General features: G+C 55.3%; 54 protein-coding genes and 1 other annotated feature (2 of these 55 cut by a window edge). Of the genes, 3 read left to right on the forward strand and 51 right to left on the reverse strand.

From position 1 onward, the window contains the following. The 24 genes from lon to ACTVIM_RS12910 form a co-directional block, all read right to left on the reverse strand. A protein-coding gene (gene lon, locus ACTVIM_RS12795; protein ID WP_445612807.1) for an endopeptidase La crosses the window boundary here: on the reverse strand, positions 1-1,202 show its 5' portion. 1,126 nt of this gene lie to the left of the window's left edge; only the first 1,202 of its 2,328 coding nucleotides appear in the window; it begins with the start codon at positions 1,200-1,202; the stop codon falls past the left edge of the window. A gap of 279 nt (positions 1,203-1,481) precedes the next feature. After that, a complete protein-coding gene (gene lonB, locus ACTVIM_RS12800) occupies positions 1,482-3,155 on the reverse strand; it encodes an ATP-dependent protease LonB (protein WP_033844246.1) in 1,674 nt (557 codons plus the stop codon). Between the two features lie 234 nt (positions 3,156-3,389). Beyond that, positions 3,390-4,655, reverse strand: coding sequence for an ATP-dependent protease ATP-binding subunit ClpX (clpX, locus tag ACTVIM_RS12805; protein WP_033844247.1), 1,266 nt, complete (start codon positions 4,653-4,655; stop codon positions 3,390-3,392). 229 nt (positions 4,656-4,884) lie between these two features. Beyond that, positions 4,885-6,171: a trigger factor gene (gene tig / locus ACTVIM_RS12810; RefSeq protein WP_033844248.1), complete on the reverse strand. Its 1,287-nt coding sequence runs from the start codon at positions 6,169-6,171 to the stop codon at positions 4,885-4,887. A 166-nt stretch (positions 6,172-6,337) separates the two neighbouring features. Continuing rightward, entirely contained in the window at positions 6,338-7,318 is a 981-nt protein-coding gene (locus ACTVIM_RS12815; RefSeq protein ID WP_445612808.1) for a tetratricopeptide repeat protein, read from the reverse strand. A 168-nt stretch (positions 7,319-7,486) separates the two neighbouring features. Continuing rightward, entirely contained in the window at positions 7,487-8,080 is a 594-nt protein-coding gene (leuD, locus tag ACTVIM_RS12820; protein ID WP_033844250.1) for a 3-isopropylmalate dehydratase small subunit, read from the reverse strand. Between the two features lie 23 nt (positions 8,081-8,103). Next, on the reverse strand, positions 8,104-8,322 hold the full coding sequence (locus ACTVIM_RS12825; RefSeq protein WP_033844251.1) for a hypothetical protein: 219 nt from the start codon (positions 8,320-8,322) through the stop codon (positions 8,104-8,106). Positions 8,323-8,387: 65 nt separating this feature from the next. Next, positions 8,388-9,803, reverse strand: coding sequence for a 3-isopropylmalate dehydratase large subunit (gene leuC, locus ACTVIM_RS12830; RefSeq protein ID WP_445612809.1), 1,416 nt, complete (start codon positions 9,801-9,803; stop codon positions 8,388-8,390). 20 nt (positions 9,804-9,823) lie between these two features. Next, the gene (gene leuB, locus ACTVIM_RS12835; protein WP_033844253.1) at positions 9,824-10,939 is read right to left on the reverse strand and encodes a 3-isopropylmalate dehydrogenase; all 1,116 of its coding nucleotides are present in this window, start codon (positions 10,937-10,939) and stop codon (positions 9,824-9,826) included. Positions 10,940-10,956: 17 nt separating this feature from the next. Then, positions 10,957-12,504 carry a 2-isopropylmalate synthase gene (locus ACTVIM_RS12840; RefSeq protein ID WP_445612810.1) on the reverse strand — a complete coding sequence of 516 codons (1,548 nt, stop codon included), beginning with the start codon at positions 12,502-12,504 and terminating at the stop codon, positions 10,957-10,959. Continuing rightward, the gene (gene ilvC, locus ACTVIM_RS12845; RefSeq protein WP_144975743.1) at positions 12,491-13,516 is read right to left on the reverse strand and encodes a ketol-acid reductoisomerase; all 1,026 of its coding nucleotides are present in this window, start codon (positions 13,514-13,516) and stop codon (positions 12,491-12,493) included. The genes ACTVIM_RS12840 and ilvC overlap by 14 nt, the downstream gene beginning before the upstream one ends. Positions 13,517-13,683: 167 nt before the next feature. Then, complete coding sequence (gene ilvN / locus ACTVIM_RS12850; RefSeq protein WP_033020304.1) at positions 13,684-14,202, reverse strand: acetolactate synthase small subunit; 519 nt, start codon at positions 14,200-14,202, stop codon at positions 13,684-13,686. Further along, positions 14,181-15,920, reverse strand: coding sequence for an acetolactate synthase large subunit (gene ilvB / locus ACTVIM_RS12855; protein WP_445612811.1), 1,740 nt, complete (start codon positions 15,918-15,920; stop codon positions 14,181-14,183). Before ilvB ends, ilvN begins: the two co-directional genes overlap by 22 nt. A gap of 73 nt (positions 15,921-15,993) precedes the next feature. Further along, positions 15,994-16,260, reverse strand: a binding site (T-box leader). A 16-nt stretch (positions 16,261-16,276) separates the two neighbouring features. Next, positions 16,277-17,176, reverse strand: coding sequence for a branched-chain-amino-acid transaminase (gene ilvE / locus ACTVIM_RS12860; RefSeq protein ID WP_144975745.1), 900 nt, complete (start codon positions 17,174-17,176; stop codon positions 16,277-16,279). Positions 17,177-17,786: 610 nt separating this feature from the next. Further along, positions 17,787-18,302, reverse strand: coding sequence for a metallophosphoesterase family protein (locus ACTVIM_RS12865; protein ID WP_445612812.1), 516 nt, complete (start codon positions 18,300-18,302; stop codon positions 17,787-17,789). Beyond that, positions 18,299-18,913 carry an XTP/dITP diphosphatase gene (locus ACTVIM_RS12870; protein WP_033020311.1) on the reverse strand — a complete coding sequence of 205 codons (615 nt, stop codon included), beginning with the start codon at positions 18,911-18,913 and terminating at the stop codon, positions 18,299-18,301. Before ACTVIM_RS12870 ends, ACTVIM_RS12865 begins: the two co-directional genes overlap by 4 nt. Next, positions 18,910-19,680: a ribonuclease PH gene (gene rph, locus ACTVIM_RS12875; protein ID WP_033020364.1), complete on the reverse strand. Its 771-nt coding sequence runs from the start codon at positions 19,678-19,680 to the stop codon at positions 18,910-18,912. Before rph ends, ACTVIM_RS12870 begins: the two co-directional genes overlap by 4 nt. 141 nt (positions 19,681-19,821) lie before the next feature. Next, positions 19,822-20,895 (reverse strand): GerMN domain-containing protein, encoded by a 1,074-nt coding sequence (locus ACTVIM_RS12880; RefSeq protein ID WP_445612813.1) that lies wholly within the window; start codon positions 20,893-20,895, stop codon positions 19,822-19,824. 105 nt (positions 20,896-21,000) lie between these two features. After that, positions 21,001-21,795, reverse strand: a complete 795-nt coding sequence (gene racE, locus ACTVIM_RS12885; protein ID WP_445612814.1) for a glutamate racemase — start codon at positions 21,793-21,795, stop codon at positions 21,001-21,003. Between the two features lie 9 nt (positions 21,796-21,804). Continuing rightward, entirely contained in the window at positions 21,805-22,248 is a 444-nt protein-coding gene (locus ACTVIM_RS12890; RefSeq protein ID WP_033020316.1) for a MarR family winged helix-turn-helix transcriptional regulator, read from the reverse strand. 211 nt (positions 22,249-22,459) lie between these two features. Then, entirely contained in the window at positions 22,460-22,684 is a 225-nt protein-coding gene (locus tag ACTVIM_RS12895; protein ID WP_445612815.1) for a helix-turn-helix domain-containing protein, read from the reverse strand. Positions 22,685-22,856: 172 nt separating this feature from the next. After that, complete coding sequence (gene sdhB, locus ACTVIM_RS12900; protein ID WP_033020319.1) at positions 22,857-23,618, reverse strand: succinate dehydrogenase iron-sulfur subunit; 762 nt, start codon at positions 23,616-23,618, stop codon at positions 22,857-22,859. 1 nt (position 23,619) lies between these two features. Beyond that, positions 23,620-25,377, reverse strand: coding sequence for a succinate dehydrogenase flavoprotein subunit (gene sdhA / locus ACTVIM_RS12905; protein WP_061912436.1), 1,758 nt, complete (start codon positions 25,375-25,377; stop codon positions 23,620-23,622). Positions 25,378-25,562: 185 nt separating this feature from the next. Then, positions 25,563-26,171: a succinate dehydrogenase cytochrome b558 subunit gene (locus ACTVIM_RS12910; RefSeq protein ID WP_033020324.1), complete on the reverse strand. Its 609-nt coding sequence runs from the start codon at positions 26,169-26,171 to the stop codon at positions 25,563-25,565. Between the two features lie 241 nt (positions 26,172-26,412). Between ACTVIM_RS12910 and ACTVIM_RS12915 the strand changes: the two genes are divergently transcribed. Then, the gene (locus ACTVIM_RS12915; RefSeq protein ID WP_445612816.1) at positions 26,413-26,895 is read left to right on the forward strand and encodes a YslB family protein; all 483 of its coding nucleotides are present in this window, start codon (positions 26,413-26,415) and stop codon (positions 26,893-26,895) included. Positions 26,896-26,983: 88 nt separating this feature from the next. Here the strand turns inward: ACTVIM_RS12915 and uvrC are convergent, their stop codons facing one another. The 21 genes from uvrC to ACTVIM_RS13020 form a co-directional block, all read right to left on the reverse strand. Beyond that, positions 26,984-28,756: an excinuclease ABC subunit UvrC gene (gene uvrC, locus ACTVIM_RS12920; protein ID WP_445612817.1), complete on the reverse strand. Its 1,773-nt coding sequence runs from the start codon at positions 28,754-28,756 to the stop codon at positions 26,984-26,986. A 10-nt stretch (positions 28,757-28,766) separates the two neighbouring features. Continuing rightward, complete coding sequence (locus ACTVIM_RS12925; RefSeq protein WP_445612818.1) at positions 28,767-30,203, reverse strand: nucleoporin-interacting protein; 1,437 nt, start codon at positions 30,201-30,203, stop codon at positions 28,767-28,769. A 47-nt stretch (positions 30,204-30,250) separates the two neighbouring features. Beyond that, positions 30,251-31,180 (reverse strand): FTR1 family iron permease, encoded by a 930-nt coding sequence (locus ACTVIM_RS12930; RefSeq protein ID WP_445612819.1) that lies wholly within the window; start codon positions 31,178-31,180, stop codon positions 30,251-30,253. A gap of 27 nt (positions 31,181-31,207) precedes the next feature. Continuing rightward, a complete protein-coding gene (locus tag ACTVIM_RS12935; RefSeq protein WP_445612820.1) occupies positions 31,208-31,969 on the reverse strand; it encodes a hypothetical protein in 762 nt (253 codons plus the stop codon). A gap of 94 nt (positions 31,970-32,063) precedes the next feature. Next, positions 32,064-32,825: a glycosyltransferase family 2 protein gene (locus tag ACTVIM_RS12940; RefSeq protein ID WP_445612821.1), complete on the reverse strand. Its 762-nt coding sequence runs from the start codon at positions 32,823-32,825 to the stop codon at positions 32,064-32,066. Continuing rightward, positions 32,782-34,281 carry an alkaline phosphatase family protein gene (locus ACTVIM_RS12945; RefSeq protein ID WP_445614364.1) on the reverse strand — a complete coding sequence of 500 codons (1,500 nt, stop codon included), beginning with the start codon at positions 34,279-34,281 and terminating at the stop codon, positions 32,782-32,784. Before ACTVIM_RS12945 ends, ACTVIM_RS12940 begins: the two co-directional genes overlap by 44 nt. Then, on the reverse strand, positions 34,278-35,210 hold the full coding sequence (locus ACTVIM_RS12950; RefSeq protein ID WP_445612822.1) for a lysylphosphatidylglycerol synthase transmembrane domain-containing protein: 933 nt from the start codon (positions 35,208-35,210) through the stop codon (positions 34,278-34,280). Before ACTVIM_RS12950 ends, ACTVIM_RS12945 begins: the two co-directional genes overlap by 4 nt. After that, complete coding sequence (locus ACTVIM_RS12955) at positions 35,200-36,144, reverse strand: NAD-dependent epimerase/dehydratase family protein (RefSeq protein ID WP_445614365.1); 945 nt, start codon at positions 36,142-36,144, stop codon at positions 35,200-35,202. The genes ACTVIM_RS12950 and ACTVIM_RS12955 overlap by 11 nt, the downstream gene beginning before the upstream one ends. Positions 36,145-36,445: 301 nt before the next feature. After that, a complete protein-coding gene (locus ACTVIM_RS12960) occupies positions 36,446-37,645 on the reverse strand; it encodes a hypothetical protein (RefSeq protein ID WP_445612823.1) in 1,200 nt (399 codons plus the stop codon). A gap of 139 nt (positions 37,646-37,784) precedes the next feature. Continuing rightward, positions 37,785-38,903, reverse strand: a complete 1,119-nt coding sequence (ssuD, locus tag ACTVIM_RS12965; RefSeq protein ID WP_033020336.1) for an FMNH2-dependent alkanesulfonate monooxygenase — start codon at positions 38,901-38,903, stop codon at positions 37,785-37,787. A 15-nt stretch (positions 38,904-38,918) separates the two neighbouring features. After that, complete coding sequence (gene ssuE / locus ACTVIM_RS12970; protein ID WP_445612824.1) at positions 38,919-39,461, reverse strand: NADPH-dependent FMN reductase; 543 nt, start codon at positions 39,459-39,461, stop codon at positions 38,919-38,921. Positions 39,462-39,570: 109 nt separating this feature from the next. Beyond that, on the reverse strand, positions 39,571-40,575 hold the full coding sequence (locus ACTVIM_RS12975) for an aliphatic sulfonate ABC transporter substrate-binding protein (RefSeq protein WP_445612825.1): 1,005 nt from the start codon (positions 40,573-40,575) through the stop codon (positions 39,571-39,573). Beyond that, entirely contained in the window at positions 40,576-41,358 is a 783-nt protein-coding gene (locus tag ACTVIM_RS12980) for an ATP-binding cassette domain-containing protein (RefSeq protein WP_033020340.1), read from the reverse strand. A gap of 33 nt (positions 41,359-41,391) precedes the next feature. After that, positions 41,392-42,180, reverse strand: a complete 789-nt coding sequence (gene ssuC, locus ACTVIM_RS12985; RefSeq protein WP_033020341.1) for an aliphatic sulfonate ABC transporter permease SsuC — start codon at positions 42,178-42,180, stop codon at positions 41,392-41,394. Positions 42,181-42,325: 145 nt separating this feature from the next. Beyond that, entirely contained in the window at positions 42,326-43,321 is a 996-nt protein-coding gene (locus tag ACTVIM_RS12990) for a sulfonate ABC transporter substrate-binding protein (protein ID WP_445612826.1), read from the reverse strand. Between the two features lie 506 nt (positions 43,322-43,827). Continuing rightward, positions 43,828-44,145 (reverse strand): thioredoxin, encoded by a 318-nt coding sequence (trxA, locus tag ACTVIM_RS12995; protein WP_445612827.1) that lies wholly within the window; start codon positions 44,143-44,145, stop codon positions 43,828-43,830. A 151-nt stretch (positions 44,146-44,296) separates the two neighbouring features. After that, positions 44,297-45,274 (reverse strand): electron transfer flavoprotein subunit alpha/FixB family protein, encoded by a 978-nt coding sequence (locus ACTVIM_RS13000; protein ID WP_445612828.1) that lies wholly within the window; start codon positions 45,272-45,274, stop codon positions 44,297-44,299. 186 nt (positions 45,275-45,460) lie between these two features. Next, positions 45,461-46,237, reverse strand: a complete 777-nt coding sequence (locus ACTVIM_RS13005) for an electron transfer flavoprotein subunit beta/FixA family protein (RefSeq protein ID WP_033020346.1) — start codon at positions 46,235-46,237, stop codon at positions 45,461-45,463. Positions 46,238-46,303: 66 nt separating this feature from the next. Further along, complete coding sequence (locus ACTVIM_RS13010) at positions 46,304-47,077, reverse strand: enoyl-CoA hydratase (RefSeq protein ID WP_445612829.1); 774 nt, start codon at positions 47,075-47,077, stop codon at positions 46,304-46,306. Between the two features lie 27 nt (positions 47,078-47,104). After that, positions 47,105-47,692 carry a TetR/AcrR family transcriptional regulator gene (locus ACTVIM_RS13015; RefSeq protein WP_445612830.1) on the reverse strand — a complete coding sequence of 196 codons (588 nt, stop codon included), beginning with the start codon at positions 47,690-47,692 and terminating at the stop codon, positions 47,105-47,107. 60 nt (positions 47,693-47,752) lie between these two features. Further along, the gene (locus ACTVIM_RS13020; protein WP_445612831.1) at positions 47,753-49,453 is read right to left on the reverse strand and encodes a long-chain-fatty-acid--CoA ligase; all 1,701 of its coding nucleotides are present in this window, start codon (positions 49,451-49,453) and stop codon (positions 47,753-47,755) included. A gap of 168 nt (positions 49,454-49,621) precedes the next feature. Between ACTVIM_RS13020 and ACTVIM_RS13025 the strand changes: the two genes are divergently transcribed. Beyond that, positions 49,622-51,058, forward strand: a complete 1,437-nt coding sequence (locus ACTVIM_RS13025) for a DDE-type integrase/transposase/recombinase (RefSeq protein WP_445612449.1) — start codon at positions 49,622-49,624, stop codon at positions 51,056-51,058. 481 nt (positions 51,059-51,539) lie between these two features. Here the strand turns inward: ACTVIM_RS13025 and ACTVIM_RS13030 are convergent, their stop codons facing one another. From ACTVIM_RS13030 to zapA, 6 genes are read right to left on the reverse strand one after another with little or no spacing between them, the layout of a single operon-like run. Further along, positions 51,540-51,704: a hypothetical protein gene (locus ACTVIM_RS13030; RefSeq protein ID WP_445612832.1), complete on the reverse strand. Its 165-nt coding sequence runs from the start codon at positions 51,702-51,704 to the stop codon at positions 51,540-51,542. A 14-nt stretch (positions 51,705-51,718) separates the two neighbouring features. Continuing rightward, positions 51,719-52,126, reverse strand: coding sequence for a DUF350 domain-containing protein (locus tag ACTVIM_RS13035; protein ID WP_033020369.1), 408 nt, complete (start codon positions 52,124-52,126; stop codon positions 51,719-51,721). A gap of 14 nt (positions 52,127-52,140) precedes the next feature. Next, positions 52,141-54,495 (reverse strand): endonuclease MutS2, encoded by a 2,355-nt coding sequence (locus tag ACTVIM_RS13040; protein WP_445612833.1) that lies wholly within the window; start codon positions 54,493-54,495, stop codon positions 52,141-52,143. Positions 54,496-54,515: 20 nt separating this feature from the next. After that, on the reverse strand, positions 54,516-56,240 hold the full coding sequence (gene polX, locus ACTVIM_RS13045) for a DNA polymerase/3'-5' exonuclease PolX (protein WP_445612834.1): 1,725 nt from the start codon (positions 56,238-56,240) through the stop codon (positions 54,516-54,518). Positions 56,241-56,282: 42 nt separating this feature from the next. After that, positions 56,283-56,822 (reverse strand): CvpA family protein, encoded by a 540-nt coding sequence (locus ACTVIM_RS13050; protein WP_033020357.1) that lies wholly within the window; start codon positions 56,820-56,822, stop codon positions 56,283-56,285. Beyond that, positions 56,815-57,090 (reverse strand): cell division protein ZapA, encoded by a 276-nt coding sequence (gene zapA / locus ACTVIM_RS13055; RefSeq protein ID WP_033020359.1) that lies wholly within the window; start codon positions 57,088-57,090, stop codon positions 56,815-56,817. The genes ACTVIM_RS13050 and zapA overlap by 8 nt, the downstream gene beginning before the upstream one ends. A 111-nt stretch (positions 57,091-57,201) precedes the next feature. Here zapA and rnhC point away from each other — a divergent pair, with 111 nt between their 5' ends. Then, positions 57,202-57,671, forward strand: the 5' portion of a protein-coding gene (gene rnhC, locus ACTVIM_RS13060) for a ribonuclease HIII (protein ID WP_445612835.1). Its footprint extends 466 nt past the window's final position; only the first 470 of its 936 coding nucleotides appear in the window; its start codon is at positions 57,202-57,204; its stop codon lies beyond the right edge, outside the window.

Below are 57,671 nucleotides of genomic sequence, written 5' to 3' on the forward strand. Positions count from 1 at the left end.
ATCGCCCCGACATAGGTGCGGCGATGGCCGCGAATTTCCGATTCGTCGCGGACGCCGCCAAGCGAAACGCGCACAAAACGGCGGCCGAGCGCTTTGGCGATCGAACGGGCGAGCGACGTTTTCCCGACCCCCGGCGGCCCGGCGAGGCAAAGGATCGGGCCTTTGAGCGACTGGGTAAGCTGTTTGACCGATAAAAATTCGAGCACCCGCTCTTTCACTTGCTCGAGCCCGTAGTGCTCTTCATGCAAGATGGCCTCGGCTCGTTTGATGTCATGAATGTCTTCGGTCTCTTTCGACCACGGCAAGGCGATGAGCCAGTCGAGATAGTTGCGGATGACCGCGCTCTCTGCCGAAGTCGCCGGAATTTTTTCGTAGCGGTCCAGCTCTTTGAGCGCGGTTTCTTTCACATGCTCCGGCATGCCGGCCGCCTCGATTTTTTCTTTCAGCTCCTCGACCTCGCCTGTTTTTCCTTCTTTTTCCCCGAGCTCTTTTTGAATCGCCTTCATTTGTTCGCGCAAATAATATTCTTTTTGTGTCCGCTCCATCGATTGTTTGACGCGGGCGCTGATTTTTTTCTCAAGCTGAAGCACTTCTTTTTCATTGTGTAAAATTTGAATGATTCGATTGAGGCGCTCTTTGACATCGATCGTTTCCAAAATGCGCTGTTTTTCCTCCAGTTTCAGCGGCAAATGCGAAGCGATGATATCGGCCATCCGCCCCGGTTCATCGATGTCGGCGATCGAGGCGTAAATGTCGACCGACAGCCGCTTGGACAAGTTTATGTATTGCTCAAAATACTCGAGCATCGTCCGTTTGAGCGCCTCATCCTCCAAATCTTTCGCCGCCCGATCGGCAAACTTTTCGACTTTGACGGAAAAGTACGGCTCTTCGCTCACCACCTCGGTGATCAGCGCCCGGGCGACGCCTTCCACGAGCACGCGGAACGTGCCGTTCGGCAGTTTCAACAGCTGCTTGACGCGGGCGATCGTCCCCATTTTATATAAATCATCCATGTCCGGTTCGTCGACGGCCACGTCTTTTTGCGACGCCAGCAAAATCATATGGTCCTCGACCATCGCTTGCTCGAGCGCTTTCACCGACTTCTCGCGCCCGACGTCCAAATGAAGAACCATCGTCGGAAACACAAGCAACCCCCGCAACGGCAAAAGCGGAATGGCCGCCTCCTTTTTCTTTCCGTTCACGCCGAACACCTCCACATCTCACTTCTATTCGTTTATTGTATAGTACGACGGCCGGGTTTGTAAAATTTGATGAACGTTTTGCTCCTTCGGTTTGTTTTCGAGGTCAGCTATATACACCGGGTTTGTAAAATTTGATGAACGTTTTGCCGGCAAAGAAAAACCGACTTCGGCCGCGATCCGCTCGCGCCGAAGCCGGGCAGGAGGAAAGAGCGAAGCAGGCCTTCCGTCGCTGGCCCGCTTTCCTTCGCGCCCGCGGTCCGTTTCCTTCGCCTCGCGACATCAAACGAGCTTTTTCTCGGATCGGTCGAGCGCCGCCGGCAGCAACGCCGGTCCGCGGCGGAGCGCCTCTTCGCCGAACACGTGGACGAGCGCTTCCTCCAAGCGGCGAACGGCAATGAGGTGGATGCCGTCGATTTCCGCTAGCAACGATTGCCGGTTTTCTAGGGGAATGATCACTTTCTTCGCTCCTGCCTGTTTCGCCGCTTTCACTTTGGCAAAGACGCCGCCCACCGGCTTCACAAAGCCGCGAATGCTGATTTCTCCGGTCATGGCGACGGTATGGTCGACCGGCAATTGGTAAATGGCAGAATATATACCAACGGCGATCGCCAATCCAGCCGAAGGGCCGTCAACCGGCACGCCGCCCGGAAAATTGACGTGAATGTCGTAACGATCCGCCGGCACGCCCATCGCCCGCAGCACGGTGATCACGTTTTCCGCCGAACCGCGCGCCATACTTTTGCGGCGCACCGATTTTTCCGCGCTGCCGATGCTTTCTTCCTCGACAATGCCGGTGACGTTGACCGATCCTTTTCCTTTTGCCGGCAAGGCGGTCACTTCAATCTCGAGAAGCGCGCCGGTGTTTGGGCCATACACCGCCAAGCCGTTCACCACACCGACGGCCGGAGCGGACGCAATTTTCTTTTCGTAGCGCGGCGCCATTTGGCTCGCTTGAATCACCCATTCAATGTCTTTGTCTACAATGTGGTCGCGGTTCTCGGTGATCGCTAGCCCGGCGGCAATTTGCATCATGTTGACGGCTTCCCGGCCGTTGCGGGCGTAGGCGGCTAAAAGACGAATGCCGCTTTCTGACACGTTCAAGCGAATTTTTTCCGCCGCTTTTTTCGCGATCAGAGCGATCTCGTCTTGATCGAGTTCGCGGAAAAACACTTCCAAACAGCGGGAGCGAATGGCCGGAGGAATTTCGTTCGGCGTGCGCGTCGTCGCCCCGACGAGGCGGAAGTCGGCCGGCAGCCCGTTTTGAAAAATGTCGTGAATGTGGCTTGGGATTTGCGGATTCTCTTTACTGTAATAGGCGCTCTCAAAAAACACTTTCCGGTCTTCCAGCACTTTGAGCAGCTTGTTCATTTGAATCGGATGAAGTTCGCCGATCTCGTCGATGAACAATACGCCGCCGTGGGCGTTCGTCACCGCCCCTTGCTTTGGCTGGGGGATGCCGGCTTGCCCCATCGCCCCGGCCCCTTGATAGATCGGGTCGTGCACCGAGCCGATGAGCGGGTCGGCGATGCCGCGCTCGTCAAAGCGCGCTGTCGTCGCGTCAAGCTCAACGAACACCGCATTTTTCTGAAACGGGGAGAGCGGATTTTTTTTCGCTTCCTCAAGCACAAGACGAGCCGCGGCCGTCTTGCCGACGCCAGGGGGGCCGTAAATGATGACGTGCTGCGGATTCGGCCCGCATAAAGCTGCCTTTAACGCCTTGATGCCATCTTCTTGGCCGACGATGTCATCAAAACGTTTCGGTCGCACTTTTTCCGCCAGCGGCTCGGTGAGCGAAATCGAACGCAGCTTGCGGAGCTGTTCCATCTCTTTGCGCGACTCTTTGTCAATCGAAACTTTTTGCACACGCTGTCCTTTGAGCAAATTCCAAAAGTAAAGGCCGATGATGACCCCGAAAAACAGCTGAATAAGAAGCACGATGTTCGTCCAGTCCATGCCCCGATATCCTCCTGCCTCTAATGGTATGTCGTATGATAGTATCTCCGGGAACGGACGGGAATAAACAAAAAAGCGCCGGCCGGCGCCCAGGGCATGGAGGCAAAAAAAGAGGGTGTCCCAAATGGACCGGGACGCCCTCTTTCATCGCTATATATACGTACCGACTTCTTCTGCCGCACTATATGTTGTGCCTATCTTGAAGGAAGGCGACCTTTTGGGTCAGCCCCTCCATCAAGCGGATGTTTTCCGTTCTTGCTCGATGACGGTGCCGTCATGGCGGATGAGCGTCGGCGGTTTCGTGCCGCGCACCGTGTCAACGGTGATGATGCATTTTTGCACGTCTTCGCGCGACGGCAACTCAAACATCACATCGAGCATAATCCCTTCGATGATCGAGCGCAGACCGCGCGCCCCCGTTTTCCGCTCAATCGCTTTTTTCGCGATTTCGCGGAGCGCCGCTTCCTCAAACTCGAGCTCTACGCCATCAAGTTCCAGCATTTTTTGGTATTGCTTGACAATGGCGTTTTTCGGTTTCGTCAAAATGTCAATCAGCGCTTGTTCATCGAGCGGCTCGAGCGTCGTAATGACCGGCAGGCGGCCGATGAACTCCGGAATGAGCCCAAACTTGAGCAAGTCTTCCGGCAGCACTTTCGACAACAAGTTTTTCTCATCGACGTCAGCTTGGTTCATTTCCGCGCCAAACCCGATCACTTTTTTGCCGAGACGGCGCTTAATGATCGGCTCGATGCCGTCAAACGCCCCGCCGCAAATGAACAAAATGTTCGTCGTGTCGATTTGGATGAACTCTTGATGCGGATGTTTCCGGCCGCCCTGCGGTGGAACGCTGGCGATCGTGCCTTCTAAAATTTTCAACAGCGCCTGCTGCACCCCTTCGCCCGAAACGTCGCGGGTGATGGAAGGGTTTTCCGATTTGCGGGCGATTTTATCGATTTCATCGATGTAAATAATGCCTTTTTCGGCCCGTTCGACGTCGTAGTCAGCCGCTTGGATGAGCTTTAACAAAATGTTTTCGACGTCCTCGCCGACGTAGCCTGCTTCCGTGAGCGACGTCGCGTCAGCGATGGCAAACGGTACGTTCAAAATGCGCGCCAACGTTTGTGCCAACAGCGTTTTCCCGCTCCCGGTCGGCCCGATCATCAAAATGTTGCTTTTCGACAGCTCGACATCGTCGATTTTGCTGCCGGAATTGATGCGTTTGTAATGGTTGTAGACGGCGACGGCGAGCGATTTTTTCGCTTCGTCTTGCCCGATGACGTATTCATCTAAAATTTCCCGGATTTCCAGCGGTTTTGGCACATCTTTAAACTCAAATTCTTCCTCGTTGCCGAGCTCCTCTTCGACGATTTCCGTGCATAGCTCGATGCACTCGTCGCAAATGTAAACGCCCGGACCGGCGACCAGCTTGCGCACTTGGTCTTGCGTTTTGCCGCAAAACGAGCATTTTAACTGCCCTTTTTCATCATTAAATTTAAACATGTCATTCACCCCTTGCTAACGAAATCGCGCCTGCGTATGTATCTATTTCCGCTGCTCTTTGATGTCCAAAGCGTATGTATCCGCTATTTTACCATAAGTGTTTGCGAAAAAGCGAATGAAAAAACTGCAATCCGTTAGAAAAGTTTGAAAATTGCTGTTCAGACGCTATGCAGGAGATAAAGAACAAGGCACGAACGTCTCGCGCCTTGTTCTTTGCTTACCACTATTATTATGCCGCAACCTTGCTGTGCTCCACAAGAAAATCGACCGTTTTCCGCCATTTTAAGTCTTCTTTGACGCCATCGAGACTACCGAGCAGCTCTTTTAACTTGTCAACGCTTAAGTTGTACGCTTCCGCCATTTTGTTGAGCTCCTCGTTCACCTCTTCGTCGGTCACGTCGATGTTTTCCGCCTTGGCGATCGCCTCAAGCGTCAGCGCCGCGCGCACCCGTTTTTCAGCGTCTTCTTTCATTTGTTCCCGCAGCGCCGCCTCGTCCTGGCCGGAGAATTGATAATACAGCTGCAAGTTCAGCCCTTGCATTTGCAGGCGCTGATCAAATTCGCGAAGCATTCGGTCCGTTTCGTTTTTGATCATGACTTCCGGAACATCGATTTCGGCATTGGCCGCCGCCTTTTCGACGACCGCGTTGCGCAGCGCGGTTTCCGCTTCATTCTTTTTCGCTTCTTCGAGCCGGGCGCGGATTTTCGCCTTCAGTTCGTCGAGCGTTTCCACTTCGTCATCGACGTCTTTGGCGAACTCATCATCCAACGCCGGCAGCTGTTTCGCTTTCACTTCGTGCACGTTCACTTTGAACGTTGCCGGTTTGCCAGCCAGCTGTTCCGCATGATACTCTTCCGGGAACGTCACTTGAATTTCTTTTTCCTCGCCTGCTTTCATGCCGATGAGCTGCTCTTCAAATCCAGGAATGAACGTGCCTGAGCCGATTTCTAAGGAATAGTTTTCCGCCTTCCCGCCTTCAAACGGTTCGCCGTCGACAAATCCTTCAAAGTCGATCACAACCGTATCGCCGTTTTCCACCGTCCCGTCTTCTTTGACGACCAGTTCGGCATAGTTTTCTTGCAGACGTTTCAGCTCATTGTCGACATCTTCATCCGTGACCGTTGCATCGATGGTTTCGATTTCAAGCCCTTTGTATTGACCGAGCTTCACTTCCGGTTTGACGGTCACTTTCGCTTTAAAAATCAAACTTTTGCCTTTTTCCATTTGCTCGATGTCGATTTCCGGCAAGGATACCGGTTCAATGCCCGCTTCTTCGACCGCTTTCGCATACGCTTCCGGAAGCAAAATGTCGAGCGCGTCTTGGTAAAGCGCCTCGACGCCAAACCGCTTTTCGAACAGAACGCGCGGCACTTTTCCTTTGCGGAAGCCCGGAAGCGTAATATTTTTCACCACTTTTTTAAACGCGGCGTCCAAGCCTTTGTTTACTTGCTCGGCATCGACCTCGACGGTCAGCACCCCTTCATGGCCTTCAAGCTTTTCCCATTTGACAGACATACTGTTCCCTCCACCTCAAATCGTTGCTCGGGATCATGGTGCAATTCGGTTGCCCATTATCCTCTTATGTTGTCACCGTATGTAGCCTTGTTATGCGAAAACAGATACATAGCACAGCCATTATATTATAACATACGAACGCCATGTTTCAACATTGAACCGACCGTTACAGAAAGGAAAGTTTCTCTATTTCGTGCAGCTGTCTGCAAAGCTTCGCCATTTCTTCCGCTTCGACGCCATAGCGGGCGGCCAACGCCGCCGCATCGGCATCAAAGCCTTGAAACCGGCGCGCCAGAAAATGAAGGGCGGCGAGCCACAAGTCGGCGTCTTCCGGCTCCGGAGGAAACGGATAGAGGATGTACGCGTAGCGAAGCCAAATTTCCGCCGCTGTCTCATACAAGCTCGGACTTTCCGGAGCGAGCTGTTGTTCAAGCCGGCTGAGCAGCGCGGACGCGAACGCCGTCTCCGTCTGTTCGTCCAATGCGGCGGGAACGACCTCCAGGCGGCGGCCCAATTTTTCCACTGTCACCGGTTCATGGATTCGCTTTTCCGTCAACAAGCGAAGGAGCATCGTTTTGGCCATCGGGCTTTTCTCGGCCGCGCTCAAATATTGCTTGAGCAGCGGAAGAACCGGGGTGATATCTTCTTTTTCCAGCTGCTTGATGATGTGCAGCTGTTCGGCAATGTCGCCGGACTCGAGCAGCCGTGTCACCCGTTTCCATTCTGCGGACGGAAGCGCACGAGCGTTCATTTTTTCGCTAAACCGAAGCAGGTGGTGAAGCTGTTCGCGCACCGGTGCGGAAAGCGGAAAGCGGCGCAAGGCGGTGCGGATCGCGTCCTCCGCCTCACGGTATCGGTTCGTCTGCAGCAAAACCGCCACATACATTTGCAGCAGCTCACTGTTGCCCGGCTGTTCATCAAGCAACGCAGCCAAGCGCCATTGCGCCTCATCGTACTCCCCGAGCTCATAGCAACAAACCGCCAAGGCGAGCCGAACAGGAACGCTCGCATCGCCAAGCTCTTCGGCAGCGCGCAAAAAGCGGAGCGCCTCGTTGTACTGCTTGGCCTCTAGGGCGGCAAACGCCTTTTCCACGAGCCGTTCTTTCGTCTGTGGAAACAAAATGATTTTTCCTTTCGGTTTGTCCATCTTCGCCCGCTCCTCACTGACATTTACTATCAGTGTAGCAAGTTTCCCGCGGCGGCACAAGCGCAGCTGTCGCCGCGGAGGCTGATGGCGAAGCGAGCGGCATGACGAACAACGGGAAAAACGCCCAACCCGGTGGGAGCGGTTCCCGCCGAGTTGGGCGCTAGGCGCTCATGGCCGCGGATGGTGCGTTTCTTCGTAAGCGGCAATATACGGCTCATACAGAAACGTTAAGTCAATTTCGTCCCACCCTTTTAGAAGCAGCTGTTTTCGGTACGGATCGATAGCAAACGAGCGCGAAAACCCTTCGTCGTCAACCACTCGCTGCTCCTCAAGCGACACGGTCAATTCGTAATCAGCGCGCTCGCTTTGTTTCAACAAGTAGCGAACATCTTCCGGGGCGAGGCGGATCGGCAACAATCCGTTTTTCAAGCAATTGTTGTAAAAAATATCGGCAAACGATGGGGCAATGATGACGCGAAATCCGTAGTCTTGCAGCGCCCACGGGGCATGTTCGCGCGACGAGCCGCAGCCGAAGTTTTCCCCGGCCACAAGAATCGTCGCCCCCGCGTTTTCCGGCCGGTTGAGCTCAAACGCTGGATTGGGCGTGCCGTCGCTCAAATAGCGCCAGTCGTAAAATAAAAACTGGCCAAATCCGGTGCGCTCAATTCGTTTTAAAAATTGTTTTGGAATGATTTGGTCCGTGTCGATGTTCGCCCGGTCGATGCCGGCCAATTTTCCGCGGTGGATCGTAAACGGCTTCATCGCTTCTTCCCTCCTGTTCGTCCCTATCGGTCTCGTCCGCTGACGTTCGCTTTCAGCGGATGGTGCGCCGCCGGTTTCCCGGCAAGATAGCGGGATCGGTCCTGTCCGCTCATGTTCGCGTTCAACGGAGCCGTCGCGGGATTGATCCGCAAATAACGAGCGGGCCCTGTCCACTCATGTTCGCGTTCAACCGCCGCCTCTTTGGCGGCGAGGGGCGAACGAACACTAGGGCGGCGGACCAACTGTCAAGTCACCCCCAACCGAGCCGTCGGCCATCGTCCCTCGTTCGCTCCCCGCCAGCGAACGGTCAGCGGACCGGTTCGGTCTCTAGCTGGCGCACATCGACAAAATGTCCGTAGATGGCGGCGGCAGCGGCCATCGCCGGGCTGACGAGATGCGTGCGCGCTCCTTTTCCTTGCCGCCCTTCAAAGTTGCGGTTTGACGTGGACGCGCAATGTTCGCCTTCCGGGATGATGTCCGGGTTCATGCCCAAACAGGCGCTGCAGCCGGAGTCGCGCCATTCAAAACCGGCGTCAAGGAAAATTTGCGCCAACCCTTCCGCTTCAGCTTGTTTTTTTACTTGCTGCGATCCGGGCACCACGAGCGCCCGTACGCCTGGGGCTACTTTTTTGCCTTTGACGATGCTCGCCGCCGCGCGCAAATCGCTAAGGCGCGAGTTCGTACATGAACCGATGAAGACGTGCTGCACCGGAATATCCGTAATCGGCGTGCCCGGTTTGAGCCCCATATACTCCAGCGCCCGCCGCACCGCGTTTTGCTCTGTTTGGCTTTCAAATTGCTCGGGATGCGGCACAACACCGTCGACCGCTGTGCTCATCGCCGGATTCGTGCCCCACGTCACCATCGGGGCGATCGTCGAGGCATCGATGTCAATCGTCCGGTCGTATTCCGCCCCTTCATCGGTGGCCAGCGCCCGCCATCGCTCCACGGCCTTGTCAAACTCCTCGCCTTTTGGCGCATATTTGCGCCCGCGCAAATAGGCAAACGTCGTTTCATCCGGGCTGATGAGTCCAGCCCGGGCCCCCGCTTCGATCGACATGTTGCAAATCGTCATCCGCTCTTCCATCGACATGCGCCGGATCGCTTCGCCAGTGAATTCGATAATATAGCCGGTGCCGACGCCGACGCCATAGCGGCCGATGATGGCCAAAATGACGTCTTTCGCCGTCACCCCTTTGCCAAGGCGGCCGTTGATGCGGATTTGCAGCGTTTTCGGCTTATGCTGCCAAAGCGTTTGCGTCGCCAGCACGTGTTCGACTTCGCTCGTGCCGATACCAAACGCCAAGGCGCCAAACGCCCCGTGCGTCGAAGTGTGGCTGTCGCCGCAGACGATCGTTTTTCCCGGCTGAGTCAAGCCGAGCTCGGGGCCGATGACGTGAACGATCCCTTGCTCGTCGCTGTGCAAATCGGCGAGCGGAATCCCGAATTCGCGGCAGTTGCGCTCCAAGGCGGCAATTTGGTTGCGCGCCACTTCGTCGGTAATCACAAATCGATTCACGGTCGGCACGTTATGGTCCATCGTCGCAAACGTCAAGTCCGGCCGCCGCACCGTCCGCCCTTTTTGCCGCAACCCTTCAAACGCTTGCGGCGAGGTCACTTCATGGACTAAATGCAAATCAATGTACAATAAATCCGGTTTGCCTTCCTCACGGTAGACGACGTGGGCTTCCCAAATTTTATCAATGATCGTTTTCGGCTTCATTGGCTCTCACCTCGCACGTCTTAGGCGTAAACGGTCATAATTTGCGCGATCGCGGTATAGTCGAGTACCGCTGTTTTGATCTCCTCGACCATTTCGTCCGTCGCTACGACACGGCCGCCGCTTGGCGCCAAGTCGGCGGTGCGCAAGCCCGCCGCGAGCGCCTGATGGACCGCCTGTTCGATCGCTTCCGCCTCGGTGGCCAGCCCGAACGACAAGCGCAGCATCATCGCAGCGGACAAAATCGCGGCGATCGGATTGGCTTTGTTCATACCAGCGATATCCGGCGCCGACCCGTGCACCGGTTCATACAAGCTCGGCCCGGAAGCGGATAAGCTGGCGGACGGCAACATGCCGAGCGAACCGGACAGCATCGATGCTTCATCGCTTAAAATATCGCCAAACATGTTTTCCGTGACGATCACATCAAACTGCTTCGGCGCGCGGATGATCTGCATCGCCGCATTGTCGACCAACATATGCTCAAGCTCAACGTCCGGGAATTGTTCGGCCACCTCCTCGGCCACTTCCCGCCATAACCGGCTTGAGGACAGGACGTTCGCCTTGTCGACCGACGTCACTTTCTTCTTCCGGCCGCGCGCTAAGGTAAACGCCATGCGCACGATCCGTTCGATCTCTTCCTTTTTATATAAGAGCGTGTCAACCGCTTTTTCTTCGCCGTTTTCGACGACGCGGCCGCTCGGTTGGCCGAAGTAGATGCCGCCGGTCAGCTCGCGGACGATGACGAAATCGACTCCTTGGACGAGGTCGGGTTTTAACGGCGAAGCGGAAGCCAAGCAATCATAACAAACGACCGGCCGCAAGTTGGCATACAAGTCAAGCTGCTTGCGAATGGCGAGCAATCCTTTTTCCGGGCGCAGATGCGGAGGGTTGCCATCCCATTTCGGACCGCCGACCGCCCCAAGCAGTACCGCGTCGCTTTCCCGGCAAAGGCGAAGCGTTTCCTCAGGGAGCGGCGTCCCTGCTTCATCGATCGCCGCCCCGCCGATCCATCCATATTCGAACGTAAATTCATGGCCAAAGCGAACTCCGACCGCTTTCAACACTTCGACCGCCCCGGCCGTCACTTCTTGGCCGATGCCATCGCCCGGCAAGACGGCAATCCGATAGTTTCCCATTATGAACCCCTCCTGTTTCACGTTGTGGCGACTTTCTCGTTTTCTCCTCGCATCGCTTCGATCATCACCGCGCGGTTCATCGCGTGAATGTACGCTTTCGCCGAAGCTTCCAGCACGTCTTGCGCGGTGCCGCGCCCGCTCGTTTCCACGTCGTTGACGCGCACTTTGACGAACACTTGCGCCAACGCGTCGCGGCCGCCGCCAACCGATTCGATCCGGTAATCTAGCAGCGTCACCGCCGTTTGGAAACAGCGCTCCAACGTGTTGTACAGCGCCTCGACGCTGCCGGCGCCGGTCGCCGCCTCTTGGATTTCGTTTCCTTTCCCGTCTTTCAGCACAACGACCGCTGTCGGAATCTGATTCGTTCCGTATTGCACTTGAATGGAAGACAATTGATAAAATTCATTGAAGTGGTCGAACTTTTCCTCGAAAATGAGGGCGACCAAATCGTCATCGGTAATGTCTTTCTTTTTGTCAGCGAGCTCTTTAAAGCGGACAAACAACTGATTGATTTCCTCTTCGGACAACGTGTAGCCAAGCTCCTCGACGCGGTTGCGGAGCGCATGGCGGCCGGAATGTTTGCCGAGCACCATCGAGTTCGACGGCACGCCGACGAGCTCCGGCGAAATAATTTCGTATGTCGTTTTTTCTTTTAAGACGCCGTCTTGATGGATGCCCGATTCATGCGCAAACGCGTTTTTGCCGACGACCGCTTTGTTCGGCGGAACGACCACGCCGGTCAGCTTGCTGACAAGATTGCTTGTGCGCTTAATTTCCTGCAAATTGAGGCGCGTTTCCACCTGATAGTAGTCTTTGCGGATGTGAAGAGCGACGGCGATTTCCTCGAGCGCCGCATTGCCGGCCCGTTCGCCGATGCCGTTGATCGTACACTCGACTTGCGTCGCCCCGTGTTCAATGGCCGCCAGCGAATTCACGACCGCCATGCCCAAGTCATCATGACAATGAGCGGAGAGTGATACTTTTTCAATATTCGGAACATTGTTTTGTAAATAGAGAAAAATCTCCCCGTATTCTTTCGGCGTAATATAGCCGACCGTATCGGGAATGTTGATGACCGAGGCGCCCGCTTTAATGACCTCGGCGACGATTTTCGCTAAAAACGGCCGTTCGCTTCGGCACGCGTCTTCCGCCGACCATTGGACGATCGGGAAAAAGCGTTTGGCGTATTTCACCGCTTCCACCGCCGCATCGATCACTTGTTCCGGCGTCATCCGCAATTTATGCACCATATGGATCGGCGAGGTGGCGATGAATAGGTGGAGACGCGGTTCGGCGCCGCCTTTTAACGCCTCCCACGCCGCATCGATGTCGCTTCGGACCGAACGCGACAGCCCGGTGACCGAGCATGTTCGTATCGTTTCCGCGATTTGTTTGACCGCCGCAAAATCACCTTTCGATGAGGCAGGAAAGCCCGCCTCGATGATGTCCACCCGCAGCCGTTCGAGCTGACGGGCAATTTCCAATTTTTCTTGCAAATTTAAATTCACGCCAGCCGATTGTTCCCCGTCACGCAATGTGGTGTCAAAAAACTTAATGTTTCGCACCTGACCCCACCGCCTCCACTTGTTTTGCTTTCACAAACGGCATCATGCTTCGCAGTTCGCGTCCGACGATTTCGATCAAATGCTCGTTTTCGCGCCGGTTGATGGCGTTGAACTCCGGACGGTTCGCTTGGTTTTCCAAAATCCAGCTCTTCGCGAATTTGCCGGTTTGAATGTCATCGAGCACTTTTTTCATTTCCGCTTTCACCGCATCATTAATAATGCGCGGTCCCGTGATGAAATCTCCCCATTGCGCCGTATCGGAAATCGAATACCGCATCCACGACAGCCCGCCCTCATACAAGAGGTCAACGATCAGCTTCATTTCATGCAAACATTCAAAATACGCGACTTCCGGTTGATACCCGGCTTCCACAAGCGTCTCAAACCCCGCTTTAATGAGCGCGGTCAACCCGCCGCAAAGCACCGCCTGTTCCCCGAACAAGTCCGTTTCCGTTTCTTCTTTGAACGTCGTCTCCAGCACTCCCGCCCGAGCGGCGCCAATCGCTTTCGCGTAGGCGAGCGCCGTTTCTTTGGCGTGTCCGGTCACATCTTGATAGACGGCGATGAGCGCCGGCACGCCCGCTCCTTCGGCATACGTGCGCCGCACGAGATGGCCTGGGCCTTTCGGCGCAACCAAGAAGACGTCGACATGATTCGGCGGGACGATTTGGCTGAAATGGATGTTAAATCCATGCGCGAAGACAAGCGCGTTGCCCGGCTCGAGCGCCGGCTCGATTTCCTCTTTGTACACGGCCGGCTGCTTCTCATCCGGCAGCAGCACCATGACAAGATCCGCCTGTTTCGCCGCTTCGCGGACTGAATACACCTCAAATCCGTCTTGTTCCGCCTGCTCCCACGATTTTCCTTTCCGCAGTCCGACGATGACGCGGACGCCGCTGTCGCGCAAGTTTTGCGCATGCGCGTGGCCTTGCGAGCCATAACCGATGATCGCGACTGTTTTCCCTTGCAGGTATTGTTCGTTTGCATCTCCGTTATAGTAGACTTTTGCCATGATTACCCTCTCCTTTGTTTTGTAGTTTGACTCCCTACGCTTGACCGCCGCTTGTTTGGCGGTTCCGTGAAGCGATCCACACGGTTTTGTTATGATAGCTGTTAAATCATGAACACCGTTTTTGACTGCGCGTTGAAAGAACAAGCGCTGGCATTGGCGAGCAAGATTTAAATAATGAACGCCGTTTTCTGATGCGCCGCCGTTTTTTGCGCCCCGCGGGTGAACGCGGTCGTTCCCGTGCGCGCCACTTCTTTGATCCCATAGGGGCGGAGCAGTTCAATCAGCGCTTCGACTTTGTCCGGCTCGCCGGTCACTTGAATGACGAGGCTGTCTTTGCTGACGTCGACGATTGAGGCGCGAAACGGCTCGATGAGCGTGTAAATTTCCTGGCGGACCGAAGGCGGAGCCGACACTTTAATGAGCGCCAGCTCGCGGGCGACGATCGCTTGGTCGGTGATGTCATTGACTTTCAACACGTCGATCTGCTTGTTCAGCTGCTTAATGATTTGTTCCGCGGTCCGTTCGTCATCGACATTGACGACAAATGTCATCCGCGAAATCCCCTCGATTTCCGTATGGCCGACCGTGATGCTCTCGATGTTGTAATGCCGCTTCGTAAACAGCCCGGTGATGCGGTTTAAGACGCCGGGGCGATTGTTGACGGTCATTGTGATGATTCTTCGCATGCTTTCACCCCCACCATTTGATGAAGCCCTTTACCGGGCGCGACCATCGGATAGACGTTCTCGTCGGCGCGGACATGGAAGTCAAGCAGCACCGGACCGTTGATGGCAAACGCCTGTTTTAACACGTCGGCCGCTTCCGCCTCGGTCTTCGCCCGCAGCCCCAGCATGCCGTACGCTTCAGCAAGCTTGACGAAATCCGGCTGGTTCGGAATGAGCGAATGGGAGTACCGTTTGTCATAAAACAGCTCCTGCCATTGCCGCACCATGCCGAGCGCTTGATTGTTGACGATGACGATTTTGATCGGCAGCTGCAACTCTTGAATGACCGACAGCTCTTGGAACGTCATTTGGAAGCCGCCGTCGCCGACGATCGACACGACCGTGGCGCTCCGGTCGGCAAGCTGGGCGCCGATCGCCGCCGGAAGACCGAACCCCATCGTGCCGAGCCCCCCGGACGTCACCCACCGATGCGGCCGGTTGAACTTGTAATATTGCGCCGCCCACATTTGATGCTGGCCGACGTCCGTTGTCACGATCGCCTCGCCGTTTGTCATTTCATAGATCATCTCGATCAGTTTTTGCGGTTTGATCGTCCCGGCTTCCGGTTCGTAATAAAGCGGAAAGCGCCGCTTCCATTCATCAAGCTGGGCAAGCCACGCCGCCGTATCCGCCGGCTTGCCTTGCTGGGCGATCAGCTCTTGCAAGGCGGCTTTCGCATCGCTGACGATCGGAATTTTCGTCGGCACGTTTTTGCCGATCTCCGCCGGGTCGATATCAATATGGGCGACTGTCGCCTTTGGCGCAAAATCGTTTAAATTACCGGTAACGCGGTCATCGAAGCGGGCGCCGATGTTGATGAGCAAATCGCATTCGTACAGCGCCATATTCGCCGTATACGTCCCATGCATGCCGGCCATGCCGAGGAAAAGCGGATGATCGGCCGGGAAGCCGCCGAGACCAAGGAGCGTATGAACGACCGGAATGTTTTGCTGCTCGGCGTATTGCCGCAATTCGTCAGCCGCATTGGCGTGCAAGACGCCGGCGCCGGCTAAAATGACCGGCCGCTTTGATTGGCTGACCGCCTCGACGAGCCGGCGAATTTGCCAATGGTTCGGCTGCGTCGTCGGCTGGTAGCCGGGCAAATGAACGTCTTGATCATAATCAAACTCCCCTTCGGCCGTCGTAATGTCTTTTGGAATGTCGATCAACACCGGCCCCGGCCGCCCGGTCGTCGCAATGTGAAACGCCTCTTTAATGATCCTAGGCAGCTCGCTGATGTCGCGCACTTGATAGTTGTGCTTGGTGATTGGCATCGTGATGCCGACGACGTCCGCCTCTTGAAACGCGTCCGAGCCGATGACGCTCGTCGCCACTTGCCCGGTAAAGACGACGAGCGGCAACGAATCCATCATCGCGTCGGTCAGTCCGGTGACGAGGTTGGTCGCCCCCGGTCCGGAAGTGGCGATGACGACCCCCGGTTTCCCCGAAATGCGCGCGTATCCTTCCGCCGCATGAATCGCCCCTTGTTCATGACGGGTCAACACGTGAAACACGCCGGCCTTATACAGCTCATCATAGAGCGGGAGCACCGCCCCGCCCGGATAGCCGAAAATGACTTCGACTCCCTCCGCTTTCAGCGCCTCAATCAACATCAATGACCCGTTCAGCTTCATTTTCGTCTTCGCTTTTTCCTGTTCCTCGACGTTCATTCTCGTCATTCTCGTTCCTCCCCCATCGTTTGTCCTCCATAAGAAAAAACCTTTTCACCCGCCAAGGCTGACTTCAGCCAGCCAAAGGGGCGAAAAGGTTTCCTTTCCGCGGTACCACCCTTCTTCACGGCCATGATGGCCGCCTCAGGAGCAACCAAGACCGCTTGGTTGCTCGTTTTGGTAACGAGTGAAGCGCGCGTCTCCACTCGTCCAGCCTTACTCACCGTCCGGCGTTCAGGCTGGCGCTCAGAGGTGAGTTCATCAAGCGGCAACATCACCGGTTCCCAGCTCCCCCGGCTCTCTGTGGATGTTGACCCCGCTGATTACTTGTCCTCGTCAACGCTTTTTCCTATGCAATTGTCATCTCAGCCGACGTTGGCGTTGGTCGGATACACTTTAATTCCTTCGACAACAACGCGGCGGCGGAATTCTTCCAACAGCCGCTTGGTGTGCGGCCCCGGCGTGCCATCGCCGATCGTCCGGCCGTCGACTTTAATGACGGAAATGACTTCGGCCGCCGTCCCGGTCAAAAACACTTCATCCGCGACATACACATCATGGCGGGTAAACGGCTCCTCTTTCACCGTATAGCCGAGATCCGCGGCGATTTCGATGATCGCTTGGCGCGTGATGCCTTCAAGCGCCCCGACATACCCAGGCGGCGTGTAAATGACGCCGTTTTTGATGATGAATACGTTGTCCCCCGAACCTTCGGCGACATAGCCTTGATCGTTTAAGATGAGCGCTTCGCTCACATTCGCCAGATGAGCCTCAATTTTGACTAGCACGTTGTTTAAATAGTTGAGCGATTTGACTTTCGGGCTCAGCACATCGGAGCGGTTGCGGCGCGTCGCCACCGTCACCACTTCGATTCCCGTTTCATATAAATGCTTCGGGAAAAGCGCGAGCGGCTCGACGATAATGACGACTTGCGGCGTTTTGCACTTGTACGGATCCAAGCCTAAGTCGCCGACCCCGCGCGAGACGACTAAGCGAATGTACGCATCTTGATAGCCGTTGCGGCGGATCGTTTCGAGCACGTGGCCAATCATTTCGTCCTTTGTATATGGAATGTCAAGCAAAATCGATTTCGCCGAATGGTACAGCCGATCGATATGCTCTTCGAGGCGAAAGACGTTGCCGCTGTAGACGCGGATGCCTTCAAACACCCCGTCGCCGTACAAAAACCCATGATCATAGACCGAAATTTTGGCGTTTTCTTTTGTGACAAATTCGCCGTTTAAAAAGATCCATTGTTCTCCCACTTCGGTTCCCCTCTTCCTTGATCAGCCCGCCGTTCGCTCGCAACGGTCCGATCGTCCTGTGGTGTCGTTTCCCTTGTTTGAAAATTATAATAATGCTAAACCTCGCGGCCGTCAATAACGTTTTTTTGAAAATTTTGATTGGTCAAACTATTTGTATACGCTTACATTATGATAGAATCAAGGGTTTGTCGATTGAAAAAATTTTTTCTCCCACTGCCCAACCGCGCTCGGCGCGCAAAAAAAAAGAGGTCCGCCACTCGAACCTCTCTTTCCCCGCGGAACGGCGTTGTTCAGCGCCGCTCCTCATCCCGTGTTGCGAAACCTCTCAATGGAAACGCGCGATCTTGCAAGCTCCGTGTGTTTCGAAAAACCCCGCTCTGCTTACGCCGCAAAAAAGCCGGTCATGAACGAAGCAGACAGCTTTCAGCGCCTGCAAAAATAGCGGCGAAAGGCAGACCAAACGGCTTTAACCACTTGGAAAAATAGCGGCGAAGGAGCGGGCGACCAGCTTTAACCACTTGCGAAAATAGCGGCGAAAGGCAGACCAGACGGCTCCGTCACTTCTGTTCGCGAAGCTTCTTGAAACGACATTTTTCGACTATCGGTCGCGTCATGTCCGTTCAAGCGAAACGGTTCGTTCCATTTCCGCGATCGGCCGCCCGCTAACATCATAAAACTGCACGTGAGCCCGTCCACCGTCGATCGAAAGCACCGCATATGTCTTTTCCGTTCTTCCCCGCGGCAGCGCAATGCTGCCGGGATTGATGAACAGGCGGCCGCCCATCTTCTCCACTCCGGCGAGATGCGAATGCCCGAAGCAGATGACGTCCGCCCCTGCTTCCTCGGCCCGATCGCTTAAGCGCGACAACGATGTTTTCACGCCGTATAAATGGCCGTGGGTGATCAAAAAACGGATACCGGCCGCCTCCACCATGCGCTCATTCGGAAACGCCGCCCAGTCGCAATTGCCGCGCACGACGGCAAACGGAGCGATTTCTTCCGCTTCGACCGCTAGTTCGGAATCGCCGCAATGGATGAACAAATCCGCTTCATGGCGATGGCGGGCGGCGATTTGCGCCAGTTCGTCCGTCAGTCCATGACTGTCGCTGACAATGATCGCCTTCATTCGCTTTCCCCCTTCTCCCCGATGATGTCGTCCCACTGCTCTTCCAGCTTGGCCAGCGCTTTCGCCCGGTGGCTAATCACGTTTTTTTCGTCTGGCGCGAGTTCCGCCATTGTTTTCCCCCGTTCAGGCACGTAAAACACCGGATCGTAGCCAAAGCCGCCTTCCCCGCGCGGCGCCTCGGTGATATAGCCGTCGCACGTCGCCTCAACAACAGCGGTCGGCCGCCCGGGGATCGCGACGGCGAGCGCGCAATGAAAGCGGGCGGTGCGCTTTTCCATCGGCACCCCTTCGAGTTCACTGAGCAATTTGGCGATATTGCGAGCATCGTTTTTCTCTTCCCCCGCGTAGCGGGCCGAATAGACGCCCGGCCGACCGCCGAGCGCATCGACCGCCAGTCCCGAATCGTCGGCGATCACCGGCCGCCGCAAGCGATCCGCGGCCGCTTCCGCCTTGATTTTGGCGTTCTCAGCAAACGTGCTTCCCGTTTCTTCGACATCGGGAACATCAGGGAAATCAAGGAGCGATTTCACTTCGATGCCCCGCTTTTCGAACAAGGCGGCAAACTCCCGTACTTTACCGGCATTTTTCGTGGCGATGACGATTTCGGTCATTCCGCCCCCTCCTGTTCCGTTATTCGTTTCTCCCCGACGCGTGCCGCCCACTCGCCCAACGCCTGCCGCTGAACGGCGATCAGCCGTTCGATGCCGGCTTGCGCCGTTTCCAGCAGTTCATCGAGCTCGGCGCGCGAAAACGCCGCTTCCTCTCCCGTGCCTTGAATTTCGACAAATTGGCCAGCTCCCGTCATCACGACGTTCATATCGACTTTCGCGCGGGCGTCCTCGCTGTAATTCAAGTCAAGAATGACCCCAAGTTCGGGATCAATGCCCACGGACGTCGCTGCAAGAAAATCGCGAACCGGAAGCGATTCAAGCTTCCCGTCTTCGACCAGCCGGGCCAACGCCAACACAAGCGCGACGTAGGCGCCGGTAATCGACGCGGTCCGCGTTCCGCCGTCCGCCTGAATGACGTCGCAATCGATCCAGACGGTTCGCTCGCCGAGCTGTTGCAAATCGACGACGGAGCGGAGCGCCCGGCCGATCAGGCGCTGAATTTCCATCGTCCGCCCCGCCACTTTCCCTTTGCTCGCTTCCCTCGCGTTCCGCTGTTCCGTCGCCCGCGGCAGCATGCCATATTCGGCCGTAATCCATCCTTTTCCGCCGCCGCGCATGAACGGCGGCACCTTTTCCTCCAGCGTCGCCGTACAAATGACTTTCGTATCGCCTACCTCGATCAGCACAGACCCTTCGGCGTGTTTCAAATAGTGTGGATGTATATGCACCGGCCGCAGCTCACGGCTGCTTCGTCCATCGATTCTCATCGGCGCGACCTCCTTTTTCCGTTCCATGGCGGCGCCAAGCCGCAACGTTTTTCCGGCAAAAAAAGAAAGAGGCGGAATCCGTTCCCCCTCTTTGTTATACCATAATCGCCCATTCCTTTCCAACCTGCCGCTCCAGCGCGGCTAAAAGGCAGCCGTATTGACGGTTTGCGGCCGAGCCACCGGCTTGGTCAGCGGTTTGCCGTCTTCGGTGACGAGATTCGCCTTGCCGTTGACCGTAATGGCGACGCTTTCGATCCCTTTTTGCTCGGTGAGTGATAACACGAGCGAATTCAAGACGACATCGGAAATGACGTTTTTCTTGTTGCTTCCATAAATCGCCTCGTTGAAGTTAAGCGTCACTTTGCCGTCTTCATACTTCGGGGCGTCAACCAACTTGGCGTCCGGCTGGAAGACGCCGACCAGTCCGCTCCCTTCGTCCGGTCCTTGGATGAGCTCGTTGACAGCGGCGGCAATGTCGTCTTTTTCCCGATTCGATACGCGTCGCGTCACCGGCACGTAGTACGTGTTGCCCCCTTGTTGGGCGACAAAATAAACGGTGACGGGATGCGTGTTTGTAATATCCGGCACGCCGTTGGCTTGGATATTGATGCCATCGGCCCGGCTCACACCGCCTTGGATCGGCGTTTTATTGACCGGCATCACTTCTTGGTCATAGCCGTTGATGCGAATTTTGACGCGCTTAATGTTGTCGAATTGCGTCAACGTCCACGTAATGGCTTGCAAAATCCGCTTTTCATCTTCCGGTTTATAGTTTTTGAATTCCGGTGAAAAGTCGGCGATCAATGTTCCATCTTTCTCTAATTTTGTCCCAAGCACGGTGGTGCCGGCCGGAATGACCGCGCGAAAACCGTTTGGCAGCACTTGCGAGACCGGACCGTCTTCAACCAAGTATTCAAGCACCTGCTTGGCGACAGCCTGCGTTTTCGGCAGCTCGACCGTTTGCGGCACAACGAAGCCGTTTTTGTCAATGAGATACAGCTCTCGCTTCACCGTCTCCGTTGCTTTCGCTTGTTCGTTGGACTTGGTTTTGGTTTTGCCCGCTTCTTGCAGCGCTTGGCCGTCTTTGACATAGCTTGTGTGTTGCGGCGGATCGATTTCCTTCACCGCCCCATCCTTGCCGAACAACCCGCAGCCGCCGAGCAATAACACGGAAGCAAGCATCGGCGCCGCCCATATGTGAGTCGTCCGTTTCATTGACGTTCCCTCCTACTCGTAGTTTGTACTACTATGTATACGAGCCGTTTGGCAAAATAGAATAAAAAAATCCTCCAGCGCAACACGCTGAAGGATTTTTCTTCGCTAAAGCCGGATCGCCTCGACGGTGCCGATCGGTTTTCCAAACCATTTGCCGGAAATTTTTTCGAACAGCTCTTTCGGCCCCGTCGTGAAAAACAAATGCTCCGGTTCACGCTCGCCGGTATAGAGGAGATGGCTATGGTGCAAAATCGCGCTCACCTCGCGGGCCGTTTCGCCGCCCGAGCAGATGAGCTTTACCTTTTTCCCCATATACGCGCGAATGAGCGGAGCAAGCAACGGATAATGAGTGCATCCTAAAATGAGCACATCCATCGGCAGCGGGCGGAGCGGAGCAAGCGATTCAGCGACGATTGCCATCGCCTCCTCCCCTTCAAAGTCGCCGCTTTCGACAAGCGGAACAAACTTTGGACAGGCCAAACTCTCGACGTGAACGCGCGGGTTGATCGACTGGAGCGCCGTCTCGTACGCCCGGCTGCGAATGGTGGCGACCGTGCCGATCACGCCGATATGCCCGCTTTTGGTCGCCTTCAAAGCAGCGCGGGCTCCGGGATGAACGACGCCAAGCACCGGGATATCAAGCTTCATCCGCACTTCGTCAAGCGCGACCGCCGTCGCCGTGTTGCAGGCGATAACCAGCATTTTCAACGGATATTGCTGCAAGTAATCGATCATTTGCCACGTAAACCGCCGGATGTCTTCCACCGGACGCGGTCCGTACGGACAACGGGCGGTATCGCCAAGATAGATAATTTGCTCTTTTGGCAGCTGCCGCATAATTTCTTTGGCGACCGTCAAGCCGCCGACTCCTGAATCGATGACACCAATTGCTCGTTCCAAGTGATCGCCTCATTCTTTCGTCATTTCTTGATGCAATTTGCGCAAACAGTGTTCAAACATAGTTATTTCGTCGTCTGAAAAACGTTCTAGCACTCGCGCCAAATCGCGCTGGCGTTTTTCAATCACCTCTTCGATAATCCGCTCTCCTTTTTCCAACAGATGAATGCGGACGACGCGGCGGTCGTGTTCATCGCGAACCCGGGCGACAAGGCCGTTTCGCTCCATGCGGTCAATCAAATCCGTCGTCGTGCTGCACGCCAAATACATTTTGTTCGATAACTCGCCGACCGTCAAGTCCCCTTCTTCAAGCAGCCACTGGAGGGCGACAAACTGCGGTGGGGTGATCGGGTAGTTCGTTAAAATTTCGCGGCCGCGCTGCTTTAAATTGGCGGCGATATAGCGAAGCAATTTCTCCAACTCGGCAACCGTTTTTTCATTCATCGCTGACGGCATACAATCTCCCCTTGATCATTTTCGCGGCCCAGCCCCGAACGGCGGCTTGCGCCAACGGCTCTCCTTTGTTTTTTATTTTACACCACCGCATCATAGAAGCAAATAGAAAAATGCGGCCATCGCCGCACAGAAAGGCCGGCTTGGCATCGAGCCTCGTCCGGCCGCAATCGAACATAACAGCCGGCTGTCCGTCATGGAAAGCCGGCATCGTTTATAATTCAAGTTCGCCCATTCGAAGCAATTCGATGACCGCTTGTGAGCGCCCCTTGACCCCAAGCTTTTGCATCGCGTTCGAAATATGGTTGCGAACCGTTTTCTCGCTGATAAACAGCTCTTGGGCGATTTCCTTGGTCGTCTTGTCTTGCACGAGCAATTCAAACACTTCTTTTTCTCTTCTTGTCAAGAGCGGCTTCGCTTGAAACGATTTGTCCTTCAACGCTGGTAACCCTCCTTGCTCTCAATGGGCCCGAACTGCCGGATGGGTATTTCCTCGCCATATCGTATGTGAGAACAAGAACGGCGGTGACGAAAATTTGTTTATCTAATAGAAAAATAGGAAAAAAATACGACCTCCCCTTCCTGCCGAACAAGAAGGGGAGGTCGTGCAGTTAGACTTCGTCGCTGCCAAAGAAGTCGCGGAACATTTGAATCGTTGTATCCCGGTTTAAGGCGGCGATCGACGTGGTCAGCGGAATGCCTTTCGGGCACGACTGCACGCAGTTTTGCGAGTTGCCGCAGTTCGCCAGCCCGCCGTCGCCCATGATCGCCCGCAATCGCTCCGCCTTATGCATCGCCCCGGTCGGATGGGCGTTAAACAGCCGCACTTGCGACAGCGGGGCCGGGCCGATAAAGTTCGACTTGCTGTTGACGTTCGGGCACGCTTCGAGGCAGACGCCGCACGTCATGCATTTCGACAGCTCGTACGCCCATTGCCGCTTCCGCTCCGGCATGCGCGGCCCCGGGCCAAGGTCATACGTTCCGTCGATCGGTATCCACGCTTTGACGCGTTTTAAGGCGTCAAACATCCGGCTCCGGTCGATGACCAAATCGCGAATGACCGGAAACGTGCGCATCGGCTCGAGGCGGATCGGCTGCTCGAGCTTGTCAATGAGCGCGGCGCACGCTTGGCGCGGTTTGCCGTTAATCACCATCGAACAGGCTCCGCACACCTCTTCCAAACAGTTCATTTCCCAGGCGACCGGCGTCGTTTTTTCCCCTTTGGCGTTGACCGGGTTGCGCCGAATTTCCATGAGCGCGGAAATGACGTTCATGTTCGGGCGGTACGGAATGACGAATTCTTCTTCATACGGCGCGGAATCCGGACGATCTTGGCGCGTGATGATGAATCGAACCGTTTTGTTCTCGCTCATCTTACTTCACTTCCTCTTTCTTTTTGCTATAGTCGCGCTTGCGCGGTTTAATCAACGAGACGTCGACATCTTCGTAGTGGAACGCCGGACCGTCTGGCGTGTAGCGAGCCATCGTCGTTTTCAGCCACTCTTCGTCATTGCGCTCTGGAAACTCCGGTTTGTAATGCGCGCCGCGGCTTTCGTTCCGGTGGTAAGCGCCAAGCGTAATGACGCGGGCGAGCTGCAGCATGTTGTGCAGCTGACGGATAAACGTCGCCCCTTGGTTGCTCCATCTTGACGTGTCGGTGACGCTGATGTTTTTGTAACGCTCCATCAGCTCTTGAATTTTCTCATCCGTCTTCAGCAGCCGGTCGTTGTAGCGGACGATCGTCACGTTCGCCGTCATCCACTCGCCGAGCTCTTTATGCAGCACGTAGGCGTTTTCCGTGCCGTCCATCGCCAAAATGGCTTCCCACTTTTCTTGCTCCCGTTTTACATAGCTGTCATACAGCGTCGACGGCATGGCATCCGCCGATTTCTCAAGGCCGCGGATGTAGCGAACCGCGTTCGGACCGGCGACCATTCCGCCGTAGATGGCCGATAAGAGCGAGTTCGCCCCGAGGCGGTTGGCGCCGTGAATGGAGTAGTCGCACTCGCCGGCGGCAAACAGCCCTTTGATGTTCGTCATTTGATCATAATCGACCCATAAGCCGCCCATCGAATAGTGAACGGCCGGGAACACTTTCATCGGCACTTTGCGCGGGTCTTCGCCCATGAACTTCTCGTAAATTTCGATAATGCCGCCGAGCTTAATATCCAGCTCTTTTGGATCCTTGTGCGACAAATCCAAATACACCATGTTCTCGCCGTTGATGCCGAGCTTCAAGTCGACGCACACATGGAAAATTTCCCGGGCAGCGATGTCACGCGGCACCAAGTTTCCGTAAGCCGGGTATTTTTCTTCAAGAAAATACCATGGTTTGCCGTCCTTGTACGTCCAGACGCGGCCGCCTTCCCCGCGCGCCGATTCGCTCATGAGGCGAAGCTTATCATCGCCTGGAATGGCGGTCGGATGGATTTGAATAAACTCGCCGTTCGCGTAGTAAACGCCTTGCTGATAGGCGATCGAAGCCGCGGAACCGGTGTTGATGACCGAGTTCGTCGATTTCCCGAAAATGATCCCCGGGCCGCCGGTCGCCAAAATGACGGCATCGGCAGGAAACGCTTTAATTTCCATCGATCGCAAGTCTTGAGCGACGATGCCGCGGCAAATTTGCTCCTCATCCAAAACGACGCCTAAAAACTCCCAGTGCTCGTACTTCGTGACGAGCCCAGCCACTTCATGACGGCGCACTTGCTCATCAAGCGCGTACAAAATTTGCTGGCCGGTCGTCGCGCCGGCGTAAGCGGTGCGGTGATGCTGTGTTCCCCCAAAGCGGCGGAAATCAAGCAATCCTTCCGGCGTCCGGTTGAACATGACGCCCATCCGGTCGAGCATGTAAATGATCCCCGGCGCCGCCTCGCACATCGCTTTGACCGGAGGTTGGTTGGCCAAAAAGTCACCGCCGTAGACGGTATCGTCAAAATGTTCCCACGGCGAGTCGCCTTCCCCTTTTGTGTTGACCGCTCCGTTAATGCCGCCTTGGGCACAGACGGAGTGAGAACGCTTCACCGGAACGAGCGAAAACAACTCGACAGGCACCCCTGCTTCGGCGATTTTAATCGTGGCCATCAAACCGGCCAAGCCGCCGCCGACAACGATGATTTTCCCTTTTTTCATAGCTACTCACTCCCTAATAGATTGCTGCTTCTGCTTCTATGCCGCGCGTTTGACCTTGCCGTCCCGCCATCGACCAAGCGATCGTTCGGCGAACGGCGAGGGCGCGATCCGTCACGAGCCCACGCAGCGATTCCCAACGAAAATGTCCGCGTCAAATCCGCTTTTCCCATCCAGCCAAGCTGTTTTTACGCGAACGCCAAAATGGCGCGAATGCCGACAATCGAAAGGGCGACAAAAATGAGCATCGTAATGTACGTGAACACTTGCTGCGAACGAGGGGTCACCGTCAAGCCCCAGCTGACGCAGAACGACCATAAGCCGTTGGCGAAATGAAACACGGTTGATAAAATTCCGATAATATAAAACCAAAGCATGAACGGATTATTTACAATATTCGCCATCATCTCGTAATTCACTTCGGCGCCAAACGCGGCTTGTACGCGCGTTTCATACACATGCCAGACGACAAAAATCAATGTGATGATGCCGGTGATCCGCTGAAGCATGAACATCCAGTTGCGGAAATAGCCGTACTGGCTCGTATTGAACTTGGCCGTAAACGCGATGTAAATGCCGTATACCGCATGAAACAATAGCGGAAGGAAAATGACGAAAATTTCAAGAAAATAGCGGAACGGCAAGTTTTCCATAAACGCCGCCGCCCGGTTAAACGCTTCCGGCCCACGCGTTGCAAAATGGTTGACGACCAAATGCTGCACTAAAAAGACGCCAACGGGAATGACCCCGAGCAACGAATGGAGCCGGCGGTAGTAAAACTCCCGATTCCCTGCCATATGGAAACCCCCTTCAGTTGATGAAAAATATGCCCTTCTCGCTCGCAGCGTGGAAACGGAAACAACTTCCATTCCCTCATTCGCTTTGTCACATTCATTGTACTCCCACAACGTACGAGCGTCAAGAAAACATCGCCACAAAATGTTCAAACATTCTCATAGTTGTGCCCTCCCGGAAAGATGATGCACATCGACGGCAATTCCGCTATAATGAGGAAATGGATAGAAAGAGGGGGCTGCAATGAAACTGCCGTCATTAGAAAAGCTGTATGAAACATTTGGATCGATTTCCGATTCCGCGTTTGGCGCTGAGCTGCTCCGCCATGCGCTTCTTCCTGAGCTGCTTGGCAAGGACGCCGACTCGCTGCTGTATTGGGCCGGCAAACAGCTGGCGCGGCGCTACCCGCTCGACACGCTCGATGAGGTCAAAACATTTTTTGAACGGGCCGGGTGGGGAACACTATCGATCGTCAAAGAACAAAACGACGGTCTATCCGTCGAGCTGTCCGGCGCCATCATCGCCGCCCGCTGTTCCGTTTATGAGCGCTGCGCGTGCCAGCTCGAAGCGGGGTTTCTCGCCCAGCAGATCGAGCGGCAAACGCGATTGGTCACCGAAGCGATCGAATTGCCGCCAAAACGGGACGGCAAGGCGCGCATTTTCGTCAAATGGGACCGAAAGCAGCGAATCGATGAACAAGAAGCGCAAACGACGGGAGACGAATAAAGGCAAAAAGGGCGTCTCATCAAAACGCCCTTTTCGTCTATTCCCGTTTCTCCCCGCTTCACTCGTCTTCCCCTTCAAACGTTTTCGGCTATTCATGCAGCTTCTCGTAAATTTTCTCCGCCACCGCCCGCGGAATGTTCGCCTGCTGCAACTCTTCAATCGACGCTTCTTTCATCTTTTTCACCGAGCCAAAATAGTTTAATAACGCTTTTTTCCGTTTGGCGCCGACACCGGGGATGTCATCGAGCACCGAATGGAACATCGTCTTCTGCCGCGTCTTTCGGTGGAAGGTGATCGCAAACCGGTGCACTTCATCTTGAATGCGCTGCAGCAAATAAAACTCTTGGCTTTGCCGGTCAAGCGGCACAACGGCGGGCGGGTCGCCGGCCCAAAGCTCCGATGTGCGATGTTTGTCGTCCTTCGCCAGCCCGGCGAGCGGCACATCGAGGCCGAGCTCGTTCTCGAGCACGTCGCGCACCGCCGACAAATGGCCTTTGCCGCCGTCGATAATGATCAAATCGGGAAGCGGCAGCCCCTCTTTCAGCACGCGCGTATAGCGGCGGCGCACGACTTCGCGCATCGACTCGTAGTCGTTCGGCCCCGCGACCGTTTTCACCTTATATTTGCGGTACTCTTTTTTCGCCGGTTTGCCGTCCAGGAAGACAACGAGCGCCGAGACCGGATCGGCCCCGTAGATGTTTGAGTTATCGAACGCCTCGATGCGGCGCGGCGCCGGAATGCCGAGCCGCTCGCCGAGACGCTCGATGGCTTTGATCGTCCGTTCTTCGTCCCGCTCGATGAAATAAAATTTTTCTTTCAGCGCAATGGCCGCGTTTTTGCTTGCCAGCTCGACAAGCTCTTTTTTCTTTCCTCTTTTCGGCTGGACGACATGGACGCCAAGCAGCGCGCGGGCGAGTTCGCCGTCGATGTCGGCCGGCAAGACGACTTCCTTTGGCTTCAAATGGTGCGCTTTCGCGTAAAACTGACCTAAAAACGTCAGCATCTCCTCATCCGGATCCTGATAGAGCGGAAAGATCGACACATCGCGCTCGATCAGCTTCCCTTGGCGGAGGAAAAACACTTGCACGCACATCCAGCCTTTGTCATAGGCATAGCCGAACACATCGCGGTCGATAAAATCGTTGAGCATCATTTTTTGCTTTTCCATCGTCATCTCAATCGCTGCGATTTGGTCGCGGTATTCTTTCGCCCGCTCAAACTCGAGCGCCTCCGCCGCCTCGTGCATTTTCTGGCTCAGCTCCCGCTTCACTTCTTCATGGCCGCCGTTTAAAAAGCGGACGATTCGCTCGACGATCGCCTTGTTTTGCTCGTCTGACACCGGATGGACGCACGGGGCGAGACATTGGCCCATATGGTAATACAAACACGGGCGCGCAGGGAGCGTCGAACATTTGCGGAGCGGATACAAACGGTCGAGCAGCTTTTTCGTCTCGTTCGCCGCCTGCACGTTCGGGTACGGGCCGAAATATTTGCCGCCGTCTTTTTTCACTTTACGGGTGATCAAGAGGCGCGGATGTGTTTCCGCGGTAATTTTAATAAACGGATAGCTTTTATCATCTTTTAGCATGACGTTGTATTTCGGATCATGCTTTTTGATCAAGTTCATTTCCAAAATGAGCGCCTCGGCGTTTGACGAAGTGACAATGTATTCAAAATCGGCGATGTCCTCGACGAGCCGCTGCGTTTTGCCGTCGTGCGTCCCGGTAAAATACGAGCGGACGCGCGCTTTTAGCGACTTCGCCTTGCCGACGTAAATGACCGTTCCGTATTTGTCTTTCATTAAATAGCAGCCCGGCTGCTCCGGCAGCACCGCCAGTTTTTCTTTCAGCCGCTCGTTCATGGCCACCACCTCACTGCTCCATCCATTCGTACAGCGTAATCGTTCCGTACACCGGATCGGCAAGCGGACTGGAACGATACGTTTTCACTTGGCGCACATGGCGGGAAACATCGACGCCTTGGGCGCGAAACCCGTCAACAACATGATTGGTCATATAAATTGTAGCATGGCGATAGTTTTCTTTGTCTTGCAAAAAGAAGGAAAAATGGAACACCTCTTTATGCGGAAACGGCACATGCAAATAGTCGAACACGCGCGTTTCTTCCCACGTATATACCACAAACGATTGCCGTTTGTCACGCAACTCGTCCGCCAACTGGTATACAGCCGGCGGCGTCGCCACTTGCTCGCGCAGCTGTCCGATGCCGACGGCCGCCTGCAAAAGCACGACCGCGGCCGCCAACGCTAATCCCCATCTCCGCGGCGCGGCCAACAAGCAGCCCCACACATACAACAGGGTAAAATGGATCAACGGAAGAAGGTGGCGCGGCTTTTCGATGTTTTGCGCCAATAACGCCCAGACGGCATACAGCAGGGCGGAAACGACGAGCGCGCGCGGCAGCCGAAACCGACCGGCGCGCCAAGCGATGGCGCCGATTGCCGTATAGGCGGCGAGCAGCCAAGCGTTTTGGCAGCCGATGCCGGTCCAAAGAAAGTTATCGAGCAAAAAACGGCGCACCCGCTCGGAAAACGGAAGCGGGCTCACCGCCGCCGTTCCGCCCCACTCACTGAAATGGCCGTGGACAAACGCCCAGCCGAGCTTGAAAAACGGGAAAAGGCCGCCTTCCGTGCGCGCCACCGCCGCCACCCAAATCAGCTGAAACAACGCGGCCGCCAAAACGGAAGCCGCCACCCGGCCCAAGCGGCGGTGCCTGTTCCAGTCTTCATGCCAAAGGAACAACAGCGCGGCGCCGAATGGGGCATACGACAGGCGCACTCCCATCAGCACGCTGAACAAGGCGGCCGGCAACAGCTGCGCCTTCCATGTCGTCTGTCGGTGCGCCCGCTCCACCGCCCACATGTACCACCAGAGCACGCCGAGCGCCGCACCGTCGGACATCGGCCGGGCGGCGGCGAGGAGCGCATAGCTTGAAGAGAGCACGGCCAAAGCGGCGAGCAGCGCCGCCGGCAGCGCCATCTGCCGGCGCAGCAGCCACACAAGCGGAAAAACGACGGACAAGAGAACGAGAACATTCAACACGGACAGCGCCTTAGCCGGATTGGCGATGACCGCGTGAACGACCATGCCGCCGAAAATGAAATACGGATAGCCGGGAAAATGCGGCTGCATGGCCAACAAGTCATAGCGCTGAAGCGCCAGGGCAAAATCGACTTCATCCCATGTGGCCGCATACGGGCTGGCCCAATACAGGCCGGCGCCGGCCAAAACGGCGACCAGTCCGATGCCAAAACAAAGCCAAAACCGGTCGGGCAACAGTCGTTTCACGAGCTTCCCTCCAAAGAAAAAAATACAAGGCGCAACGCCTTGCACTTTTACATCATGTGTTTCACTTGTTCTCTCACGACCGCGGCTGACGGCGGCTCGTTGTCGTTGCGGTGTTGTTGGCCTTGGCGGCTCGTCACGAGCAAGAAAACGACGACAAAGTAGCCGATATAGGCGATCATTTCCTCGAGCGACGGCATCGACGAGTAGCCAAACAACGCTTTGAAAAAGACACCGACTTCACCGGAGAAAATGGGAGCGACGCCGTGGTCGCGCACATAGTGCTCATAATCGATCGGGTGTTCCGGAAGCAGCCAAGTCAAATCGTACACGTGCGGCATGACGCTGCCGATCAGACCGATGTCTTGCATCATGGAAATGGCTTGCACGAGCAAGCCGGCGGCGATCAAGACGATAAAAGCGCCGGTCACTTTAAAGAATGTCTTGAGCGGGATGCGCATCGTTCCCTTAAAGAAGAAGTAGCTGACCAACGCGGCGACGGCGATGCCTGTCGCCGCTCCCCAGCCTTGCAGCGCCGCACCGATGTTGCCGTGCGTGATGGCGGCGAAGAAGAAGACGGTTTCCACGCCTTCGCGCAAGACGACTAAAAACGAGTGAATGACCATGCCGGCGACATTGCCGGCGGTGATGAACCGATCCATTTTCCCTTCGACACTTTTTTTCATGTCGCGGCTATGCTCGGCCATCCAAAACACCATTTGCGTCAACAGCAGCGTCGAAATGATCATGATGCCGATTTTCAAGTACGTTTCGCTGCCCATGGCGGCAAACCCGGTAAAGACAAGCTGAAACAACATAGCGACACCGACGCTGGCGGCCACCGCCAAGGCGGCGCCAAGCCACACGTATTTCGTATACTCGCGATGGTTCACCCGTTTCAAATACGACGTAATAATTCCGACGATCAGCAGCGCCTCGAGCGCTTCACGAAACGTAATGAGCAGCGCTTGAACTTCCATGCCCCCCGTCTCCCCTTCACATGTAGACTAAATCCGTTTCCGCCGTCGTACGTAAATCCAACCAGCGCCAATGATAATGGCAACGATAACGATGAGAGGGACCCAGTTTTTCGAGTTTGACAAATCGGTCCATTCCTTTTTTTTCACTTCATCCGGTTTTTCGGTGGCGCTTTCCGAAAAATGGCCAACTTCTAAGCTTTTCAAACCGAATTGCTTTTGCAGCGTTGTTAAAATCGTCTCTTTGCTTTTCTTAAACGCGTTGATATCCGATTTTTTCTCGCCGACGCCGAACAGCCCCGGGTTGCCAAGCGACTGCAATGCGTTGTCAAACTCGGTGCGCAGCTGTTTGTCAAGCGCCGCGTCTTTTCCTTGAATGATCGGCGACAGCGCCTCATACGTGGCAAACGCCTTCGCCAACAGCCGCTTGCTCGTATCATACTGGTCAAAGTTTTTCTCAATATTGTCTAAGCGGCGGGCGATATTGAGCACTAAAATTTTTTCCATATTTTCAGTCACCGCTTGGCGGTCTTTGGCTTCGAGGGCTTTAAGCACCGCTTGGGCCGGCTCCGGCCCCATATGCATGTCGATCTCTTCTTTTACCGTTTCAAAAATTTCTTTAGCCGCGGCAAAATTCGGCGGCTCCTCATTCAGCTTTTCCTTCATCTGCTTGTAAGCTTCAGCGACCGCCTCTTTGTTCGGATCCCCGTATGAATAAGCGAACACGTTGAGCGGGATGAGATTGAAAACAACTATCATTGCTATGTAAAAAAAGAAACGCGGCCTTTTCATTTTTTCGTTCCTCCCATCAAGACTAATGATAATCATTATCATCCTTTCTGTCAATACAGGGACATCAAAAATGCGACCGCCGGAGACGGCGGCCTCACGAACAATGCCGGGCCCGCTCCGAGGAGCGATCGTGCGCCTCGCGGTCGCCGGCGACTTTGGCGACCGGGCGGCGCATTTCCTTCCATATGGCCGGGATAACCGCGGTCATATAGGCGGTGAACTTAATGAACGAGCGGCCGGTCGTCCGCACTTGATAGCGGATCGGCACTTCTTGCAAGCGAAATCCTTTGCGCACCAAGTTGAGCGTCAGCACTTGGGCGTAGTTGTAATCGTGGATGATTTCCGCCTCCTCCATCGCTTGGCGCGAAAAGGCGCGCATCCCCGACTGTCCGTCATAGAGACGCTGTCCGAGAAGCAGCGACTGCAGCCAAGTGAACAAATAATTCCCGAGGCGGCGATGCCATTTCATGCCGCGAATCGTGCCAAGGAAGCGCGAGCCGATCGTATAATCGGCCTCGCCGGCAACAATCGGCGCCAACAGGTCGGGGATTTGTTCCGGCGGATATTCGTTGTCCGCGTCGATCATCACGCCGATATCGGCACCGAGGCGGACACACTCTTCAAGCCCCCGCCGCACCGCCGCACCGAGGCCGCGGTTTTCCGGCAGGCGGCAAATGATATCGGCCCCGGCTTCTTTCGCCACTTCGACCGTTCGGTCCGTCGATCCATCATCAATGACCAAGACGATGACCTCTATATCGGGGTGAAAATGACGCGGAATGCGGCGGATGACGTCGCCAATCGCTTCTTCTTCATTGTGCGCCGGCAAAAAGACGATGACGCGCTGCTTCTTCATCGCGCTCCTCCTTTCGGATCGCCTCAATTAACACCGGGCCGCGGCTATGGCTCGGATACGGCGCTCCAAGCAAATAAGCGATCGTCGGCGCCAGCGAAACGAGGCTTCTTTTCTCATCGATTCGTTTTCCTCGCTCAATCGCCGGACCGTATAGAAAAAACGGCACATACCGCTCCCCTTCATCGAGGTGGCCGTGGCCGCCGATGCCATCCGCTTGGCCATGGTCGGCGCAGACGATCAATGTCGCGCGCTCGAGCTCGCCCCGTTCCGCAAGCCAGCTGACAAACTCAGCGATCAAGGCGTCCGCTTCTTCAATTTTTTCGATATACTCATCATACAAGACTCCGCGGCTATGGCCGGTCTGATCGGTGGCAATCAATTGCACGACGAGCAAGTCCGGGTTTTGTTCCTCAACGATGCGCTTCGCCCGCTCGATAATATAACGATCGGCCAGGTCGTTCGGCATGACGGCCGTCACCGTTTCGACATCGTCGCCGAACGAATCGACCAAATGGGCGATGCCGAGCAAGCGGCCGGTTTTTCCGATTTTCCGAAGCGAATCGAAAATCGTCTCCACTTTCGCCCCAAGCTTCCATACCATATTGGACCGGATGCCGTGCTCAAACGGATACGTCCCCGTCAGCATCGAGGTGAAGCAGACGACGGTGCGCGCCGGATAGACGGTTTCCATTTGCGCAAATTCCGTTCCTTGCGCGCGCAGCCGTTTCAAAAACGGGGCGTTCGCCGCTTCAAACCGGTCTTTGCGCATCCCGTCAATCACGATGACGTACACTTTGTCACTGACCGGCGCGGTGGGACTCGGCACGTTGCTCGTGTAAGTCGGAATGATCTCCGGCTGCCAGTCAAACAAATGACGGTGCAAAATCGATGAAAACAGCCACACCGCAGCGGCAAACAGCCAAAACGGCCCGCACAGCGACAACCAATCGGCACCGCGCTCCGCCAAAGACGCCGCATATTCCCACACCGACAGCAAAAGGAACAATTTCGGCAGCTGCTCTTGGGCGTTGCCGCTCGTCGAATCGCTGTTTTTTAACACCAGTTTCCAAAAGCGGGTGAAATTCCACCATGACGTGCCGATGCGCAAATGGTAATACAGCGTCCCCCAAAAAAAGACGGTAAAGAAAAAATAGAGCGCGGCCGAAAGCAGCAATAAGGCCACATCGGCAAACGACCACATGATGAGAAAGACGATATACGGAATCCATAAATAATTGCGCAAAAACAGCGGATAATCGTAAACGTAGTAGACAACAAACAGCGGCAGCGCCGCCGCCAGGCCGAGCAGCCAAGCCGAGGCATGGCCATGAATCAGGTCGGCGGCATGACTGATGACCATCACCCCGACAGCGAAAATCGGCGTGAACGGCTTGCCTTCATTCAACAAATTCCAGCAGCGCGCCGCAATTTTTTCGAATCGTGATGCTTCTTTCATCGCTTCTCCCTTCCCTTTTTCCACACGCCCTGCACCACCTGCCAGTCGGACCGCCAAAACGCGAGCACAACGGCCCCAGCCGCGTAGGAAAATAGAAATTTCACGGCATGGGTGACGACGGCCGCCGCATAGGCGCGTTCTCCTGAGGCCCCCAACGTCGTCAGCGCAAACGCCATTACCGCCTCATACGTTCCGAGCCCGCCGGGAGCCACTTGGACGATTTGGCCGGAAACGGTCGCGCTGTTGACCCATACCGCCTGCCAAAAGGAAAGCGAAAGGCCCACGGTCTCAGCGACCGCGCCAATGACCGCCGCCTCGCACAGCCAGCTCGCTGCCACCGCCGCGACGATCCCCGCTCCGCGACGGCCCTGAAACACCGTCCGCCAGCGCCGCCATAACCGCTCGAGGCGGAGCGGGCGGCGAAGCACGACCACGGTCAGCGCGAACGCGGCGGCAACGGCCGCGGCCAAGAGCGGAACCCGGGGAATGTGATGGCGATACGCATACGTCCCAATGACCGTCCATCCGCCCAGCATCGCCATATCAAGGAACCGCATCACCGCCACCGATTCCACCGCCTCGCCGAGCGAAACGCCGGGCTGGCGGGCGAGCACGGCGACACGGGCGGCATCGCCGATTTTCACCGGGGCGACATGATTGACAAACAAACTGAGGAGCACGGCGCGCCCATAGACCGACAGCGCGAGCGGCTTCCCGACATATTGCTTCCACGCCCACGCCCGCAGCCAAAACGAAGCGCCATACACAAGCAGCACAGCGGCGAAGCGAACGGGCTGGCGAGCCAGTTCAGCGAGAAGGGCAAGCAAGAGGCGCCCATCAAAATAACGATGCGTCAGCCAGGCAAACAGCGCGATGAGCGCCGCGCCAACCATGGCGCGCACCAAACGGGCCGCCCGCTTACCGTTCATGTTCGCGCGCCCACGCCACCGTCCGCGCCAACCCTTCGGCAAACGGCACGTTGGGCTCATAGCCAAACGCCTGCTTCGCCTTCGTAATGTCGGCCCACGTCGCTTTCACATCCCCTTTCCGCTCCGGCGCCTGCACGATTTTCAGATCGGGAAAGTGCTTCCGCAGCTCAGCGAGCAGCTGCTCCATCGTAACGGGCGCCCCCGCCCCCAAGTTGAACACTTCGCTTTGTCCGCCGCCGCGCTGAAGCGCCGCGATCATGCCGGCGACGATATCATCGATGTACGTATAATCGCGCGCCGTCCCTTGGCCATATACGACAATCTCCTCGCCTGCCAACAACCGGCGCAAAAACGTGCCGATCGCCATATCGGGCCGCCCCCACGGGCCATACACCGTAAAATAGCGGAACATCGTCATTCGGTATCCGTACAAATGCGCGTACGCGTGACAAAACGACTCCGCCCCGTATTTCGCGGCTGCATACGGCGAGACGACACGGCCGTCCGCCATTTCTTCCTTGAGCGGGACATTGCCGCGGTCGCCGTACACCGATGACGACGAGGCGAACAACACATGGCCCGCCCCCGCCTCTCCCGCCGCCGTCAAAACGTTCACCGTCGCCTTAATGTCATAATCGATGTAAGCGAGCGGATGCGCCAACGAATACGGCACGCCCGGCAGCGCCGCCAAATGAAAGACGACATCGGGACGAAACTGGCTGAACCAGCGCTTCGTCGCTTCCCCATCAAGCAAGTCGAAGCGAGCCAGCGGCACCCGGCCGCCGGTGAGCGCGTGAAACTGCCGCTCCTTCCGTTCGGCAGGATAATACGGATGAAAACAATCGATCGCCGCCACTTCATAACCTTGCTCATGCAGACGAGCGGCCAAATGGCTGCCAATAAACCCCGCACCCCCGGTCACCACCACTTTCATTACCTTCACCTCATCCTTTTCCATTGTCCATTAGCATCTTACCATAAACCGCCGGGGAACGTCGTGGCGAACCGACAAAAACCAAATGTTTCCGTTTCCTACCTTGGCTTGAGCGTTTCCCCATTCGCCATGACACCATCCTCAAAACCATTCCGCCTTTGGCGCGGTGAAGCAGCAGTTTAGCCAGCGCGGCCTTCGCCCGGGATGGACGCCTGCAAAAAAAGGGCGCCGCGCCGGACACCCTTGCCGATCAGTTTGTTCCCGTTTGGGAAACAGGAGAAAACCGAAGCTTGCTGATCGTTTAGTTCGCTTTCTGGATCACTTGCTGAAGCGCAGCCTCGATTGGAGGCAGCCATTTGTCGGCCTCCGCTTTGTTTTTCGCCTTCGCCGCTTCTAAGTAGCGTGTCGCTTGATCGTTCAAATCAGCGTACGCTTTGTCGCCGAGCAGCGTTTTGATATCCTGCTCGATCATGTGAATAAAGAGCGCGCCTTCCAAAGCGGTAATCACCGATTTGTCCTGCCCCCAATTTTCTTTGCTTTCTTCATATTCGTGAAGCGCCACTTTCGCCCAGCCGCGCACGAACGCGTGGTTTACCGCTTTCGGGTCGAGCGTTTTGACGTCCGTCTGCAAATCGAACTGTTTCAAAATAAAATCGGCTTCCTCGGCCGCATGCCGTTTCATGTACGGGTAGACGGACTGGTAAAACGCCCAGCCTTCCGCCTGCTTCACTTTGGCTTCCTCGGCGTTTTCCTTGGCCGCAGCCGCCGCCTTCGCCGCATAGCCGTCCGGGAGCGCTCCGCTCGCTAAGTAGAATGTTTTCATCAACGTTTTGTCCACCACTTGCTTGCCGAGGGCAAATGAGAGCGCATCATCGTTTTGGACGGCTTGCTCCATTTGCGCAAACGCGCCGTTGATGGCGTCAGCGAGCTTCGTTCCATACGCCGCATCGCGTTTTTCCACGGTCGGCTGCAAAATCGCATAAAACGCTTTTGCTTCCTCGATCTCTTCTTTCACTTCTTCTTTGTCAGCCCAATGCTCCTCTGCCTCGGTAAACTCGTGTTTGATCGTCGTGTAAAACGCTTTTTGCATCAACTTGTCAAAAATTTGCTTGACGACCAACGGCTCAAGCGACCCGTCCTTGCCGGCGGCCAGGGCGGTGGTAATATGTTCGTCAACCGCATCCTCAAATTCGGCGTCGCGTTTTTGCACAAGCGGCTGCAGCGTTTCTTTGTAGATGCTCTCCACCTTGCTGAAGTCAGCCGCCCCGCCTTGCTTCGCTTTCTCAAGCTCGGCCAACGCTGCGCTGAACGCACCGGCGTAATCCACTTCCGCCTGTTCGTTTTCCTCCTCTGCTTTCGTCTCCGTGTTCGACTTTTCTTGTTTCTCGGCGGCCGTTTTGTTTTCTTTTTCTGTCCCCGCCGTCTGTTCACTTTGGCCGCATGCTCCGAGCGCCAACACCGCTACGGCGAATACGGCCATCCATTTCCCCTTCAATGTCATGATGTATCCCCCCGTTCGTTTATAAAAATGATAATCAATATCAATGCAGTAAAATTATAAGAGAAAGTGAATTTCAATGTCAATATAAATTGAAAAAGAGAGGACCCCCTTCTTCCCAGGTCCTCTCTTTCTCGATCGGTCACACTTTAATCACATGAGGGAAAAATTCATTGCCCACGACCTCACCGCGAATTGATGAAGACGGAATATTCACAGGCAACAATGGGAATAACAGCTCCGCCACCCGATACGCCTCTTCCAGATGCGGGTAGCCGGATAAAATGAAGTAGCGGATGCCCAGCTGCTCATACTCGCGAAGGCGCGCGGCCACGGTTTCCGGATCGCCGACAAGAGCGGTGCCGGCTCCGCCGCGCACAAGTCCAATACCCGCCCAAAGATTCGGACTGATCTCCAACGCTTCTTTTCTGCCGCTGTGCAGTTGCCGCATCCGTTGCTGCCCGACCGAATCGTAGCGGGCAAAGACCTGCTGCGCTTCTTCAATCGTCCGCTCATCCACGTAGCGAATCAATCGCTCCGCCGCTTCCCATGCTTCCGTTTCCGTTTCGCGCACGATTACATGAAGGCGAATGCCAAATTCGATGTCTCTTCCCGCTTGGCGGGCAAGTGCTTTGACTTGTTCGATTTTCTCTTTCACTTGTTCCGGCGGCTCTCCCCAAGTCAAATATACATCCGCATGGCGGGCCGCCACCCGTTGCCCCGCCTGTGACGATCCGCCAAAAAAGACGCGCGGATACGGTTTTTGCACCGCTGGAAACAACAGCTTCGCTCCTTGGACCGACACATGCTTTCCCGTCAACGTCACTTCCTCTCCCGCGAGCAATCGACGCCAAACAGTCAAAAACTCATCTGTTGCCTCGTAGCGTTCATCATGGGATAAAAACAAGCCATCGCCCGCCAGTTCAACCGGATCGCCCCCGGCGACCACGTTGACGAGGAGCCGCCCGTTCGAAAGGCGATCCAACGTCGACGTCATGCGGGCCGCCAACGTCGGCGTCATCAGTCCGGGACGAACAGCGACAAGAAAGCGCAATCGTTCCGTTTCGGCCGCCAATGCCGAAGCAAGCAGCCACGGATCTTCGCACGATTTGCCGGTCGGAATGAGCACCCCCGTATATCCTAAGCGGTCAGCCGCTTGAGCCACTTGTTTAAAGTAGCTGTATTCCGGAGAACGGCCCCCTTTTGTCGTCCCTAAATACCGCCCATCCCCGTGAGAAGGAATAAACCAAAGCAATTCCATCGTAAATCGCCTCCTTTATGAAACGGCTCGATCTTCGTTCAATTGAGAAACCGCCTGAATCACTTCCTGCATGCGCGATAGCAAGTCATCGGAAAGCACGATCCGACCTTCATCATCATGACCCAACGTCCAATCTAAAATAAAGACGCCATGCAAAATGGTTCGCGCTCCCAAAATGGAGAAAATCGGTTTAAGCGCATATTCGAGCGCCAACAAATGAGCAATGGTTCCTCCGGTGACAATCGGCACGACGAGTTTTTCTTTCAACGCTTTTTCCGGCAGCAAATCCAAATATGCTTTTAAAATGCCAGTATAACTCCCTTTATACACAGGGCTTAACACAATGATCGCTTTCGACTGCCGGATCCACTCATGGGTTTGGGCGATCGGCTCACTTGAGTCGTTCGCATACAGCAAATCTTCAGCAGGCAGATCGCGCAAACGAACGAGATGCACGGTGTGACCAAGCCGTTGCAGCTGCTCTTTCACCCATTCCGCTACACGATTCGTTTTGGAAACACGTGATGGGCTTCCCGAAAGGATGGTCACCGTTGTCATTGGCCTTCCCCCATTCTTTTTCCTCATTGTCTGAGCAGGACGTTTCCCGCTCATCGTTCAAGCCCCCAACTTTGGTCCATGAAACGGCTTGGATCGATGAATGCATGCGTCATTTTGTCTTTTGCTCTTCCTTGACAACCACAACCGCCTCGTTTACATTGACTCGTTTCGAAACCAATCCGGCTTTATAAAATTGATCGGCAATGCGTTGTTGCGCCGCGATCACCTCCTTGGTCAGCGGGAACACGCCATATCCCCTTCGACTCAACGTCCGTTTCCAAACGGCTGCATCAATTTTCGTTTCTTTGGCCAATAATTTCGCAGCTTCGTCTGGTGAAGAATGGATTTCTTGATGGACGCGGTTCAGTTGATCAATCACTGTTTTCGCTACATTGGTATACTGTTTCACATATTGGTTTCGTGCCACAATAAATCCATATTGTTTCGGCAATCGGTTCGCATCGATCAATATACGTGCTCCCCCATTCACCTCTGCATCAGCCAAAAAGGGATCCCAAATCACCCAAGCGTCCACATCGCCGCGCTCAAATGCAGTGCGCGCCTCAGCTGGTTGCAAATACACCGGGGTAATATCGTTCAATGTCAGTCCGGCCGTTTCCAAAGCGGTCAACAGTGTATAGTGAGCGCTTGACCCCTTCCCAAAAGCTACTTTTTTTCCTTTTAAGTCCGCTACCGTATGGATCGATGATGTTTTCGGCACAATGATCGCCCGCGCCACTTCCGGTTCATATGCAATATAAGCCAATTGCGAATGCGGATTCGCTTGCGCCAGTATGGCCGGCGCACCTCCCACATATCCAATATCGATTTGTCCACTATTTAACGCCTCAAGCAAGGGCGGACCTGATTGAAATTCAAACCATTTTACTTGCACACCGTGCTTTTGCAATTGTTTTTCCAAATACCCTTTCTCTTTTAAAAAGAGCGAAAACGATGATTTTTGATAGCCGATATGCAATTCTTCCGGCCATGAATCGACGGATGCCGCTCCCTTGGACGCGGAGGAAGAGGTGCTTCGTTCTTGGCCGCACGCCGCTAGCAGTAGGCACACGAATGCGCTGAACCCAAGCAGCCAACTGAACCTTTTTTTCATCTATAACGCCCTCCTTTTTTCACCGAACGAACTGGCAGCGATCGCGCCCCGTTCGGATTCAGGACCCAAAATGCGGCGCAAAATCGCCTCCACCAAATCCGCAAACGCCGCATCGCCGCGCTGCCGCGGCCGCGGCAGGCGCACCGGCCAATCAAACGCGCACGTTCCGTTTTCAATCAGCACCACGCGGTCCGCCAACATCACTGCTTCATCGACATCGTGCGTGACCAACAAAGCGGTGAAATGTTGTTCCTGCCATAGCCGCTCGATCAGCCGTTGCATGTCAATTCTCGTCAAGGCGTCGAGCGCACCAAGCGGTTCATCGAGCAACAATACTTGCGGCTGACTGATCAGTGCACGGGCGAGCGCCACCCGTTGCCGTTGGCCGCCGGACAGCACCGACGGCCACTCGTTGGCGCGCTCTGCTAACCCGACTTGTTCAAGCGCCTTGGCCGCCTGTTCCCGCCAATTCCCTTTCAAACCGAGACCGACGTTGTCGATGACGCGCCGCCATGGCAACAGACGAGCATCTTGAAACATGACCCGGGCTTTCGTATTGATTCCTTGGAGCGGCTCACCATCGAGTTGAATGATTCCCGATGTGGGCTCCTCCAAGCCGGCAGCCAAGCGCAATAACGTGCTTTTGCCGCAGCCGCTTCGTCCGATGATGGCGATAAACTCCCCCCGTTTCACCGTCAAATCGATGCCGCTTAACACCGATTGAGCCCCAAATCGCTTGGCCACTTGAACAAAGACCAGTTCTGCTCCTTGCCCTGCCCCCATTTTTGCCTTCCCCTTTCCTCGCAGACTTGCACCCTACGGCCGATGTTGATAGTTCACATTCCAGCGAAGCAAACGGCTTTCCAAAAAACGGGCGATGCTGTCGGCGAGCTTGCCAAACAGCGCGTAAAGCAAAATACTGAAGACGACGACATCGGTTTGCATAAACTCGCGCGCATTCATGGCCAAATACCCGATGCCGCGGTCGGCAGCGATCGTTTCCGCTACGATTAAGGTCAACCACATGATGCCGAGCGCATAACGCACGCCAACCAAAATCGCCGGCAACGCGCCCGGCAGCCAGATGCGCCAAAACAACGCCCACGGCCCCAATCCATAGACCCGCCCCATTTCCAGCAAGCCCGCATCCACATTGCGAATGCCATGCCACGTGTTGACATAAATCGGAAAAAGAACGCCAAGCGCGACGAGAAACACTTTCGCCTCTTCACCGATGCCAAACCATAAAATGACGAGCGGAATCATCGCCAAATGCGGAATATTGCGAATCATTTGGATCGATGTGTCCAACAAACGCTCCGCCGGGCGAAACACCCCGTTGACTAGGCCAAGAAGAAACCCGATAGACCCGCCGATCGCGAATCCAGCCACCGCTCGCCCAAAACTGATGGATAAATGCTGCCATAGCTCCCCGCTCGACCCGAGGTGCCAAGCGGCCGCCATGACGGCGGTCGGCGCCGGCAGCACCCGCGAAGACAACCAACCGGTTTCTACAGCCGTTTGCCATGCCACAAGCAGAGCAACGGGCAACACCCACGGCACCGCCTTCCCCCAAGTCCATTCTGTCCATCTCGACGATTTCATCGCGTTCCCCCCGACTTCCTAGTGTGGTTTCTCATCCGAGCTGCCGCCCTGCGTTCTTGTTGACGGATGACGCTGCCAACGAAGCTGACCGATGACTTTTTTGTCACGAATCACCCCCGTTTTCTCTTCCTATTCCGTCTCCGCTTCATTTGGCTTCACGCCAAACCGCTTCGTTTACGTCGATTTTCTTTGGCAACAACCCTAGCTGGTAAAATTGATCTGCAATCGTTTGCTGTTGGGCGATGACCTCGTTTGTGATTGGTTCCAGGCCATACGTGCGGCGTTTGGATGCGACTTCAAGCGCCGCTTCATCAATGCCGAGTTCCGGCGCCAAAAACGTTGCCACTCCTTTCGGATCGCGGTTGGCCCACTGGCCGACTTTCTTCAGCTCCTCTAAGATGACATGCACGACATCGGCATGCTTTTGCGCAAACGAACGCGAAGCGAAGAAAAACTCACGGTTCGCCACCAACCCTTGGCCGTCAGCGAGCACGCGAACCTTCCCTGTTTGTTCAGCCGCGGCATAAAACGGATCCCAAATCACCCAAGCGTCAACGCTTCCTTGCTCAAAGGCGGCACGGGCATCGGCGGGCGGCAAATAAACGGGACGAATGTCAGAAAGCGTCAATCCAGCCTTGCTGAGCGCCTGGACAAGCAGATAATGGACGTTCGACCCTTTGTTTAACGCCACTTTTTTCCCTTTCAAATCGGCCACCGTCCGAATCGGGGAATCACGCCGAACCAAAATCGCTTCCGCCTTTGGGCTCGGCGGAGTCGTTGCCACATACAGCAACGGCGTCCCAGCCGCTTGGGCGAACACGGGTGGCGCCTCACCGGTATGGCCGAAATCAAGGCTGCCGGCATTCATCGCCTCCAACAATTGCGGCCCGCCCGGAAATAATGACCATTGCACCGTATAACCGAGCTGTTTTAATCGTTGTTCCAAGTCGCCGCGCGCTTTCAACATATTGAGCGTGCCGTATTTTTGATAGCCGATGCGGATGACTTCTCCCTCCTCCTTCTTGGTGGGAGATGCTTTCTGGGCATTGGCGGATTCGCTATGTCCTCCGCATCCCGAGACCATCCCTAACAAAACCGCCATGAGCACGAGCCATTTCCCCATTTTCCATTTGTTCATCATCGTTCCCCCTCGTTTCTTCTTAAAATCACAGCGGGAAGGTTGGCGAAAAACGGCTGCCACGAGCCAATCAGCGGCATTTCACCGAAAAAGAAGGATGATTTTCCTAGGCTTCTCTAACTGAGAAACAGATGGAATCGCAGGATGTTGTACGAAATCACCGCCCTCTAGGAGATGGTGATTTCATCGTGGATACGGCTTTACCCTGTCGTTTCTCCATTCGAAAAACCTTGTTGCATCGGTCTGATTTTTCACTCCTTCTTCCATCGCTGAAGGGAATCAGCGTTTTTCACCAACCTTGTAGATTTCGTAATTTCGTAAACGATTCTCACCTCCTAAATAAACTAAATCGATGTGAAAACTATGGATAATACCAATAAAAACCTATATATCCAATAGGATTTATTGGTTATTACTATAAAAAAATCATCTCCGTCTGTCAATCATTTTTTTCTGAAAAAAGAAAAAATCCAGAGGTTTCTTCCCCTCTGGATTTTCCTGTTTCTCCGTCATGATACGTATTGGCCAACAAGCTCTGCTAATGCCTCTTTCGGTTGATAGCCGATCGCTTTATCGACGAGCTCGCCGTTTTTGAACACAAGCAGCGTCGGAATGCTCATGACGCCGAATTTTGCGGCCGTTTCTTGATTTTCGTCGACATTCACTTTGACGATTTTCACTTTGTCGCCCATTTCTTGGTCGAGCTCCTCAAGCACCGGGGCGATCATGCGGCACGGACCGCACCATGGCGCCCAGAAGTCGACGAGCGTGACGCCGTCTTTCGTTTCCGCGGCGAACGTTTGATCTGTCGCATTGACAATGGCCATGCGGATTTCCCTCCCTGTTCGAAAATGCTGCAAGCAAAGTATACCATGGAAATCGACAGCGGTGCGAATGTTTTGCTTTCGTTTCTAATATTCGCTCCGCACCGGAATTTATCCAAGAAAAACGGGCGGCGCACGCCGCCCGTTTCAGCGATTACGAATGCACTTTCAGTTTTTTGAATTCTTCCGTGAGAAGCGGAACGACTTCGAACAAATCGCCGACAATGCCGTAATCGGCGACTTTGAAAATGTTCGCTTCCGGGTCTTTGTTAATCGCCACGATCACTTTTGAGTTCGACATGCCCGCCAAGTGTTGGATGGCTCCGGAAATGCCGCAAGCGATGTACAGATCCGGCGTGACGACTTTCCCCGTTTGCCCGATCTGCAGCGAATAGTCGCAATAGCCGGCATCGCACGCCCCGCGCGATGCGCCAACCGCGCCGCCCAGCACTTCGGCCAGCTCTTTGAGCGGCTGGAAGCCTTCGGCGCTTTTCACCCCGCGGCCGCCAGCGACGATCACTTTCGCTTCCGTCAAGTCGACGCCTTCGGCCGTTTTGCGGACGACTTCTTTGACGATCGCGCGTAAGTCCTTGATCTCAACGGCGAGCGTTTCCACGCTGCCTGTGCGCGACTCATCGCGCTCGAGCGGCGCGATGTTGTTCGGGCGCACCGTCGCAAAAAGGATGCCGCTTGTGACGATTTTCTTTTCAAACGCTTTGCCGGAGTAGATCGGGCGCGTAAACACAATGTTGCCGCCCGCTTCTTCGACCGCAATGACGTCGGAAACGAGGCCGGCGTCGAGCTTGATGGCCAATTTCGGCGATAAGTCTTTGCCGAGCGCCGTATGGCCGAAGACGATGCCTTCCGGCTGTTCTTTGTCAATCACGGCTTTTACTGCCTGCGAATACCCGTCGGATGTATAAAATTTCAAATTCGGATGCTCAACGACAACGACGCGATCCGCACCGCGGTAAATGAGTTCGTTCGCATGCGCTGCGACTTGATCGCCGACGAGCACCGAGACGACTTCCCCGCCTTCGGCGATCGTTTTGGCTGCTGCGATCGCTTCAAACGAAACGTTCCGCAGCGATCCGTCGCGTACTTCCGCCAATGTCAACACTTTGCGTGCCATTCTTTCAGTCCCCCTATTCTTTGATTCCCCGTTGTTTTTCAGCCAAACGCCGGCAGCAGTTCTCGCTTATACCGCTTTCGCTTCAGAACGGAGCAGCTGAATGAGTTCCTTCCCTTGATCGGCGATTGCGCCTAGCCAAATTTCCCCTCGCCTCGCGCTTCGCCGCTAGGAACCATTCGGCCGTTCTTACACGACTTTTGCTTCGGAACGAAGCAAGTGGACAAGCTCTTTTACTTGGTCGGCTAGCTCACCTTGCAAAATTTTCCCTGCCTCGCGCTTCGGCGGCAAGAACACTTCGATCGTCTTCGTTTTCGCTTCGACGTCGTCTTCGTCAAGATCCAAATCGTCAAGCTCCAGCTCGTCAAGCGGCTTTTTCTTTGCCTTCATAATCCCCGGCAGCGACGGATAGCGCGGTTCGTTCAGCCCTTGTTGCGCCGTGACAAGGAGCGGCAGCGACGTTTCGATGATTTCCTCATCCCCTTCGACATCACGCACAACAGTCACTTTGCCGCCGTCGGCAATCTCCAGCTTTGTAATCGTCGTTACATACGGAATGCCGAGCAATTCCGCGACGCGCGGCCCGACTTGCCCCGAACCGCCGTCAATGGCGACGTTGCCGGCCAAAATAAGGTCGGGGTTTTTGTCCTTCAAATATTCGGCAAGCACTTTCGCGACCGTGTGTTGGTCTTGTTCCTCCACATCATCGTCAATGTTGATGAGCACCGCTTTATCGCAGCCCATGGCGAGCGCCGTGCGCAGCTCTTTTTCCGCCTCTTCATTGCCGACCGTGACAACGGTTACTTCTCCGCCGTGTTGGTCGCGCACTTGAATGGCCTCTTCGATGGCGTACTCATCGTACGGGTTGATGATGAACTCAGCGCCTTCCTCATTGATCTTGCCGTTAGCGATCGAGATTTTTTCCTCTGTGTCAAAGGTGCGTTTCATGAGGACAAAAATGTTCATGTCGTTTTCCCTCCTCAGTTTGATCCAACATTGTTTCAGTTGCCAACATTCAGACATCGACGGCGATTATTTACCTTGAAAGACGGGCGGCCGTTTTTCCAAAAACGCCTGCACGCCTTCTTTCGCATCCTCGGATACAAACACGCGGCCAAACCATTCCGCCTCGTCGCGCACCGCTTCAGCGAACGGCTTTTCCTTCGCGGCGTTGAGCAATTCAATGACCGCGCGGACGGAAATCGGGCTTTTTTCGGCGATCTTTTTCGCCAACGCTTTTGCCTCGTCAAGAAGCCGCTCTTCCGGCACCGCCTTGTTGGCCAGCCCCCATTCAACCGCTTCGATTCCGGTGATCGGCTCGCTCGTCCACATCATTTCCGCCGCCTTGCCGAACCCAACGAAGCGCACGAGCCGCTGTGTGCCGGCAAACCCAGGAATGAGTCCGAGCTGCAGCTCCGGCAAACCGAGCTTGGCGTTTTCGGCGACAAGGCGAATATGGCAGCTCATCGCCAGCTCGAGCCCCCCTCCCAACGCAGCGCCATGAATCGCCGCGATCACCGGTTTCGGGAAACGTTCGATCCGCTCCATCACCAGCTGGCCGTCGCGCGACAACGCCGACGCCTGCTCGGCGGAAGCGATCGCCGTAAACTCTTTAATGTCGGCGCCAGCCGAGAAAAACCGCCCCTCGCCGTGCAACAGGACGACCCTGACCTCTTGATCGGTCTCGAGTTCATCGAGCAAGGCTGAAAGCTCTTTCAAGACAGCGGATGAAAGGGCGTTCGCCGGCGGACGCGAAAACGTCACGACCGCAACGAACCCTTCTTTCGTCAAACGAAACGAGTCCATGAAGCCTCTCCCCTTTCTTCGTCTCCGTCAGCGCCCGGCAGCGCACCCTTTGATGAGCAGCTCATATACCGGGTCGGCGAGCGCCGCCAAATCGTATTTTTGTTCATTCATCACCCACGTCGTCACCGTCTCGTCAAGGGTGCCGAAAATCATTTGCCGAGTGAGACGAATGTCTAAGTCGCGGCGAAATTCCCCTTTTTCCATTCCTTCGACGATGATTCGATCAATGAGCCGCAAATAGCCTTTCAGCACCTCGTTGATGCGATGGCGCAGCTCTTTGTTTGACTGCCGCAGCTCAAGCTGCGTCACGACCGCCATGTGCGGATCGGCGGCAAGAGCGGAAAAGTGGGTCTTCACCAATACATACAATTTCTCTAACGGGCTTGAAATTCCTTCTGTCTCCTGTTCGATTTTCTCGATGAACGCCCCCATCTTTTCCTGGAAAAGCGAAATTAAGATGTCTTCTTTGTTTTTAAAATACAGATAGATCGTGCCGTCGGCGACACCGGCCTGCTTGGCGATTTTCGACACTTGCGCCTGATGGTAGCCGTGCTCGGCGATGACGACGACGGCCGCATCAATGATCTGTTTAAATTTTGGTTTCTCTCTGCGCAACCTTAGATTCTCCTTTTCTTGATCGCCAGTCATCAAATGAATGAATGATCATTCATGTTTTTATTTTACGGATCGTTCTGACGATTTGTCAAGCTTCTTTTTCTCTTCTTCCACGAGCGCCCGGCGCAAAATTTTCCCGACCGCTGTTTTCGGCAGCTCGCTGCGGAACTCATACAAACGCGGCACTTTGTAAGCGGCGAGCCGCGCGCGCATAAACGCATCAAGTTCTTGTTCGCTGCACGTCTCCCCCGCTTTGAAGACGACAAACGCTTTCACCGTCTCGCCCCGGTACGGATCAGGCACACCGATCACCGCCGCTTCCTGCACTTTCGGATGTTGATACAGCGCCTCTTCGACTTCGCGCGGGTAAATGTTGTAGCCGCTTGCGATGATGATGTCTTTTTTCCGGTCGACGATGTAAAAATAGCCGCGCTCATCCATATAGCCGATGTCGCCCGTATACAGCCATCCATCGCGCAGCACTTGCGCGGTTTCTTCCGGCTGATTCCAATAGCCTTTCATCACTTGCGGCCCGCGCACGACCAGCTCGCCAATCTCTCCCGGCGGCACTTCCTCGCCCGTTTCCAAGGAAATGATTTTCGCTTCGGTATCCGGCCAAGGAACGCCGATGCTTCCTTTCACCCGCTCCCCGTCCCAAAGGAAGTTGCTGTGGGTGACAGGCGAGGCTTCCGTGAGACCGTATCCTTCAATAAGCTTCCCGCCGGTCGCCCGCTCGAACTGCTCCTGCACCTCGACCGGCAATGGGGCCGAGCCGCTGATGCACACATTGATGGAAGACAAGTCATACTTCGGCAAATCCGGATCATTCAGCAGCGCGATATACATCGTCGGCGCACCTGGAAACATCGTCGGCCGAGTACGCTCGATCGTTTTCAGCGTTTGTTTCACATCAAAGCGCGGGAGCAGCACCATTTTGCTTGCCATCATCACGGACAAATTCATGATCGTCGTCATGCCGTATACGTGGAAAAACGGCAACACGCCAAGCACGGTCTCTTTTCCTTTTTCACATTTGTACACCCAATGGGCGCACATCAACGTATTGGCAATCAAGTTGCGATGTGTGAGCATCGCCGCTTTCGGGCGTCCCGTCGTTCCCCCGGTGTATTGCAACAAAGCGATGTCTTCCTGAGGATCGATGGCGACTGGAAGCGGCGCTCCCTCGTTCTGCCCGACAAGCGAACGGAACCAATGAACCGCATCGTTCTCCTCAATCTGAACGGACGGCATCTTCTGTTTCCGTTGCACGAGCGGATACAGCCATTTTTTGACCGTCGGCAAATAGTCTTGCATTCTCGTGACGACCCAGTGTTTCACCGGCGTTTTCCCTCGCAGCGCTTCCGACTTTGGGTAAAGCAAGTCGAGCGTCACGAGCACAGACGCGCCGCTGTCGTTCAGCTGGTACTCGAGCTCATGCTCGGTGTAAAGCGGATTCGTCTGCACGACGATGCCCCCCGCCAAGAGCGCTCCGTAGTAGCTGATGACCGCCTGCGGGCAGTTCGGTAACATGATGGCGACGCGGTCTCCTTTTTTCACTCCGAGCGCCTGCAGCGAACGGGCAAACGCTTGAACGCGTTTCCATAATTCGCGGAACGTTATCGTCTTTCCTAAAAAATCAATCGCCACCCCATCACCAAACTGTTCTGCGGTCTCGCGCAAAGAATCCGGAAGCGTTTTCGCCGGATATTCCAATGTGTGCGGAATTTCCGGTGGGTAATGCGCAAGCCATCGTTTTTCCATCCTCATCCCCCCTTATTTCTATTTGGTATTGTCAAAAGTTTATCCTCCACACTCACGGTTTTCCCTTGAGTTTCAACGGTTGAACGAAAAAAAGCTTGCCACCCCCATTGTTTTCGGCCATCATTGAGGTAACGACACCCAACAGCCAAAACAAAGGAGTGACAAGCTTTGTTACCTCAATTATTAGCCTATTTGCTCGAAATTATCAAGACCCAATATCAAATCATTGTGTATTTAATGGGTGTGATATTGGGGAAATCCTTGCATCTCGAGGACTGGGACGAACCCATCCAAAAGCCGTACCGGAAACTTCAGGTCGATGACCTTCCGATCATCGATGTGCCGGAAACCCTTGATTACCGGAAGCTGTTGGCAGACTATGAAGCCCAGCACAGACGTCCTTTACGGCCCATCCAGCGCCGCGCGAATGCGAAACACCGTGTGCCGGATTCGTTGACCTGCCCTCGCTGCCAGGCTCCCTCTTCTTACCTGTACGCCAATAACGGCGGAAAAGGGCAATACCAATGCAAAGTGTGCCAATGCCGGTTCAACCACCGAAATCGGTTCACCAAGCAAGCGGTCTTTCGTTGTCCGCACTGCAAAAAGACGTTGGAAAAAATCAAGGAGCGCAAGGAATACAACATCTATAAGTGCAAGAACAACGATTGCCCGTTTTACCAGGCCAACCTTCGCCGGATGACGAAGAAAGAGCGCCAACAGTTTCAACAGAATCCTCAAGCCTTCAAGGTGCGGTATTTGTTTCGGGAGTTCTTGTTTGACTTTCTCCCGTTGGCTTCCTCGTCGCTCATCAAGCCGAAGGTCGATTTGTCCCGGCTGGCTGCGTCGCCGCACGTGTTGGGGCTCGTGTTGACGTACTACGTCAACTTTGGGATGTCCTCGAGGGAAACCGCCGCCGCCCTGAAGGACATCCATGGCGTCTCGATCTCTCATCAGACGGTGCTCAACTACGCCAACAGCGTCGCGCTTTGGATCAAGCCCTTTGTCGACCGATTTCCGTATGAGCTGTCCGGTTCGTTCTGTGGGGACGAGACATATATTCGTGTGAAGGGCCGTTGGCATTACCTATTCTTTATGTTCGACGCGGTGAAAAAGATCGTGCTGTCCTATCGCGTCTCGCCCAACCGGGACACGCTCTCGGCCATCAAGGCGATCAATGATGTCCTCAGGAAGCTGCCGTCCCTTCCAGACGACTTGTCGTTCGTCGTGGATGGCAACCCGATTTACCTGTTGGCGCAACACTTCTTTGCCCAGCACGGGATTTCGTTTGACGTCCGCCAGGTAATCGGCCTGACCAACGAAGATCCGGTCTCGGAAGAATTTCGCCCTCTCAAGCAGATCATCGAGCGATTCAACCGGACCTTTAAAGGCAACTACCGCCCGACCCATGGGTTTGGCGCCGAGGAAGGCTCGGTGTCCTTTGTGACGCTGTTTGTGGCGTATTTTAACTTTCTGCGCCCGCATAGCGCGCTCGAAGGCCGGGTGCCGGTCGTCATCCCGGAGCTCGCCGAGCTGCCGCATATGCCGGCCCGGTGGACGAAGCTGATCGCCATGGCTCAGGACTTCCTTCAAAACGAGGCAGCCTAACTTTTTTGTCCTCCAGAGCCCGTTGAACAGAACTCCTGCCGGATTCGGCGAAGCGAACCCTTGACCAACCGAACACCGCCAAAGGTAAAATTCGGTAAAGGCAAGGGCGGCTTTCCTATTGCCTTCTTTTTTGTCCCCGTCGCCCTTGACGACTCTTCCGCACCTTTGGCGGGTGTTGGTCAAGGGCGAATCCGGCTCTCTGCATGCCCCACGATGCTCAATGGGATGGTCTGTGTGGAGTTTTCATAGAACTTTTGACGCTACCTTCTATTTTATCGTTCGATTCGTAATTTTTCATCAAAAAAGAGACTCATCACCACAACTTGGACTTAACAGACGATACACTTCTCTGCACAAGTGTATGCAAAACATGATTGGTTTCCTCGTCTTTCTTGGATGCATCAGCAAGGGAGGTGCTGAAAAAATCAAGTACAACTTTTGGTGAAGAGCCAAAAAAAGAACACCGGAATCAAATCCGGTGTCACCAAAACCAATACGCCAACCCCATCAGCAAAAAACAAGCGCAAACGACAAACAACATTTTCGCCAACACATCGACCGAGCGGTTGCGGACCGCCATATACACAATGCCGGCGACCAGCAGCAGCCCGACCGCAATCAACAATCCTTTCACGACTTGCTCCATCGCGTCGTTCCCCTTTACTGAATGCCTTCGCCGATCACAAACGACAATCCGATCGAAATGACCATCGAAATCAGGCCGACCGCCCGATTGTCGTTGGCGATCTCCTCATCGATGTTAAACTTTGGCGTCAAAAACTCGTAAATAAAATACGCAGCCAGCAAAAGCAAAAACCCATACATTCCCCAGCCGATCATCGACAACAGCGATTCATGGCGCTCAAGGGCATAGCGAAAAATGTTGGCGATGCCAAAGATTTTTCCGCCCGTCGCCATCGCCACCGCCACATTGCCTTTGCGGATTTCTTCCCAATTTTTATATTTCGTGACCAATTCAAACACCGCTAAAAAGATGACGAGGCACAACACGGCGACGCTGAAATTGGCCGCCGTTTTCACCATGTCGTGCTCCCAAAACGACGCCATTGCCATCGCCCCCATCATTTCAGTTCCACGATCGTCACCCCGGTGCCGCCTTCATTCGCCTCTCCGAACCGGAAGCGTTTCACCGCTCGGTGTTGTTTTAAAAACTGCTGCACTCCTTGCCGGAGAGCGCCCGTCCCTTTGCCGTGGATGATCGACACGCGCGGGTAGCCGGCGAGCACGGCATCATCCAAGTATTTCTCAAGCCGAATGAGTGCGTCTTCGTACCGTTCGCCGCGCAAGTCAAGCTCGAGGCTCACATGGGCGTCCTTGCCTTTCACCGTCGCGATCGGTGTCACTTCGTTCGCCGGCGCGCTGCCGATATACTCCAAATCGCGCTCATGAATTTTCATTTTCAAAATGCCAAGCTGCACTTGCCATTCGTCGTCCGACACTTTTTCGATCAAATACCCTTTTTGGTTGAGGCTCGTGACTCTCACTTCATCGCCCGGCTGGAACACATGGCGTGAGACGGCCTTTTTCGCCGTGTTCCGCTTCTTTGCTTTTGGCACCGCAGCAGCGAGCCGCTGTTTCGCCGCGGCGAGCTCCTGCTCGTTTACTTCCGCCCGCTTTTCTTTTTGCAAACGGCGCAGTTCGTGGATGATCCGCTCGGCCTCGCGCTCGGCGGCGCGGATGATGTCAGTTGCCTGCTTTGCCGCTTCCGCAAGCCGCTCTTCTTTTTCCTCTTCCAGCGCCGCGAGCGTTTGCTCCCACTCAGCGCGCATCCGCTCGGCTTCCTCAAGCGCCGCGCGCGCCCGCGCTTCGTCTTCCTCGGCTTGCTTTTTGCTTTTCTCCAGCGAGGCGATCATGTTTTCCACGCTATGGCTTTCCGCGCTCACTTGCGCTTTCGCCCGCTCGATCACCCGCTCATCAAGCCCCAAGCGGCGTGAAATGTCAAAGGCGTTGCTGCGTCCGGGAATGCCGATCAACAGTTTATACGTCGGGCGGAGCGTTTCGGTGTCAAATTCGACGCTCGCGTTGACCACGCCGGCGCGGTTGTAGCCGTAGGCTTTCAACTCGGGATAATGCGTCGTCGCCACCGTCCGCGCCCCGCGGCCGTGCACTTCATCCAAAATGGCGATCGCCAGCGCCGCTCCTTCCTGCGGGTCGGTGCCGGCCCCAAGCTCGTCAAACAACACGAGGCTTTCGCCATCGACATGGCGCAAAATGTCGACAATATTGACCATATGGGACGAGAACGTGCTCAAGCTTTGTTCAATCGACTGCTCATCGCCAATATCAGCGAAAACCGAACGGAACACCGTCGCTTCCGATCCGTCGGCCGCCGGGATGAACAGCCCCGCTTGCGCCATGACCGTCAACAAACCGATCGTTTTTAACGTCACCGTCTTCCCGCCGGTGTTCGGTCCGGTGATGACGATCGTCGTATAATCGCCGCCCAGCTCAATGTCATTCGGCACCGCCTTCTCTTGATCAAGCAGCGGATGGCGCGCCTGCAAAAAGCGAAGGTAGCCGCGGTTGTTGACGGCTGGTTTGGTCGCCTGAATCCGGCGGGCGTACTTCGCCTTGGCGAACGCAAAATCAAGCGCCGCGAGCGCTTCGACCGCCCGCGCAAGCGGCTCGGCCTGTGCGGCGACTTTGGCCGAAAGTTCGCGCAAAATGCGCTCGATTTCCTGCTTTTCTTTCATCCGCGCCTCGCGCAGCGCGTTGTTTAACTCCACGACCGCCTGCGGCTCGATAAACAGCGTCGCCCCGGACGCCGACTGGTCATGGACGATGCCGCCGTAAGCGCTCCGATACTCTTGTTTCACCGGGATGACGTACCGGTCGTTGCGGATCGTAATAATGGCGTCCGACAGCCGCTTTTGCGCCGCTGGCGAGCGGATGATGCTCTCGAGTTTCTCGCGGATGCGCGCTTCCGCTGACCGAATTTGCCCGCGCAGCGAGCGAAGGCGGTCGCTCGCCGCATCCAATACTTCGCCATGGTCGTCGATCGAGCGGCGAACGTCATGCTCGAGTTCCGGTGCTTCGGCAAGCTCAGCGGCATACGAAGCCAAGCGCTCCAGGCCGCCGTGCTCCTCTTGCAGATCGGTGATCAGCCGCTTCATTTGCCGGCTTGCGGCCGCTGTCGCCGCTACTTCCAGCAGCTCTTGTGGGCTGAGCGTGCCGCCGATCGCCGCCCGCTTCAAATGCGGACGAACGTCGACCACCCCGTCGAGCGGCGCATAGCCGGCCAGCCGCAAGACCGCCGCGGCTTCATCCGTTTCCTCGAGCCAAGCGGACACTTCCTTCCAGTCAGATGACGGTATGAGCGCATCGATTTTTTCCAAACCGAGCGGCGAGGACGCATGCTCGGCCAACTGCGCTTTCACTTTATCGAATTCTAGGGTGTGAAGCACTTTTTGTTGCACGTATCTAACCCCCAGCTGATTCATTTCTTTCGTTTGCCGCGCAAAAACTGTTGCAGCTTCTCAAGCGGCCATGTGTTGACGACCGTGTCTTTCTTGATCCAGCCTTTCCGGGCCGCGGCCACCCCGACCGACATATCGTCAAGCATGTCCAAATGGTGGGCGTCCGTGTTGATGGCGATGTACGCCCCTGCTTCCTCCGCTTTTTTCACGTAAGCCGCCGACAAATCAAGCCGGTTTGGATTGGCGTTCAGCTCAAGGATCGTCTTTGTCTCCGCCGCCAGCTCGATCAGCCGCTCGATATCGACATCATAGCCGGCGCGCTGGCCGATCAGCCTGCCGGTCGGGTGAGCGATGACATCGACATACGGGTGGAAAAGCGCCGCTTCCAACCGCTTCATGATCGTCTCGCGCGGCTGTTTGAACCCGGAATGAATGGCGGCGATGACAAAATCAAGCTCCTCGAGCACATCATCATCATAATCGAGCGTTCCATCCGGCAAAATATCCATTTCGACGCCGGCCAAAATCGTCAAATCCGAATAACGCGCGTTCAGCCGTTCAATTTCCTCGCGCTGGCGCCGCAGCCGCTCCGGCGTCAAACCGTTGGCGACTTTCAAATAGTGCGAATGGTCGGTAATGGCGATATACCGGTAGCCCCGGCGGCGACACGCCTCAGCCAGCTCCTCGAGCGAACACGCCCCGTCGCTCCATGCCGAATGCATATGCAAATCGCCTTGCATGTCTTCAAGGCGCACAAGCGGCCAATCAGCCAAAAACCGCTCCACCTCCGTGCCGTCTTCACGCAGTTCAGGCGGAATATACGGCAGCCCGAAATGGGCGTAAAACGCCGCTTCACTCGGGAACGTTTTCACCTTGCCTGTCGCTTGGTCTTCGACGCCGTATTCGCTGATTTTTTCCCCGCGTTCTTTGGCGAGCTGGCGCATCCGCACATTATGGTCCTTCGATCCGGTGAAATGGTGAAGCGCGGTCGCAAATTGCGCTTCGCTGACCAGCCGAAAGTCCGCGGCGATCTCATCCTCATACTGAAACAGAAGCGACACTTTCGTCTCCCCAGCGGCGATCACCTCGCGGATGTGCGGCAGCTGAAGCAGCGCCTCGCGCACCTCCATTGGGCGCGCGGTGGCAATGACATAGTCCAAATCTTTCACCGTTTCGTTCCAGCGCCGCAAACTGCCGGCCCGTGAAAAACGGATCACCCCATCCATTTCGGCAAGCCGGCGCTCGATATCGGCCGAAATCGGCAACACCCGGGCCAGCGGCAGCCGCTCGGGGCGCTTGCCCGCCTCTTCGATGGCCATCAGCAGCTTTTCCTCTGTTTTCGCGCCGAAACCAGGAAGCGCCCGCACTTTTCCCGCGAGGCACGCTTCTTTCAATCCGTCCATATCGACAATGCCCAGCTCTTGATGCAGCTTGGCGATTTTTTTGCCGCCAAGCCCCGGGATTGTAAGCAAGGCGAGCAGCGTTTCCGGAATGTCGCGCTTCAATTCTTCGAGCACCGACGATGAACCGGTTTCGACAAACTCGGTGATGATCGCCGCCGTGCTTTTGCCGATGCCGGGAATGGCGGTGAAATCGTCGATTTCCGTCAGGCTTCGCTCGTCCGTTTCCAAGGCGTTCGCCGCTTTGCGAAACGCCGTCACCTTAAACGGGTTTTCCCCTTTAATCTCCATATACAACGCAATCGTCTCAAGCAAGCGGATGACCTCTTTTTTATGGACGTTCATTCTCGTCCCCTTCCTTTCCCAAAACACCGCGGCCGCGCTCGGTCAGACGCGGCCATGAATCCACCAATGGTCAAGCATCTCCGACAACACCGGCGTATGTTTCACAATCGCGGTTGCCATGAGCGAACGCTGCAGCTGCTCTTGGACGCTGTCAATCGGCACGAGCGCGCCGATATACAAAAGCAAAAAGACAAGCAAATATACTTCCGCAAATCCGAGCGCCGCCCCGGCCAAGCGGTTGACGCTGCGCAACAGCGGCAGCTGAGCGACGAAATCGAGCATCGAGCCGATGATCTGAAGAACAATTTTCACCACAAAAAATAAAAGTGCAAAAGAAATCGCCCGATAATACGCATCATCCAAATGCGCGCTCTGAAACAACAGCTTCACCGTCTCCGGGTCGCCAAACGTCGGATACGGAATCCAAAGGCGCAAGGTCGGCACAAACCGCTCATAATAGCGGTAGGCGAGGTAAAAAGCGATGAAAAACCCGGCCATATGAATGAATTGGAGAATAAAGCCGCGCTTTAAGCCAATCATCGCTCCGAGCAACAGGACAAACAGCACGATGACATCAATCATCCGGCTTCCCGCCCTTTTCCATGTTCATCTTTTCGACAAGTCGCTGATACTCTTCCTTCAGCTTCAAATATTCGCTGGCGATGTTGACAGCTGTCAACACGGCCAGTTTCGGCACATCAAGCATCGGATGTTTCTCACTGAACTCCTGCATTTTATCGTCAACGAGCGCCGCCACAAGCCGGATATGGGCCGGACTTTCCGTGCCGACGATCGTGTAGTTTTGACCGTAAATGCGGACGCTCACCCGCGTTTTTGGCTGTTCTGTCAAGCTTTCTCCCCCATTTCGCCAAATCCTACTGTTTATCATATCACGAACGCTGGTATAATGGAAAGATGCGACACAAAGGGACCCAGAAGAGGAGAAAGGAGAGAGCGAACGTTGTCAAACTATGTCATTCAAGCCGACCAACAGCTGCTTGCCGCCTTGCGCGCCCACTACCAAGACGCCTTGTCCGACCGGCTTCCACCCGGAGCGTTGTTCGCCGTCAAGCGCGCGGATGTCACGATCACCGCCTACCGCTCGGGGAAAGTGCTGTTTCAAGGGAAAGCGGCGGAACAAGAAGCGGCGAAATGGATGGGGGAGCAGGGAGCTGACCTAGCCAAACGACAGGAGAGAGAGAGCACCTCGCCCCCATCGGAACATAGACTCGCGAAGCTTTCGGCCATCGGTTCGGATGAAGTCGGCACCGGAGACTATTTCGGCCCGATCGTCGTCGCCGCTGCCTACGTCGACCGCGCTCATCTCGACCAAATGGCCGCGCTTGGCGTCAAAGATTCGAAGCAGCTGAGCGACGAGGCGATCAAACGGATCGCCCCCGCCATTATGAAAACAACGCCGCATGCGGTCAC

This window comes from Geobacillus sp. YF-1, from assembly GCF_052692335.1.

Bases quoted from the DNA above. Each gene is read 5' to 3' on its own strand.
- lonB (WP_033844246.1), bottom strand. From the start codon at position 3,155: ATGGACTGGACGAACATCGTGCTTCTTATTCAGCTGTTTTTCGGGGTC.
- clpX (WP_033844247.1), bottom strand. From the start codon at position 4,655: ATGTTTAAATTTAATGATGAAAAAGGGCAGTTAAAATGCTCGTTTTGC.
- tig (WP_033844248.1), bottom strand. From the start codon at position 6,171: ATGTCTGTCAAATGGGAAAAGCTTGAAGGCCATGAAGGGGTGCTGACC.
- ACTVIM_RS12815 (WP_445612808.1), bottom strand. From the start codon at position 7,318: ATGGACAAACCGAAAGGAAAAATCATTTTGTTTCCACAGACGAAAGAA.
- leuD (WP_033844250.1), bottom strand. From the start codon at position 8,080: ATGAAGCCGTTTACGATCCACCGCGGAAAATTGGCCGGCATCGACCGG.
- leuC (WP_445612809.1), bottom strand. From the start codon at position 9,803: ATGAAGCCGAAAACGATCATTGATAAAATTTGGGAAGCCCACGTCGTC.
- leuB (WP_033844253.1), bottom strand. From the start codon at position 10,939: ATGGGAAACTATCGGATTGCCGTCTTGCCGGGCGATGGCATCGGCCAA.
- ilvC (WP_144975743.1), bottom strand. From the start codon at position 13,516: ATGGCAAAAGTCTACTATAACGGAGATGCAAACGAACAATACCTGCAA.
- ilvN (WP_033020304.1), bottom strand. From the start codon at position 14,202: ATGCGAAGAATCATCACAATGACCGTCAACAATCGCCCCGGCGTCTTA.
- ilvB (WP_445612811.1), bottom strand. From the start codon at position 15,920: ATGACGAGAATGAACGTCGAGGAACAGGAAAAAGCGAAGACGAAAATG.
- ACTVIM_RS12865 (WP_445612812.1), bottom strand. From the start codon at position 18,302: ATGAAGGCGATCATTGTCAGCGACAGTCATGGACTGACGGACGAACTG.
- ACTVIM_RS12870 (WP_033020311.1), bottom strand. From the start codon at position 18,913: ATGACCGAAATCGTCATCGCCACGAAAAATGCCGGTAAAGTACGGGAG.
- rph (WP_033020364.1), bottom strand. From the start codon at position 19,680: ATGAGAATCGATGGACGAAGCAGCCGTGAGCTGCGGCCGGTGCATATA.
- ACTVIM_RS12880 (WP_445612813.1), bottom strand. From the start codon at position 20,895: ATGAAACGGACGACTCACATATGGGCGGCGCCGATGCTTGCTTCCGTG.
- ACTVIM_RS12890 (WP_033020316.1), bottom strand. From the start codon at position 22,248: ATGCCGTCAGCGATGAATGAAAAAACGGTTGCCGAGTTGGAGAAATTG.
- sdhB (WP_033020319.1), bottom strand. From the start codon at position 23,618: ATGAGCGAGAACAAAACGGTTCGATTCATCATCACGCGCCAAGATCGT.
- sdhA (WP_061912436.1), bottom strand. From the start codon at position 25,377: ATGAAAAAAGGGAAAATCATCGTTGTCGGCGGCGGCTTGGCCGGTTTG.
- ACTVIM_RS12910 (WP_033020324.1), bottom strand. From the start codon at position 26,171: ATGGCAGGGAATCGGGAGTTTTACTACCGCCGGCTCCATTCGTTGCTC.
- ACTVIM_RS12915 (WP_445612816.1), top strand. From the start codon at position 26,413: ATGAAACTGCCGTCATTAGAAAAGCTGTATGAAACATTTGGATCGATT.
- uvrC (WP_445612817.1), bottom strand. From the start codon at position 28,756: ATGAACGAGCGGCTGAAAGAAAAACTGGCGGTGCTGCCGGAGCAGCCG.
- ACTVIM_RS12930 (WP_445612819.1), bottom strand. From the start codon at position 31,180: ATGGAAGTTCAAGCGCTGCTCATTACGTTTCGTGAAGCGCTCGAGGCG.
- ACTVIM_RS12935 (WP_445612820.1), bottom strand. From the start codon at position 31,969: ATGAAAAGGCCGCGTTTCTTTTTTTACATAGCAATGATAGTTGTTTTC.
- ACTVIM_RS12940 (WP_445612821.1), bottom strand. From the start codon at position 32,825: ATGAAGAAGCAGCGCGTCATCGTCTTTTTGCCGGCGCACAATGAAGAA.
- ACTVIM_RS12945 (WP_445614364.1), bottom strand. From the start codon at position 34,281: ATGAAAGAAGCATCACGATTCGAAAAAATTGCGGCGCGCTGCTGGAAT.
- ACTVIM_RS12950 (WP_445612822.1), bottom strand. From the start codon at position 35,210: ATGAACGGTAAGCGGGCGGCCCGTTTGGTGCGCGCCATGGTTGGCGCG.
- ACTVIM_RS12955 (WP_445614365.1), bottom strand. From the start codon at position 36,144: ATGAAAGTGGTGGTGACCGGGGGTGCGGGGTTTATTGGCAGCCATTTG.
- ACTVIM_RS12960 (WP_445612823.1), bottom strand. From the start codon at position 37,645: ATGACATTGAAGGGGAAATGGATGGCCGTATTCGCCGTAGCGGTGTTG.
- ssuD (WP_033020336.1), bottom strand. From the start codon at position 38,903: ATGGAATTGCTTTGGTTTATTCCTTCTCACGGGGATGGGCGGTATTTA.
- ssuE (WP_445612824.1), bottom strand. From the start codon at position 39,461: ATGACAACGGTGACCATCCTTTCGGGAAGCCCATCACGTGTTTCCAAA.
- ACTVIM_RS12975 (WP_445612825.1), bottom strand. From the start codon at position 40,575: ATGAAAAAAAGGTTCAGTTGGCTGCTTGGGTTCAGCGCATTCGTGTGC.
- ACTVIM_RS12980 (WP_033020340.1), bottom strand. From the start codon at position 41,358: ATGGGGGCAGGGCAAGGAGCAGAACTGGTCTTTGTTCAAGTGGCCAAG.
- ssuC (WP_033020341.1), bottom strand. From the start codon at position 42,180: ATGAAATCGTCGAGATGGACAGAATGGACTTGGGGGAAGGCGGTGCCG.
- ACTVIM_RS12990 (WP_445612826.1), bottom strand. From the start codon at position 43,321: ATGATGAACAAATGGAAAATGGGGAAATGGCTCGTGCTCATGGCGGTT.
- trxA (WP_445612827.1), bottom strand. From the start codon at position 44,145: ATGGCCATTGTCAATGCGACAGATCAAACGTTCGCCGCGGAAACGAAA.
- ACTVIM_RS13000 (WP_445612828.1), bottom strand. From the start codon at position 45,274: ATGGCACGCAAAGTGTTGACATTGGCGGAAGTACGCGACGGATCGCTG.
- ACTVIM_RS13005 (WP_033020346.1), bottom strand. From the start codon at position 46,237: ATGAACATTTTTGTCCTCATGAAACGCACCTTTGACACAGAGGAAAAA.
- ACTVIM_RS13010 (WP_445612829.1), bottom strand. From the start codon at position 47,077: ATGGACTCGTTTCGTTTGACGAAAGAAGGGTTCGTTGCGGTCGTGACG.
- ACTVIM_RS13020 (WP_445612831.1), bottom strand. From the start codon at position 49,453: ATGGAAAAACGATGGCTTGCGCATTACCCACCGGAAATTCCGCACACA.
- ACTVIM_RS13030 (WP_445612832.1), bottom strand. From the start codon at position 51,704: ATGGAGCAAGTCGTGAAAGGATTGTTGATTGCGGTCGGGCTGCTGCTG.
- ACTVIM_RS13035 (WP_033020369.1), bottom strand. From the start codon at position 52,126: ATGGCGTCGTTTTGGGAGCACGACATGGTGAAAACGGCGGCCAATTTC.
- polX (WP_445612834.1), bottom strand. From the start codon at position 56,240: ATGAACGTCCATAAAAAAGAGGTCATCCGCTTGCTTGAGACGATTGCG.
- ACTVIM_RS13050 (WP_033020357.1), bottom strand. From the start codon at position 56,822: ATGATTGATGTCATCGTGCTGTTTGTCCTGTTGCTCGGAGCGATGATT.